This is a genomic window from Lysinibacillus sp. CTST325 (assembly GCF_054665055.1).
The window spans coordinates 56,460-114,130 of the sequence record NZ_BAAFHO010000012.1 but is presented as its reverse complement, the minus strand read 5'-3'; the positions used below and the strand labels follow the sequence as shown (position 1 = coordinate 114,130).

At 38.7% G+C, this 57,671-nt stretch carries 57 protein-coding genes (1 of these 57 only partly in view); 19 read left to right on the top strand and 38 right to left on the bottom strand.

What is annotated here, in order from left to right; translation table 11 throughout:
• The 11 genes from hisB to ACYQ73_RS21700 form a co-directional block, all read right to left on the bottom strand.
• On the bottom strand, nucleotides 1-277 hold the start of the coding sequence (gene hisB, locus ACYQ73_RS21750) for an imidazoleglycerol-phosphate dehydratase HisB (protein WP_460014367.1). 323 nt of this gene lie to the left of the window's left edge; 277 of the gene's 600 nt are visible here — the first part of the coding sequence; it begins with the start codon at nucleotides 275-277; its stop codon lies off the left edge, out of view.
• 4 nt (nucleotides 278-281) lie between these two features.
• Nucleotides 282-1,556, bottom strand: a complete 1,275-nt coding sequence (gene hisD / locus ACYQ73_RS21745; RefSeq protein ID WP_460014366.1) for a histidinol dehydrogenase — start codon at nucleotides 1,554-1,556, stop codon at nucleotides 282-284.
• Between the two features lie 54 nt (nucleotides 1,557-1,610).
• A complete protein-coding gene (gene hisG, locus ACYQ73_RS21740) occupies nucleotides 1,611-2,234 on the bottom strand; it encodes an ATP phosphoribosyltransferase (protein WP_460014365.1) in 624 nt (207 codons plus the stop codon).
• A complete protein-coding gene (locus ACYQ73_RS21735; RefSeq protein ID WP_460014364.1) occupies nucleotides 2,227-3,399 on the bottom strand; it encodes an ATP phosphoribosyltransferase regulatory subunit in 1,173 nt (390 codons plus the stop codon). Before ACYQ73_RS21735 ends, hisG begins: the two co-directional genes overlap by 8 nt.
• 485 nt (nucleotides 3,400-3,884) lie before the next feature.
• A complete protein-coding gene (locus tag ACYQ73_RS21730) occupies nucleotides 3,885-4,427 on the bottom strand; it encodes an acyltransferase (protein ID WP_460014363.1) in 543 nt (180 codons plus the stop codon).
• 4 nt (nucleotides 4,428-4,431) lie between these two features.
• Nucleotides 4,432-5,073: a pyrophosphatase PpaX gene (ppaX, locus tag ACYQ73_RS21725; RefSeq protein ID WP_460014362.1), complete on the bottom strand. Its 642-nt coding sequence runs from the start codon at nucleotides 5,071-5,073 to the stop codon at nucleotides 4,432-4,434.
• 12 nt (nucleotides 5,074-5,085) lie between these two features.
• Nucleotides 5,086-5,907 carry a prolipoprotein diacylglyceryl transferase gene (gene lgt / locus ACYQ73_RS21720; RefSeq protein ID WP_460014361.1) on the bottom strand — a complete coding sequence of 274 codons (822 nt, stop codon included), beginning with the start codon at nucleotides 5,905-5,907 and terminating at the stop codon, nucleotides 5,086-5,088.
• A gap of 183 nt (nucleotides 5,908-6,090) precedes the next feature.
• Nucleotides 6,091-7,026 carry an HPr(Ser) kinase/phosphatase gene (hprK, locus tag ACYQ73_RS21715; RefSeq protein WP_323654922.1) on the bottom strand — a complete coding sequence of 312 codons (936 nt, stop codon included), beginning with the start codon at nucleotides 7,024-7,026 and terminating at the stop codon, nucleotides 6,091-6,093.
• 199 nt (nucleotides 7,027-7,225) lie between these two features.
• Nucleotides 7,226-7,546, bottom strand: coding sequence for a cytochrome c551 (gene cccB, locus ACYQ73_RS21710; protein ID WP_460014360.1), 321 nt, complete (start codon nucleotides 7,544-7,546; stop codon nucleotides 7,226-7,228).
• 52 nt (nucleotides 7,547-7,598) lie between these two features.
• Nucleotides 7,599-8,447, bottom strand: a complete 849-nt coding sequence (locus ACYQ73_RS21705; protein ID WP_460014359.1) for a YitT family protein — start codon at nucleotides 8,445-8,447, stop codon at nucleotides 7,599-7,601.
• Between the two features lie 453 nt (nucleotides 8,448-8,900).
• On the bottom strand, nucleotides 8,901-10,130 hold the full coding sequence (locus ACYQ73_RS21700) for an EAL and HDOD domain-containing protein (protein ID WP_460014358.1): 1,230 nt from the start codon (nucleotides 10,128-10,130) through the stop codon (nucleotides 8,901-8,903).
• Nucleotides 10,131-10,512: 382 nt separating this feature from the next.
• On the opposite strand from ACYQ73_RS21700, the gene ACYQ73_RS21695 reads away from it, so the two are divergent.
• From ACYQ73_RS21695 to ACYQ73_RS21680, 4 genes are read left to right on the top strand one after another with little or no spacing between them, the layout of a single operon-like run.
• Nucleotides 10,513-10,887: a GntR family transcriptional regulator gene (locus ACYQ73_RS21695; protein ID WP_132362042.1), complete on the top strand. Its 375-nt coding sequence runs from the start codon at nucleotides 10,513-10,515 to the stop codon at nucleotides 10,885-10,887.
• A complete protein-coding gene (locus ACYQ73_RS21690; RefSeq protein ID WP_460014357.1) occupies nucleotides 10,884-11,777 on the top strand; it encodes an ATP-binding cassette domain-containing protein in 894 nt (297 codons plus the stop codon). Before ACYQ73_RS21695 ends, ACYQ73_RS21690 begins: the two co-directional genes overlap by 4 nt.
• The gene (locus tag ACYQ73_RS21685) at nucleotides 11,770-12,489 is read left to right on the top strand and encodes a hypothetical protein (protein ID WP_460014356.1); all 720 of its coding nucleotides are present in this window, start codon (nucleotides 11,770-11,772) and stop codon (nucleotides 12,487-12,489) included. Before ACYQ73_RS21690 ends, ACYQ73_RS21685 begins: the two co-directional genes overlap by 8 nt.
• Entirely contained in the window at nucleotides 12,486-13,184 is a 699-nt protein-coding gene (locus tag ACYQ73_RS21680) for a hypothetical protein (RefSeq protein WP_460014355.1), read from the top strand. The genes ACYQ73_RS21685 and ACYQ73_RS21680 overlap by 4 nt, the downstream gene beginning before the upstream one ends.
• Before the next feature lie 58 nt (nucleotides 13,185-13,242).
• Here the strand turns inward: ACYQ73_RS21680 and ACYQ73_RS21675 are convergent, their stop codons facing one another.
• The gene (locus ACYQ73_RS21675) at nucleotides 13,243-13,890 is read right to left on the bottom strand and encodes a VTT domain-containing protein (RefSeq protein ID WP_460014389.1); all 648 of its coding nucleotides are present in this window, start codon (nucleotides 13,888-13,890) and stop codon (nucleotides 13,243-13,245) included.
• A gap of 539 nt (nucleotides 13,891-14,429) precedes the next feature.
• On the bottom strand, nucleotides 14,430-15,977 hold the full coding sequence (locus ACYQ73_RS21670; protein WP_460014354.1) for a fatty acid--CoA ligase family protein: 1,548 nt from the start codon (nucleotides 15,975-15,977) through the stop codon (nucleotides 14,430-14,432).
• 91 nt (nucleotides 15,978-16,068) lie between these two features.
• Here ACYQ73_RS21670 and ACYQ73_RS21665 point away from each other — a divergent pair, with 91 nt between their 5' ends.
• Nucleotides 16,069-16,194: a hypothetical protein gene (locus ACYQ73_RS21665; protein WP_460014353.1), complete on the top strand. Its 126-nt coding sequence runs from the start codon at nucleotides 16,069-16,071 to the stop codon at nucleotides 16,192-16,194.
• A 235-nt stretch (nucleotides 16,195-16,429) separates the two neighbouring features.
• Here the strand turns inward: ACYQ73_RS21665 and ACYQ73_RS21660 are convergent, their stop codons facing one another.
• The 6 genes from ACYQ73_RS21660 to ACYQ73_RS21635 form a co-directional block, all read right to left on the bottom strand.
• Nucleotides 16,430-18,364 carry an FtsX-like permease family protein gene (locus tag ACYQ73_RS21660; protein ID WP_460014352.1) on the bottom strand — a complete coding sequence of 645 codons (1,935 nt, stop codon included), beginning with the start codon at nucleotides 18,362-18,364 and terminating at the stop codon, nucleotides 16,430-16,432.
• Nucleotides 18,336-19,112, bottom strand: a complete 777-nt coding sequence (locus ACYQ73_RS21655; RefSeq protein ID WP_460014351.1) for an ABC transporter ATP-binding protein — start codon at nucleotides 19,110-19,112, stop codon at nucleotides 18,336-18,338. The genes ACYQ73_RS21660 and ACYQ73_RS21655 overlap by 29 nt, the downstream gene beginning before the upstream one ends.
• Before the next feature lie 12 nt (nucleotides 19,113-19,124).
• Nucleotides 19,125-19,559: a hypothetical protein gene (locus ACYQ73_RS21650; RefSeq protein ID WP_460014350.1), complete on the bottom strand. Its 435-nt coding sequence runs from the start codon at nucleotides 19,557-19,559 to the stop codon at nucleotides 19,125-19,127.
• 11 nt (nucleotides 19,560-19,570) lie between these two features.
• Nucleotides 19,571-20,554, bottom strand: coding sequence for a sensor histidine kinase (locus tag ACYQ73_RS21645; RefSeq protein WP_460014349.1), 984 nt, complete (start codon nucleotides 20,552-20,554; stop codon nucleotides 19,571-19,573).
• Complete coding sequence (locus ACYQ73_RS21640; protein WP_142509258.1) at nucleotides 20,554-21,258, bottom strand: response regulator transcription factor; 705 nt, start codon at nucleotides 21,256-21,258, stop codon at nucleotides 20,554-20,556. The genes ACYQ73_RS21645 and ACYQ73_RS21640 overlap by 1 nt, the downstream gene beginning before the upstream one ends.
• A 704-nt stretch (nucleotides 21,259-21,962) precedes the next feature.
• Nucleotides 21,963-22,955 (bottom strand): lipoate--protein ligase, encoded by a 993-nt coding sequence (locus ACYQ73_RS21635; RefSeq protein WP_460014348.1) that lies wholly within the window; start codon nucleotides 22,953-22,955, stop codon nucleotides 21,963-21,965.
• A gap of 144 nt (nucleotides 22,956-23,099) precedes the next feature.
• On the opposite strand from ACYQ73_RS21635, the gene yhfH reads away from it, so the two are divergent.
• Nucleotides 23,100-23,225: a protein YhfH gene (gene yhfH / locus ACYQ73_RS21630; RefSeq protein ID WP_132362068.1), complete on the top strand. Its 126-nt coding sequence runs from the start codon at nucleotides 23,100-23,102 to the stop codon at nucleotides 23,223-23,225.
• Between the two features lie 102 nt (nucleotides 23,226-23,327).
• Here the strand turns inward: yhfH and ACYQ73_RS21625 are convergent, their stop codons facing one another.
• The 7 genes from ACYQ73_RS21625 to ACYQ73_RS21595 form a co-directional block, all read right to left on the bottom strand.
• Entirely contained in the window at nucleotides 23,328-23,477 is a 150-nt protein-coding gene (locus ACYQ73_RS21625) for a hypothetical protein (protein ID WP_460014347.1), read from the bottom strand.
• Between the two features lie 51 nt (nucleotides 23,478-23,528).
• Entirely contained in the window at nucleotides 23,529-25,718 is a 2,190-nt protein-coding gene (locus tag ACYQ73_RS21620; RefSeq protein ID WP_460014346.1) for a YhgE/Pip family protein, read from the bottom strand.
• Between the two features lie 112 nt (nucleotides 25,719-25,830).
• Nucleotides 25,831-26,403 carry a TetR/AcrR family transcriptional regulator gene (locus tag ACYQ73_RS21615; RefSeq protein ID WP_460014345.1) on the bottom strand — a complete coding sequence of 191 codons (573 nt, stop codon included), beginning with the start codon at nucleotides 26,401-26,403 and terminating at the stop codon, nucleotides 25,831-25,833.
• Between the two features lie 122 nt (nucleotides 26,404-26,525).
• Nucleotides 26,526-27,050 carry a FixH family protein gene (locus tag ACYQ73_RS21610; RefSeq protein WP_460014344.1) on the bottom strand — a complete coding sequence of 175 codons (525 nt, stop codon included), beginning with the start codon at nucleotides 27,048-27,050 and terminating at the stop codon, nucleotides 26,526-26,528.
• 3 nt (nucleotides 27,051-27,053) lie between these two features.
• The gene (locus ACYQ73_RS21605; RefSeq protein ID WP_460014343.1) at nucleotides 27,054-28,442 is read right to left on the bottom strand and encodes a sensor histidine kinase; all 1,389 of its coding nucleotides are present in this window, start codon (nucleotides 28,440-28,442) and stop codon (nucleotides 27,054-27,056) included.
• Entirely contained in the window at nucleotides 28,439-29,122 is a 684-nt protein-coding gene (locus tag ACYQ73_RS21600; RefSeq protein WP_460014342.1) for a response regulator transcription factor, read from the bottom strand. The genes ACYQ73_RS21605 and ACYQ73_RS21600 overlap by 4 nt, the downstream gene beginning before the upstream one ends.
• Before the next feature lie 2 nt (nucleotides 29,123-29,124).
• Nucleotides 29,125-30,084: a YncE family protein gene (locus ACYQ73_RS21595; RefSeq protein WP_460014341.1), complete on the bottom strand. Its 960-nt coding sequence runs from the start codon at nucleotides 30,082-30,084 to the stop codon at nucleotides 29,125-29,127.
• A gap of 193 nt (nucleotides 30,085-30,277) precedes the next feature.
• Here ACYQ73_RS21595 and ACYQ73_RS21590 point away from each other — a divergent pair, with 193 nt between their 5' ends.
• Nucleotides 30,278-31,363, top strand: a complete 1,086-nt coding sequence (locus ACYQ73_RS21590) for a glycosyltransferase family 2 protein (RefSeq protein ID WP_460014340.1) — start codon at nucleotides 30,278-30,280, stop codon at nucleotides 31,361-31,363.
• Nucleotides 31,364-31,550: 187 nt separating this feature from the next.
• On the top strand, nucleotides 31,551-34,703 hold the full coding sequence (locus tag ACYQ73_RS21585) for a beta strand repeat-containing protein (protein ID WP_460014339.1): 3,153 nt from the start codon (nucleotides 31,551-31,553) through the stop codon (nucleotides 34,701-34,703).
• 146 nt (nucleotides 34,704-34,849) lie between these two features.
• Here ACYQ73_RS21585 and hemY read toward each other — a convergent pair whose 3' ends face one another.
• The 3 genes from hemY to hemE all read right to left on the bottom strand — a co-directional run bounded on the left by hemY (nucleotide 34,850) and on the right by hemE (nucleotide 38,428).
• The gene (gene hemY / locus ACYQ73_RS21580) at nucleotides 34,850-36,277 is read right to left on the bottom strand and encodes a protoporphyrinogen oxidase (protein ID WP_460014388.1); all 1,428 of its coding nucleotides are present in this window, start codon (nucleotides 36,275-36,277) and stop codon (nucleotides 34,850-34,852) included.
• A 14-nt stretch (nucleotides 36,278-36,291) separates the two neighbouring features.
• On the bottom strand, nucleotides 36,292-37,212 hold the full coding sequence (gene hemH / locus ACYQ73_RS21575) for a ferrochelatase (protein WP_460014338.1): 921 nt from the start codon (nucleotides 37,210-37,212) through the stop codon (nucleotides 36,292-36,294).
• A 166-nt stretch (nucleotides 37,213-37,378) separates the two neighbouring features.
• Nucleotides 37,379-38,428, bottom strand: coding sequence for a uroporphyrinogen decarboxylase (gene hemE / locus ACYQ73_RS21570; protein WP_460014337.1), 1,050 nt, complete (start codon nucleotides 38,426-38,428; stop codon nucleotides 37,379-37,381).
• Nucleotides 38,429-38,661: 233 nt separating this feature from the next.
• On the opposite strand from hemE, the gene ACYQ73_RS21565 reads away from it, so the two are divergent.
• On the top strand, nucleotides 38,662-39,180 hold the full coding sequence (locus tag ACYQ73_RS21565; RefSeq protein ID WP_460014336.1) for an antibiotic biosynthesis monooxygenase family protein: 519 nt from the start codon (nucleotides 38,662-38,664) through the stop codon (nucleotides 39,178-39,180).
• A gap of 103 nt (nucleotides 39,181-39,283) precedes the next feature.
• Here the strand turns inward: ACYQ73_RS21565 and ACYQ73_RS21560 are convergent, their stop codons facing one another.
• A complete protein-coding gene (locus tag ACYQ73_RS21560; protein WP_460014335.1) occupies nucleotides 39,284-39,814 on the bottom strand; it encodes a hypothetical protein in 531 nt (176 codons plus the stop codon).
• Between the two features lie 115 nt (nucleotides 39,815-39,929).
• On the opposite strand from ACYQ73_RS21560, the gene ACYQ73_RS21555 reads away from it, so the two are divergent.
• On the top strand, nucleotides 39,930-41,090 hold the full coding sequence (locus tag ACYQ73_RS21555; protein WP_460014334.1) for an amidohydrolase: 1,161 nt from the start codon (nucleotides 39,930-39,932) through the stop codon (nucleotides 41,088-41,090).
• Between the two features lie 64 nt (nucleotides 41,091-41,154).
• Here the strand turns inward: ACYQ73_RS21555 and ACYQ73_RS21550 are convergent, their stop codons facing one another.
• Both ACYQ73_RS21550 and ACYQ73_RS21545 read right to left on the bottom strand, forming a co-directional pair.
• Nucleotides 41,155-42,339 (bottom strand): ABC transporter permease, encoded by a 1,185-nt coding sequence (locus tag ACYQ73_RS21550; RefSeq protein WP_460014333.1) that lies wholly within the window; start codon nucleotides 42,337-42,339, stop codon nucleotides 41,155-41,157.
• Nucleotides 42,323-43,072 carry an ABC transporter ATP-binding protein gene (locus ACYQ73_RS21545; protein WP_460014332.1) on the bottom strand — a complete coding sequence of 250 codons (750 nt, stop codon included), beginning with the start codon at nucleotides 43,070-43,072 and terminating at the stop codon, nucleotides 42,323-42,325. The genes ACYQ73_RS21550 and ACYQ73_RS21545 overlap by 17 nt, the downstream gene beginning before the upstream one ends.
• A 104-nt stretch (nucleotides 43,073-43,176) precedes the next feature.
• Here ACYQ73_RS21545 and ACYQ73_RS21540 point away from each other — a divergent pair, with 104 nt between their 5' ends.
• From ACYQ73_RS21540 to ACYQ73_RS21515, 6 genes are all read left to right on the top strand, one after another.
• Entirely contained in the window at nucleotides 43,177-43,593 is a 417-nt protein-coding gene (locus ACYQ73_RS21540; protein WP_460014331.1) for an HIT family protein, read from the top strand.
• Between the two features lie 145 nt (nucleotides 43,594-43,738).
• Nucleotides 43,739-44,269, top strand: coding sequence for a tryptophan transporter (locus tag ACYQ73_RS21535; protein ID WP_460014330.1), 531 nt, complete (start codon nucleotides 43,739-43,741; stop codon nucleotides 44,267-44,269).
• Nucleotides 44,270-44,410: 141 nt separating this feature from the next.
• Nucleotides 44,411-44,806 (top strand): YtxH domain-containing protein, encoded by a 396-nt coding sequence (locus ACYQ73_RS21530; RefSeq protein ID WP_460014329.1) that lies wholly within the window; start codon nucleotides 44,411-44,413, stop codon nucleotides 44,804-44,806.
• Nucleotides 44,807-44,961: 155 nt separating this feature from the next.
• Nucleotides 44,962-45,522 carry an HTH-type transcriptional regulator Hpr gene (locus ACYQ73_RS21525; RefSeq protein WP_132364123.1) on the top strand — a complete coding sequence of 187 codons (561 nt, stop codon included), beginning with the start codon at nucleotides 44,962-44,964 and terminating at the stop codon, nucleotides 45,520-45,522.
• Between the two features lie 183 nt (nucleotides 45,523-45,705).
• Complete coding sequence (locus tag ACYQ73_RS21520; RefSeq protein WP_460014328.1) at nucleotides 45,706-46,251, top strand: DUF3267 domain-containing protein; 546 nt, start codon at nucleotides 45,706-45,708, stop codon at nucleotides 46,249-46,251.
• Nucleotides 46,252-46,321: 70 nt separating this feature from the next.
• Nucleotides 46,322-46,507, top strand: coding sequence for a hypothetical protein (locus ACYQ73_RS21515; RefSeq protein ID WP_460014391.1), 186 nt, complete (start codon nucleotides 46,322-46,324; stop codon nucleotides 46,505-46,507).
• A gap of 160 nt (nucleotides 46,508-46,667) precedes the next feature.
• Here the strand turns inward: ACYQ73_RS21515 and ACYQ73_RS21510 are convergent, their stop codons facing one another.
• Nucleotides 46,668-46,772, bottom strand: a complete 105-nt coding sequence (locus ACYQ73_RS21510) for a YjcZ family sporulation protein (protein WP_082337661.1) — start codon at nucleotides 46,770-46,772, stop codon at nucleotides 46,668-46,670.
• Between the two features lie 142 nt (nucleotides 46,773-46,914).
• Between ACYQ73_RS21510 and ACYQ73_RS21505 the strand changes: the two genes are divergently transcribed.
• Nucleotides 46,915-47,877 carry a peptidylprolyl isomerase gene (locus tag ACYQ73_RS21505; RefSeq protein ID WP_460014327.1) on the top strand — a complete coding sequence of 321 codons (963 nt, stop codon included), beginning with the start codon at nucleotides 46,915-46,917 and terminating at the stop codon, nucleotides 47,875-47,877.
• Nucleotides 47,878-48,178: 301 nt separating this feature from the next.
• Here ACYQ73_RS21505 and yhaM read toward each other — a convergent pair whose 3' ends face one another.
• The 3 genes from yhaM to ACYQ73_RS21490 are packed head-to-tail and all read right to left on the bottom strand — an operon-like array spanning nucleotide 48,179 to nucleotide 53,225.
• Nucleotides 48,179-49,117, bottom strand: a complete 939-nt coding sequence (gene yhaM, locus ACYQ73_RS21500) for a 3'-5' exoribonuclease YhaM (protein ID WP_370080911.1) — start codon at nucleotides 49,115-49,117, stop codon at nucleotides 48,179-48,181.
• Entirely contained in the window at nucleotides 49,114-52,005 is a 2,892-nt protein-coding gene (locus ACYQ73_RS21495; protein ID WP_460014326.1) for an ATP-binding protein, read from the bottom strand. Before ACYQ73_RS21495 ends, yhaM begins: the two co-directional genes overlap by 4 nt.
• Before the next feature lie 5 nt (nucleotides 52,006-52,010).
• Nucleotides 52,011-53,225, bottom strand: coding sequence for a metallophosphoesterase family protein (locus ACYQ73_RS21490; RefSeq protein ID WP_460014325.1), 1,215 nt, complete (start codon nucleotides 53,223-53,225; stop codon nucleotides 52,011-52,013).
• A 348-nt stretch (nucleotides 53,226-53,573) separates the two neighbouring features.
• Between ACYQ73_RS21490 and ACYQ73_RS21485 the strand changes: the two genes are divergently transcribed.
• Entirely contained in the window at nucleotides 53,574-53,759 is a 186-nt protein-coding gene (locus ACYQ73_RS21485; protein ID WP_132364027.1) for a YhzD family protein, read from the top strand.
• Between the two features lie 107 nt (nucleotides 53,760-53,866).
• On the opposite strand, the gene ACYQ73_RS21480 is transcribed toward ACYQ73_RS21485, so the two are convergent.
• A complete protein-coding gene (locus ACYQ73_RS21480; RefSeq protein WP_460014324.1) occupies nucleotides 53,867-54,649 on the bottom strand; it encodes an enoyl-CoA hydratase in 783 nt (260 codons plus the stop codon).
• A gap of 138 nt (nucleotides 54,650-54,787) precedes the next feature.
• Here ACYQ73_RS21480 and trhO point away from each other — a divergent pair, with 138 nt between their 5' ends.
• Nucleotides 54,788-55,759, top strand: coding sequence for an oxygen-dependent tRNA uridine(34) hydroxylase TrhO (trhO, locus tag ACYQ73_RS21475; RefSeq protein WP_460014323.1), 972 nt, complete (start codon nucleotides 54,788-54,790; stop codon nucleotides 55,757-55,759).
• A 222-nt stretch (nucleotides 55,760-55,981) separates the two neighbouring features.
• Here the strand turns inward: trhO and ACYQ73_RS21470 are convergent, their stop codons facing one another.
• Nucleotides 55,982-57,634, bottom strand: a complete 1,653-nt coding sequence (locus ACYQ73_RS21470) for an FAD-binding dehydrogenase (RefSeq protein ID WP_460014322.1) — start codon at nucleotides 57,632-57,634, stop codon at nucleotides 55,982-55,984.
• Nucleotides 57,635-57,671 lie beyond the last annotated feature (37 nt).

The window sequence follows — 57,671 nt, the reverse complement described above, 5'->3', positions numbered from 1 at the left end:
TTATTCCTTTTTTATCACCGAGCGCTTCACGAATAGCTTGGCCTAATACAATTCCGAGGTCTTCTGTTGTATGATGATCGTCTATATATGTATCACCGTTCGCTTCTATCGTCCCATCAAAAAGCCCATGTTTAAAAAAGAGGTCAAGCATGTGATCCATAAAGCCAACACCCGTTTTTATATCTGCCTTCCCTTCACCATCTAAATCGATGGCTACCGAAATTTGAGTTTCATTTGTCGTACGTTCAACTTTTGCATATCGTTTTTTTTCAGTCATAGTACTACTCCTTTTCCCATCCACGTGATTCGACTGCACGCGCATGGCCCTCTAAGCCTTCCATGCGTGCTAGACGTGCAATTTTCGGTGCGTTTTCTGCCCAAGTTTTTTCACTATAAAAGACGACGCTCGATTTTTTCACAAAATCATCGACGTTTAAGCCACTTGCAAAGCGTGCAGTGCTATTCGTTGGCAGCACATGATTTGTCCCAGCAAAGTAATCACCAACTGGTTCAGAGCTATAACGGCCGATGAAAATACCACCTGCATGTCGTACTTGCTCAGCTACAGACTCCGCATTTTTTGTGACAATTTCTAAATGCTCAGGCGCTAGCGAATTAATGGCATCTACGGCATCTGCCATCGTGTCAGCCACATAAATGGCACCAAAGTTTTCTATCGATGCACGTGCTACCTCTTCACGTGGTAAAGTCGTTAATTGCTTCTCCACTTCATCAGCTACTTTTATAGCCAATTGCTCAGAAGTCGTTACTAAAATGGCACAAGCTAATTTATCGTGTTCAGCTTGTGATAAAAGATCAGCCGCGATTTCATCAGCAAATGCTGTGTCGTCTGCTAACACGGCAATTTCACTTGGGCCTGCAATCATATCAATCGCAACCTCACCAAAAACCTCACGTTTTGCTAATGCTACAAAGATATTTCCTGGACCCGTTATTTTATCAACTGGAGAAATGGTCTCGGTGCCATATGCAAGAGCCGCAATCGCCTGAGCTCCACCGATTTTATATATTTCTGTTACTCCTAAAATATGCGCTGCAGCAAGTACACCTGGAGGTAAATTTCCATCTTGACCTGCTGGAGATGTAATCACTATGCGTTTGACACCAGCTACTTGTGCAGGAATAACGTTCATCAAGACCGAAGATGGGTATGCCGCTGTACCACCAGGAACATAAAGACCTACTGAATCGAGCGCAGTAATTCGTTGCCCAAGCCATGAGCCATCTTTAAGCTCTAAGCGATAACCTGAACACTTTTGCTGTTCGTGATAAAAGCGAATATTTTGAGCTGCTTCTGTTAAATCCGCATAAAGCTGTTGATCAATTGATTTTGCGCCCTCTGCTATTTCTTCTTTCGTTACGCGTAAATGATTAGGGGCAAAGCCATCCCATTTTTCTGTATAAAAACGTATGGCTGCGTCACCTTGTGCACGAACGTCTGCTAATACTTGACGCACAACCTTTAACTGTTCTTCATTTCCACCTTCAAGTGGTCGTTTTAAGGAAATACCTTTTTCTAGCTTTGTTATTTTCATAGGATTAATCTCCTTTAAATCTAGGAATGTGCCTCTTCCAGACAGTAGACATTTTTATTTAACGCATTTTTTCAACCGTTTCACAAGATCGATAATACGATCGCTCTTCATGCGATAGCTTACTGGGTTGGCAATTAATCGTGATGATACGTCTGTAATAAATTCATACTCCACTAAGCCATTTTCTTTCAACGTCCGGCCCGTTGATACAATATCGACAATTCGATCTGCTAAGTCAATCATGGGCGCCAATTCAATGGATCCATTAAGCTCAATAATTTCAACCTGCTCTCCAATACCCTTATAATATTTCATTGCAATATTAGGATATTTCGTCGCTATTCTTGGTGCAATTTCATTCATCGCCGTATTAGGTAAGCCTGCTGATGCGATATAACAAGTACTTATTTTCAAATCCAGCAATTCATGTACTTCTCGTTGCTGTTCTAACAAAACATCCTTCCCAGCAATACCAATGTCCGCTACACCATGCTCAACATAAACAGGAACATCCATCGGCTTTGCTAATATAAAACGTATTTTCTCTTCTGGAATTTCAAGCATTAATTTACGAGACATTTCGACTTCTTCTGGTAAATTAAAGCCAGCTTCTAAAAGCATCTGATATGCCTCGTCAAAAATGCGGCCCTTCGGCATAGCAATCGTTAATTCATTCACCGTCAACGTCCTCCTGTCCCACCACAACTACTTCTGTAAAGTGTGCTAAAAAAGCTGCTTCATCGACAAGGCTACTCCTTAACTGTAAGGTAACCTGTTTACCGGCTGCTCGTAGCGTCTGTACCTTTGCAAGAGCTGCTTCAAATTGTTCTTCCTCAAATAGCACGACTGTAGCTTCTTGTCGTTCATCAGATTGTGCATCCATTGTTTCTAACAGGCGGTCAACACGAATACTAAATCCTGTAGCACCTACCTTTGAGCCAAATACCTCCAGCAATCCGTCATAGCGTCCCCCATTGCCTAATGGAAAACCACTGCCGGTTGCAAACACTTCAAATAACATCCCTGTGTAATAGCTCATGTGACTAGAAAGTGTAAAGTCAAAGGCAACATATTCCGCTAAGTTTGCCATTTCAAGTAGCTTAGCGAGCTGTTGCATATATTCTAATGCGTCATTTTTTCGCACATATTTTTCAATATCTTGAATTTCTTTTAAATGCATTGCTTCTTCAATAAATTGCAATAATGCATCGGATTTTGTTTTAGGTAAATCAAATGATTCTACCGCTTCTTCAAACCCTACGTAATTGCGTTGCACAAGTAGCGTCCGAAGTATATTTTGTTGTTCGATACTTTCTGTATAATCTTGTAAAATGCAATTTAATATACCTGCGTGACCGATCGTCACTTTAAATTCCGCTAAGCCAAATTGCTCTAATAGCTCCATTGCCGTAACAATAACCTCAGCATCCGCATATACAGAATTGTCTCCAATCAACTCGATCCCCATCTGATCAAATTCTGCTGGGCGTCCACCTTCCGCTTCCTGTGCGCGAAAGACACTAGCAAAATAAGCAAGGCGTAAGGGAATCATCTCTTTTAATAATTTTGATGTTGCTACACGTGCAATCGGTGTTGTCATATCAGGTCGTAGTACTAACGTGTTGCCCTGGCCATCTACTAATTTAAATAATTGCGCATTGGCTATCGCTGATGCTTTACCGACTGTATCAAAATACTCTACTGCAGGCGTTTTAATAAATTCATAGCCTCTTCTGCATAAAAAATCTCGTCCTGTATTTCTTACAGCCTCTACCTTTTCAAAAATTTGCGGAAATGTATCGCGCATTCCAAGTGGTTTTTCAAACATTTTAATCGACGACATTTTGACACTTCCTTACGTTTCACTTTAACTCACTAGAGTGTTAGAGAATTAGATTATGAAAGTATTCTAACTTATTTCTTCTTGCTAGTCAACGCAACTCTGTTTAAATTATCGAATAATTTCAATACTGATTATTCTGTTAATTATACTTGAAAATAAATAAATTGAAACTTTATTCAGCAGAGCAAGCGTTTTTCCTAGGCAAAGAACTGTGCGATTCTTTTTTGTTCTTTGGCAGGTGGATGTCGATAAATTTCAAAAGTTGGGGGATAAAACGCGAAAGTTAGTCGATAAAACTCAAAAGTTGGGGGATAAAAAGTGAAAGTTAGTAGATAAAACTAAAAAGTTGCTGTCATTCTGTTAAAACGTATGTCATGTGAACCCCTCTTTTCGCTGGAGAGTCATACTTTAATTTCATTGTGATCATAGTTTTTCAACAGCAAAAAAACACTGTGCACAGTAAAGCATGCACAGTGTAGGTATTATTATTTTTTCGGCGTGCACCATTCTACTACTTCATTACGTTTGCGCTCCGCCATTTGTTCAGCTGTATAAATAATTTGCATAGGATTACCGCCTGCTAGACAGCCAGCTGGCACATCCTTATGCACAAGGGTTGCAGCTGACACAATCGCACCGTCACCTATCGTAACACCTGGTAGTATCGTTGAATTGGCACCAACCATCACTTCGTTGCCAATATGAACATCTCCTAGACGATATTCCTCTATTAAATATTCATGCGCCAAAATAGTCGTACTGAAGCCTATAACGGTATTGTCACCGATATGAATACGTTCTGGAAACATTGTATCTGGCATAACCATTAAAGCTATGGAGGTTTGTTCACCAATCTCCATTTTTAAAAAAGTTCGATACAACCAGTTTTTCACACGTAAAAATGGTGTGAAGCGTCCAATTTGAATGACAACGAAACACTTCATCACCTTCCAAAAGGACACCGTATCATAAATATTCCAAAGCGAGTTTGCTCCTTCGACACGGTAGCGTTCTGTTTTACGTGCCATTTACTTACCCCGCTTTCACAATTGCAAATAAATCCGTCATATGATGCAACATATATTCCGGCTTGAATTGCTGTAAGTATTCCTCACCTTTAAAAGCCCATGCGACACCAGCTGCTCTAACTCCGGCGTTGTGCCCGGCCTCAATATCGTGAGAATTGTCGCCAATCATAATGGCCTCTTCCTTGTTTACTCCAAGGCGTTCAAGCGCAAGCAAAACTGGTTCTGGATCAGGCTTTACATTTTTCACATCATCCGTGCCAATACGGATATCAAATAAATGACTTGCACCTAGTACAGATAAACCACGATCTATCATCCCATTACGCTTTGTAGAGACAATCGCTAACTTGATACCCATAGCCTTTAATTGCTCTAAAGTAGATACAACATCAGGATATTGAGTGACAAGCTCATCGTGATGTAATTCATTGTATTCACGATATTTTGCAACCATGGCATCCTCTTCACCAGGAGCAATGTCGGTAAATGTCTGTTTTAAGGACGGCCCGAGGAATTTCAGGCAATCTTTTGGCGAATATTGCCCGGGAAATCGTTCGTTTAAAACATGCATAAATGTTTGAATGATTAAATCATTTGTATTGAGTAATGTACCATCAAAATCAAATAGTAATGCCTTTACAACCATGCTTTGCACCCCTTATTTATTATCTAAATACTTTACTGCAGGTTTTTCTTTTATGCGTCGATAAATAATCGCACCAAGACCCACAACAATACCTATTATTGAAACAACCTGAGCTGAGCGTAAATCTCCTACTAAATATAGGCTATCTGTACGCAAGCCTTCTATATAGAAGCGACCGATTGAATACCAAATTAAATAGCCGAAGAATATTTCACCACGATTTAAATTTACTTTACGTAAAACTAATAAAATAATTAGCCCAATGAAGTTCCAGACGGATTCATATAAAAAAGTAGGATGAACATATGTCCCTAATTCTTCAATATACATTTGATTAATAATCCAATCCGGCAGCATTAGATTTTCTAAAAATGCACGTGATACTGGACCACCATAAGCCTCCTGGTTCATAAAATTGCCCCATCGGCCAATTATTTGTCCAATTAAAATACTCGGTGCCGCAATATCCGCTACTCGTAAAAAGCTAATATTTCTTCTACGAGTGAATATGTAAGCTGTCAAAAAGGCACCAATAAGAGCACCGTGAATAGCGATACCACCATTCCAAATTTCAATAATCTTCCCAGGGTTTTCACTATAATAATCCCAACGCATCGAAACATAGTAAATACGTGCACATATTATGGATATAGGAACAGCCCATAGTAATAAATCCGCAAGAAAATCCTCGGGTAAGCCTCTCTTAACAGCCTCTCTTTGTCCTACAATATAAGCTAAAATAATACCCGATACGATTAGTAACCCATACCAACGAACAGGGATAGGTCCTAAATGGAAAGCAATCGGATTAATTTCTAATAATAACAAGTCCATCTTATGCTCCTCTCAAAATCAATTCATTGCATTTGCAAATGAATCCTAATCAATTATGCCTCGGCATAATTGTAGCTGTCGCTTAAAACTGCATTCATCTCACCACCTATAAAGGTAGGAGACTTCTGTACCTGTCGCTGCGCTTTCGGTACAAAAAACACTCGCTGAAAAAAGTTAAAACGATTAGTCATCCAACTCATCCGCCGATGAGATTACCTCATCTAATCGTCTAGAAAACTCCTCGGCTGCATTAACACCCATCTTTTTCAAACGATAATTCATTGCTGCTACTTCAATAATAACAGACACGTTACGTCCAGGTCTTACAGGAATCGTTAGCTTTGTTAATTCCGTATCAATGATTTTCATTTTTTCTTCCTCTAAACCTAGACGATCATATACTTTTTCTGGATCCCATATTTCTAATTCGATAACTAATGTGATACGTTTGTACGGTCGTACCGCACTCGCTCCAAAGAGTGTCATAATATCGATAATACCAATGCCTCGAATTTCGAGTAGATGTTCTAAAAGAGGCGGTGGACTCCCAATTAAAAAATTCTCTGATTCCTGACGGATCTCTACACAATCATCAGCCACTAAACGGTGCCCCTTCTTGACAAGCTCTAGTGCTGTTTCACTTTTCCCTACACCACTTTTTCCGATAATTAGCACACCGATACCGTATATATCAACTAAAACTCCGTGAGCAGCAGTCATTGGTGCTAAGCGACCTTCTAAATAGTTAGTTAGCCTACTCGAAAATTTCGTTGTTGTCATATGCGTTTTAAATACAGGGACATGTTTTTCATTAGACGCCTGTATAAGTTCCTTAGGTACCTCTAAATCACGAGAAATAATAATAGCCGGTGTATCCTGCGAACACAGTAGACGCATGCGCTCCAGTTTGACATCTGAAGGCAGCATTTCAAAAAAGGATAGTTCTGTTTTTCCTAGCAATTGCACTCGATTTGCAGGATAATGCGTAAAATACCCCGCCATTTCGAGCCCAGGTCTTGAAATATCACTAGTAACAATCGTTCTTCCTATTCCTTCCTCACCAGCTAATAGTTCTAACTTAAATTTCTCCATAACGTCTCTTGTTAATACTACGACCAATGTTTTGTAGCCTCCATTCAATGGAATTGAATATGTTTTGTTCTGCGTTAACTGGCAATCAGCATAGTGATTGCAGTTTCACCTTATTTTAGCATGTCTATGTATAAAAGAAATGTATTTACACTCTGTCTGCCCTGACTAAAAAATCTACAAAATATAAAAAACTAGCGGTTCTCCAGCCCGCTAGTTTCATTTCGTTTTATTTTTGAGTTGCTAACCATTTGGCAACTGCTTCTGCATCTGCACCTTTGACAATACCAGCAGGCATTGTACCTTTACCATTTTCAATAACATTTAAAATTTCTTTTTCTGTTAAACGAGAGCCTACATCGCTAATTTTTGGTGCATTATTTTGCCCTTGTAGCTCGCCACCATGGCAAGTGATACAAGATTTCATAGCAATTGTTTCGCCATTTGGAGTAGTAGTTTTTGAACCTTCAGTTGAAGTTGTTTTACCACCGCCACAAGCAGCTAAGAAGATTGCTGAACCAATCGCTAATGTTAACATAGCCTTTTTCATTAGGGCCCCTCCTCAAAGTAAATAAGTATCTTTCCCCGACATTATACCAAAATTATGCACGTTTGAAACCTTCTCCTAACACCTCATAAGCATCAGAAACGATAACAAACGCTGATGGGTCAACGTTTTTAATGAGTTGTTTCAGCTTTGTGAACTCTGTTTGGTAAACCACAACCATTAGTACTGGTCGTGCTTTTCCTGTATAGCCACCTATAGCAGGCAACTCTGTCACTCCCCGATCAATCTCGGCATAAATGGCATCACGTACTTCATCTTGTTTCATCGTTATAATGTAAACCATTTTAGACTGACTTAAGCCGAGCTGAATAATATCAATCGTTTTTGTAGTGACATAAAGTCCAATCAGGGCATACAAACCTTTCTCTAAGTCAAAAACAATTGCTGCACTAATCGCGATAATCCCATCAATTAAAAGTACACTTGTACCTAGCGATATGCCGGTATACTTTGTAATTATTTGTGCTAGTAAATCAGTGCCACCAGTAGAAGCATTCCCCTTAAAGACAAGTCCTATTCCTAAACCGACCACTATTCCCCCAAAAAGTGCACCGAGTAGAGGATTATCCGTCCATGGTCCCCAACTGTTCGTTAGTAATACAATAAACGGTAATGTTATTGTTCCAATAAACGATTTGATTCCAAATTTTTTCCCAAGTACTACTACACCTGCTATAAATAATGGAATATTGAATGCATATTGTACAATGCCTGGATTCCAACCAAATAAACCGTGTAAAATTGTACTAATTCCGCTTACTCCGCCAGAAGCTACTTGATTTGGCAGTAAAAATACATTGAAGCCAATAGCAATAATTGCTGCTCCTACTATGACGTACATATACTCCACAATGCTTTCCCTTACATCACGAATTTGACTCATTTCCCCCGCCCCGCTTCAACTATCAGAATCTTTTAAATACGAGATGATTATAGCAAATAGTATTCGCATTGAGAACTTCGTCTTGATGAAGGAAACATGTATTTTTATAATTTGCATTATGTATTACACTTATGACAATAAATTTGAAAACACAAAAAAATAAGCTACCTTTAAGAGCAATTTTTTTGATAGCTTTCTAAGTTATAGGGGACATTTTGTTAAAATCGTATGCCATGTGGATTAGTTGATTGGAGTGGAGACTGGGCGACTCATTGGACGCCCCCAGGAAGCTCTGCTCTGTGCGAAAGCAAAGCGGCAGCTACAATTGTTTTATCTGTGCGAAAGCGTAGCGACAGCAACAACAAATGTTTTATCTGCGCGAAAGCGAAGCGTCAGCGGCAAAGCGCCCAGTCGGAACGGAAATCAACCACACGCTTCGATTGGCCCTTAATTTTATAAAGATTTTTCTGCCCACTCCATTGCTTCATTGTATAGAAGATCCATATTTGTGAAATTCATATTGAGCTGAGGAGCTAAATTTTCTAAAGTAGACCAATCTAACTTACCTAACGCAATACTGAATTCCAGATAAGGTGTCATTTCAGTTTGATTACCTAAAATCGTTTCCGTTATTTCTTCTGAAAAAGGTAGCTGCTGTAAAATAACATTCATCGGTCTTTGCAACAAAGTGTCTATCAACGAAAACATCCCGACTAAAAAATATTCAGAGAAATTTTTCTTGTAGGAAAGCTTGGCTAATTTCTCACATACTTTTGCTCTAAATAAAGAAGTACGCATGACTTCTTTAAAAAGATCATTTTCAGCATTTCTATCAATTTCTCGCATCGCCAATAAATAAATCCACTTTCGTAAATTTGAAACGCCGAGTAATATAATTGCTTGTTTTATCGAACGAACCTTGGATTTAGACCGCAACTCTGAGTTATTAACTATTTGCAATAATTTATACGTTAAAGAGATATCACGCTCGATATTATCAGCTAATAATTGTATATTAGGTTCCTCTTCTTTTAATAGCGTAATAATATATAAATATTGAATAGTATTAGCAGGTATATCGGTAGCTGTAATTATTTGAGGTTGTTCAAAAAAATAGCCTTGAAATAATTCATAGCCAGAATTCTTTGCCACTTCAAATTGATTTCGTGTCTCGACCTTCTCAGCTAGCAGTTTTATATGAGGGAAATTTTCTTTTACTTTATTTTCAATTTCCATGCGCTCCAGTAATGGTGATAATAAAAAGTCAACTTTTATAAAATCGATATAAGGAAATAACTCATCATATACTTGTACTTCATCATCCAAAATAAAATCATCTAATGCCATTTTAAACCCATATGATTTCAGCTCAATGACTTTCTCCACTAACTGAGTTGTAATAGGGACATCTTCTAAAATCTCAATAACAACTTGCGATGGATCTAAATATTCATGTAAGGAAGTCATAAGTAAGTTTTCTGTAAAATTAACAAAACTAGGTTTACCTTTTGTTACCTCTTCAATGCCAATTAAAAGAAATGAGTTTACTAGTACATCGATTGTTGCAGCATCTGAATCGACTATCGGAAAAGCATTCACGTTTTTGCTACGATATAATAATTCATACGCAACGACTTGTTCATGAAGGTTAAAAATAGGCTGTCTGCCGATAAATACTTCCATTTCGTCGCCCCCCATTTCTCCATATTCTAGTAATAAATATTATAGCACCTTTCATTACTCTCTGCTTATCATTCAAGTAACTGTCTAAAAGTCGCCTAACATTAATTAACTTTCTATACAAGAAAATATTTTATCACTTTTATGACGCTATCCCAAGGAGTATCCCGCTCTTTAATCCTAACTTTCGGTGATTAGCCCCTAAAAAAAACTACTCATATTTTATTTATTCCTTTTCCAGAGAGATCTTTTTCAATTTCACTTAATCCTCCCTAAACATTTTTGTCAAAAATTTCATTTCATATTGACATTTTCCAGTTTTCAATATACAGTACATTACAACACTAATGCACTATGTTACATAGGAATGAAAGGGGGTTTTTCGATGCACGTTCATCTAGATGGTACAACACCGATTTATATTCAAATTGCTGAATGGCTACAGCACGAAATCATCGCCGATCGATTACAGACAGACGCGAAGGTCTATTCACAATACCAGCTAGCTGAATTATTCAATATAAATCCTGCTACAGCTGGTAAAGGGCTGACAATTTTACTTGAAGAGCAACTTTTATATAAAAAACGGGGGTTAGGTATGTTTGTCGCTACGGATGCAAAGGAACGAATTTTATTGAAACGTCGGAACGAAATATTGACGAAAATGGCACAAGAGATCGTATTAGAGGCAAAACGTTTACTTGTATCTGATGAAGAATTGCTAGTGCTTATTCGAAAAACACAGGAGGGATTGGAATGAATATTATTCAATGTGAGGAGTTATCTAAAAGCTTTGGACGCCGTAATGCACTACAGCGCGTAACCTGCGCTATTGATGCAGAGAAAATTATCGGCATTATTGGTCGCAACGGTGCTGGTAAGTCGACATTACTTAATATTTTTGCTGGCTATCTAAAGCCTACAACTGGATCATGCAAAGTGTTTAATGAAAATCCCTTTAATAATATTCAAACTGCTGCCAATATGATTTTTATCGATGATCAATTAAGCTTCTCTGATTACTTGTCACTCGAAGATATTCTAAAGATGGGCGCTGATTTTTATCCTAATTGGCAAAATGAGTTAGCTTATCGCATGCTCGATTATGCAGGTATAGATCTCACAGCAAAGCATCAGCAACTATCTAAAGGTCAATTAGCAACCTTTAATCTTGTTTACGGATTAGTAAGTCGCTGTGCACTGACTATTTTAGACGAACCGATGAATGGCATGGACGAAGTGATTCGTACAGATTTTTACAGAGCGATTTTAAAGGAATACCTAGCCTTTCCACGAACATTTTTAATTACTAGTCACCATTTGCAAGAGATGGAATCTATTTTAGAAGAAATTATATTAATAGATGAAGGCTCTGTCATTGCCCACGCACCATTGGATGAATTTAAGGAACAGCTTATATCACTTAGTGGACCAAGTGATGCACTTGCAGATCTGCTCTCTGAGACAGAAGTATACGCTCAAAAGATTATGGCAGGGATGACCTCAGCAATAATAGATGCTAGTAATCTATTCGTCTCAGAAGAAATACTTCGAGCAAAAGGCATCACAGTATCATCCCTTACAGCAAGTGAAGTGTGCAAGTATTTAACAAGTAAAAAAGGAAGTGATATTGATGCAATCTTTGACTAATATTTCACTGAAAACGATTGTTAAAAAACAAGTGAAATGGAAAGTAAAATTATATATTTCTGCCCTTAGTTCCTTAGTTATTGTACAAATCATTTTTGGAATTTTAACATTTAGCTCAGGAAGTGGGTCTTCTGGTCATGGAGGAAAAAATTTAACTGTTCATTTCTCTAATTACTCACTCGATACATTTCTTTTTGTTACAGCAATTTGGGCATTTATTGTAGCACTTCTCTTTACAACAAAAGCGTATCGTATTGATGACTTATCCGTTATTTCTAGTCGAACATCTAGCGCCATTGCCAATATATTTGTCATGATTATTTACAGTTTTATTGCGGTCATCATTATGATTTCTACTTACTATTTACAAGTATTCGGAATTTTATTAGTGGAGAAAAAATCCTTTATAATAGAAAATCTATTTATTTCACCATCAATATTACTATTATGTTTCAGTAGCCTCTGTTTATTTGGCGCAATCGGCTTACTATTAGGCACCAGCTTCAAGGGGCCAGTAGTGATAAAAATACTTGTATCTACTTTTCTGCTGCTTGGCTTTATATTATTTTTTATGTCACCAGAGTCTATAAATCTTAGGCCATTCATAATGTTATCCAATCTTATGATTAGTGCTCTTTATTTGCTTATGGCTCTACTATGCTTTAGCCTCACTATTTGGATTGCTGATAAATCGGAGGTGACTCGCAAATGACGGCGACTACACTATTCTTTTTTACTACAATACTACTTGTAATTGCTATTTATATACTACTAAGAAAATTAGGGAAAAAAGCTAAAAATATTTGGACCCCTAAGCGTATTATAATTGGCATTACTAGCTATATCGCACTTGGACTTACTGCCTTCATTTATATTAGTTTTTTTTCAGAATCAAAAATACCAATACTTTCTCCTTCTGAAATTAAACAAGTTGAGAAAAATTCAGATCAAATACAAAAGTACGATCAAGAAAATGAGTCTTCTTATTTAACGGAGGACTACAAAAAGAAAACGTGGGAGCTAAAATATGAAGGAGATACATTACCTGTTGTTTTAAATGAAGGTGACAGTGGTTCAAGCGTTAATATTCGAGTGCGCTATAATGACCATATGGAATCTGGAAAAGCTCTCGTTACCTATTATCAATTTCCTGTCATTATAGAAGGTATTGATCTTTCAGACGAAGTACCGTTACCTAACGTATACGTGGCACAAAACCAGCTATTTATTGAATCTCTTTCTAGACAACAAGTAAATTATTTTCGTATAAAAGCAACATTAGGTATTTTAGATATGAATCGTGAGCTAGAACGTGAATCATATGTAATGAACTATTCCTATTCAGATGTCATCGTTATCGACATTCCACGAAGTACCGTTCTGGAAGATTCCCAAGGTCTTTTTTAGATAGTAAAAAACAAGGACAGTCCGCAGTGATTTTTTATCACTTTTGACTGTCCTTGTTTTATTTTCTACTTGTTTTTGATTTAATAGCACCAATAACAGCTGGTACAACTGAAATTAAAATAATTAATATAAGAACCGTTGAGAAGTTATCTTTAATAATTGGAATATTACCAAAGAAATAACCTAGTAATGTACAGCTGAGTACCCATAACACTGCACCTACAATATTATACATAATGAAGTAGCCATACTTCATTTTACTAGCCCCTGCAACAAATGGTATGAATGTACGGATGAAAGGCATAAAACGCGCGATGACAATCGTTTTTCCACCGTGTTTATTAAAGAACTTTTCTGCCGCTTCCATACGTTCTTTTTTTACGACTCTACCAAGGAAGCTCTTTGGTGGAATGGATGTCCCTACTTTATGACCAATATGATAGTTCATCGTATCCCCTAAAATTGCAGCCGCTAAAAACACAGGAATTAATATCCACATATTAAATGCGCCCATTGCTGCTGCTAATGTTCCACTTGCAAAAAGCAATGAATCACCTGGCAGGAATGGGAAAATTACGACACCTGTTTCAACAAAAACAATTGCAAATAGAACGAAATAACTCAAATTACCAAACTTACGAATGATCTCCTCTAAATGCACATCAATATGCATAATAAAACTAATTAACTCCTTGATGAGTTCTATCATTTTTCCATATGCTCTCTTTCAATTAAATTTTCTAAAGGCTTTGACGTAGCTAGACACCAAAGGGTTCCATTCTTCTTTACAGTTATTGGTGTTACTTCTCCCTCACTATATGACAAGCCTTTAAAAAGTATGTAGATTTCACAAGTTTGATTTTATCATTTCCAGACATACACACTCAACTTATTTAAATAAGTGGCCATGCTTTTTTACATTGCTGTAATATTGGCCTAAAGTGAAGCTTCAATCAGTGGATGTTCCTCGTCCCTCACTAGAGGACCGTCAGCTAAAATCTCTATTCTATGAAAACGTTTGTGTGACTACCACCCTGCTACTACGTTTGCACTGCGCTTTCGCACAGAATATACATTTGTTGCTGACGCTTCACTTTCGCACAGAAAACATTTATTGCCCCTAATCAATTGAACTTTTACGGGCAGTTGATCTCCCACCTTCTCTTAAATCTTAAAATGTGAATCTGACTGATCATTTATGCGGGATAAAAAAAGCTACTATTTTTCAATAGTAGCTACTGTTTCTTATACTTTTTCTTTTAGTGTACGACGTAAAATTTTCCCTGTCGTATTTTTCGGTAATTCATCCATAATCTCAATTACTTTAGGAACCTTGTATTTCACCATATGCTTTGCACAGTATGCGAGAAGGTCTTCTGTTGAAGTTGCTTCTGCATCTTTTAAGACAACATATGCATGTACTGCTTCACCTAAGTTAGGGTCTGGGTAACCTACAACTGCCGCTTCAACAATATTATTATGAGCAAAGAGTACTTCTTCAACCTCTCTTGGATAGACATTAAATCCGCCTACAATAATCATATCTTTTTTACGGTCAACGATGTAGAAGTACCCTTCTTCGTCAACTCTAGCTAAGTCCCCTGTATATAACCAGCCATCGCGTATAGCCATCGCTGTTTCTTCAGGTAATTTATAATAGCCCTTCATAACGTTAGGCCCTCGTACAATTAGCTCCCCTACTTCTCCAACAGGCACTTCCTGCCCATTAACATCCACCACCTTATTTTCAACATTGGAAATGGATGTCCCAATAGAACCTGCCTTACGCTCACGATCCAATGGGTTAAAGCACGTTACTGGTGATGCTTCCGATAAGCCAAAGCCCTCTGAAACACGCACATTAAATTTCTTCTCGAAATTATGTAATAGTGCTACCGGTAAAGATGCGCCGCCTGAAATGGCTAAACGTATTGTTGAGAAATCTTCAGGGTTGCTTTCAGGTAATTGATACAAGAAGTTATACATAGTTGGCACACCAGCGAAGACTGTTGCCTTTTGTTCCTTCGTTAATTTAAAGATTTCAGTTGGACTAAAACGTGGTACAAGTAAAACCGTTGCTCCACTCAATAAAGGCGCATTGGCTACGACAGTTAACGCAAATACATGGAAAACTGGTAACGTAGCAATAATACGATCATCTGCTTTATAGCCTAAATAATGTGCGACATCTCGTGCATTTGAATAGATATTTTTATGAGTCAGCATTGCACCCTTTGGAGTACCTGTCGTTCCTGAAGTATATAAAATAATTGCATTATCATCGTCAGCTACTTCTACTGGTTGTAAAGAGTCCGATGCACTAGCAATTACTTGTGAAAATAAATGAATTTTCGCCTTTGCCTCTTCGGATAAAGTCGTTACTTTTTCAGCAACATCCTCTGTTGTTTCACAAACAACAAATGTTTTTACTTTTGGAAAAGCATGTACACCCATTTCTACTAATGGAAGAAGTGCATCAAGTGCAATAACAGCTTTTACATCACCATTATGCAAAATATACGAAATTTCATCTGGTGTATAGATTGGATTAATTGGAATTGCCGTTGCCCCTAAACGCATTGTTGCATATAACGCAATTAAATAATGTGGTGTATTGCCGAGTAATAACGCCACATGGTCCCCTTTTTCTACCCCTAAATCTTCTAACCCCTTAGCAAAACGACCAACCGTATGTTCAAACTCACCGTACGTCGTATCTTTCCCCATAAAATGATACGCAATTTTATCTGGTTGCTCTAATGCTTGTTGACGAACACTTGAAACTAAATTCAATTACACCATCCCCTTATCGTATCAATTTTGCCTTGGCGTAATTAAGGTCAGGATTTTGAATTGTGCCCAGGCCTGCACGAGGGCCGACACGATGTCGGTCATTTCGGTAATGCCACAAGGACGTGGCGTTATTACCGATGCAGGTCAGTTAGCCGTTTTCGCAGGATGTGAAGGTTTTAGGCTAACATCCTTTATGCATTCCTTTGAAAATCCATGACATCCGCCGGAGGCTTTATCTTCATTCAGTAGATATATGGACATCCCTTAAAAAGGAATCACACCCGAATCCATCTCACTACCTAAGTGGTGGGAGTCTGCTACTGAATGGAGATAAAATGAATCATTATTCAGTAATATTATATAAGAAACACATCTAAAAGACAACGAAACTTTTTATTTCATGTCGTAAATTACGTCAAATAATTCATTTTTTTCTCTATCACACATTTTGATTACGAACGAATATGCGAGATGTATCGCCAACGAATCAAATAAAAATAGACTACTTGTATTAAAACAAAAAACCCAAAAGCAAAGACAACTTCTTTGACAATGGAAATATTAGCAATATCCTTTAAGATACCTTGAACCATAAGAAAAGCAAAGGCGCTATGCATCATTGCAACACCCCATGGCAAGAAAAATTGTGGGAATAAATGTCGATTTACAAGCTTTTTGAGCTCTGTATCTGTTAAGCCCATGCGCTTTAAGACATCGAATTTACGCTTTTCTCTTTCAAGAGAAGTATGCAGTTTAAAGTAAACGAAGCTACCTGCTGCTAATAAAAATACCGTTGCTACTAAGACCCCTACTAATGTGAATAATGAGTAAGTAGCTAATACATAAGAATAATCTAACCCTGCATTAACAAAGAAAAATGGGCTAAATCTATTCTTCTTAAAAAAATATTGAGATGCTTTTAACTCTTCTATGTCCTTACCAATATCTTTCGTCTCTATCCACTGAGGAATATAGAAGGTAAATAAATGATAGGTTGGCTGCATAACGTCTTTATCGGCAATCGGCTTTCTAAGCTTACTAAAATCCTCATCGCTAATTACTATAGAATTCACACTAACAATAGACCCTGGGAATACTATTTTAGGATATACGCTATCAATTGTTATCGGGATAGAGTTTTCCTCTAATACTGTATGCACAACTTTATCTTTTAGTTTTTTTAGGGAATCTTCCGAGTATGGTATAAACACTGCCTCTCCTGAAGCCAAATCAAGTAATGGGTAACTATAGGAAGAAAGCAATACATTCATATCTGATTCCCTAAAAACTTCAACTTCATTGTGGGTATATGAAGATGTTTGCTTGATGACAACAAAGCGCGATAAATTATAGGACAAACCCTTCTCCTCTAATTGAATTCGTAAAGAGGCGATATGATTTCGTTCATATGGATTGTCGACATCTCCCTTATAGACAAGCCCTAATGGATTTAAACGATCATATTGTATTGTATATGATGACATTGTTGCTAAAACGCCGACCGATAAAAAGGCCATTGTTGACACCATCGTTACTACAAAAAACATTTTCACATTGTCCATCATAATATGCGTTTGCTCAGCTAACGAAAGAAGGCGATAGCGTTGCCAATGGAATTCCCGTTTGCCCCGTGCTTTATCTAAAAAGCAAGGTAATGAATCACTGAAAAAATAATATGTTCCAAAGGTCGCTAAAAACGGGATTACTACTGTTAAACCAATCCAAGATGTATTCGATACGATAAACGTTAGTACATATGCTGATAAAATAAGGGTAATACCAAATACTGCACGAATTTTAGAATAGGTTGAAACACTGTTTAAATAGTCATTTCCCTTAAGGAGATCGCGCAATTTTCTTTCACGTGTAAAATACACGCTAATAAAGGAAATGACTACAAAAGCACTTGTGAAGACACCAATCGTTAGTAAAAATGGCTGCCATGAAACATATAAGGGTAAACTATCTAAATGTAAAATTTCTCGAACAATCATGAAAAAGAATTTCGAAAATGAGAAACCAAATATAATCCCAACAAAAATAGAGCCCGATCCAATAATCATTGTCTCCAAAAAGACAAGCTTATTCATCTGGCGTTTTTCCATTCCTAAATGTAATAAAATTGCAAACTCATGTGATCTAGCCTCTAAAAAAGCACTCATCGAATAATATAAAAAGAATAAGGTAAAAAGGACGAGTACGGTTTCCGCACCAACCATTCCAATTAACGATGCTTCTCCTAAAATCCCTTGTTCAATATCCGGATGAAACATGAGCATTGAATAGATGAAAAACACAGCCACAGAAAAAAAGCTTGCCATGAAAAAGGCACCGTAAATACGGCTGTTCCGTACGACATTACGGTAAGCGAATTGTCGAAAGGTCACCTACTTGTCCTCCTCCTAGTAAGCTCAAAACATTTAATATTCTCTGGAAAAACATTTGACGACGGTCATCTTTGTAAATTTCATTGAAAAATTCACCATCTTTAATAAATAACACGCGATCACAGTAGCTAGCTGCAATAGGATCATGCGTTACCATTACGATCGTTGTTCGTCTTTCCTGATTAATTTTTGTTAAAAGTTCAAGTACATCCCGCGAAGAATTCGAATCCAAATTTCCTGTTGGCTCATCTGCTAAAATGAGACTTGGATTATGAATAAGTGCCCTCCCAATGGCTGTTCTTTGTGCTTGTCCACCTGATATTTCATTTGGGCGTTTATGCAAGAATGAGGTTAAATCGAGCTTTTCCACAATGCTTGCAAGACGCTCCTCCATTACTTCTAATGGTTGTTGATCTAATGTAAGTGGCAGCACAATATTCTCTTCCACTGTCAGCATATGCAAAAGATTAAAATCCTGAAAAACAAAACCAAGCTGTCTTCTTCTAAAGTAGGCAAGCTCAGTTGCTTTCAGCGTATGAGGATTCATGCCATCTAAAATGATTTCTCCACTCGTTGGTTCATCAATCGTAGAAATGATATTCAATAATGTTGTTTTTCCACTTCCTGATGGACCCATGACTGCTAAAAACTCACCTTCCTCCACGTCAAAGCTTAGTTGATTTAACGCACGATGAGTTACTTTGCCTTCATACACCTTCGTCGCGTCTTTTATTTGTAAAATAGGCATACCTTGTTCACCTTATTTCTTGTTTAATTCCATAGATTCTGGTAAAAGCCATTGCAAAACTACTTCAAAGCCAATTTGAAAATGTGGCTCTGTTAATGATTCAGCTGACTGATTACCATCCTCCTCCACTAGACTAAAGCAATGCGACCCAACAATTACATCCCAGGCATCCATTTCGCCTTCAATGATTTCTCCACAAATCGTATAATGCCCACTGTACATCACTTGTTCACCGTCTACAGGAAACCCGTTAAGTAAAGTTGGTTTATGTAAGTCTAGCCCAAGCTTATTCGAAAAATGCATGACTTCTTCATTAAACAAAAGACTAGCCTTACGAAAATTTTTACAGGATAAACACTCACAAACATCGTTTTGCAATTCGTATAATGCCTCTGTTTTTTCTGTCTCTACATGTAAAACCCATTCATCCAAACATACTTCTGTCATTTCCATTCCCCCTAATTCGTAAATGTCACTGTAACGATTGTTCCTTTTCCTACCTCTGATGTAATGTGTAATTCGTGACCGAGTTTTTCACAGATTTCTTTCGCTAAATATAAGCCCATCCCTGTGGATTCCCCGGTTTTACGCCCATTCTCACCAGTAAAAAAGGCTTTAGTGACACGAGAAAGATCGGAAGTTGGAATACCGATACCTTCATCACGAATGGCTAATTGTACGTAGTCATTCTTTTTAATGGCGGAAATGACTATTTTTTTATTTGATTCAAACGTATATTTAACCGCATTCGTTACGAATTGTCCGAGAATAAAGCGCAGCCACTTTGAATCACTTGCTACGATGATGTCATCCTCAATATGAATTTCTGGGAAAACACGCTTTGTAATAAATAAACGTTTATTTTCATTTACAGTTGCAGTCACAATCGTTTTTAAAGCAACCTGTTCTACTTGCATATCCTCTTCAAAATTTTCTAATCGAGCATTCACCAACACCATATCCAAGCCTCTTCGTAAGCGGTCAATTTCCTCCTGCACATTCTTTTTATCGAGAGGACGTTCATCCTGCAATAAAAGCTCAATAACAGAAATTGGCGTTTTCATCTGATGCACCCATTGATTAATAAACTGGTCATGTCGTTTTTGGCCTGCATATAACGCCTGAAGCTCGTGCTTATATAGTCGATATAGTTCATGCATATATTGCTCAGCCTTCATCGCCTCAGGTGTTTTAGCATTTTTTTGCAACACATCCTCCATTGTTTTAGGAAGCTGTGATATTTTTAATAAATAACGTTGGCGCATTAAATAACGGATAAGTAAAAATGAGGCTAACAACACTAAACTAATACAGAAGGAATAAATAGCGGTATCAACATTTCGAAAGCCGTCTAACCAATATAAGACCATGATGAAGCCGACTAATACGAACTGGAATACAATGAACGATGCGTAATCACGCAAAAATAATTTCCAGCCCACTATAACTCACCTGCACTTAAAATAAAGCGATAGCCTGCTCCGCGTACCGTTTCTATAGAAGACGCAATATGATAATCAGCCAACTTTTTCCGCACTCGTGTCATATTGACGTTCAATGTATTCTCATCGACAAATGCCTGATCGTCCCAAAGCTCTTCTAACAGTTGCTCACGTGTCACCACTTTTGGAGCATTTCCCATTAACAGTTCTAAAATGATACATTCTTTTTTCTGAAGTGGAATTTCTAAATCATTTTTATGAAGCTCCATTCTTTCTAAATGAAGAATAAGCTGTCCTTGTTTAATCGTCCGCTCCTCTTGTCTTGCTGCATATTCACCATATGTGCGACGCAAGTGACTGCGGATTTTAGCCAGTACAATTTCATAATTAAATGGCTTCGTAATGAAATCGTCGCCCCCATTTTCTAGCGCAAAAATTTGATCCATTTCGCCAGAACGAGCGGAAATGAAAATAATTGGACAAGTTGTATGTTGACGTAGCTGGCGACACCAATAGTAGCCATCGTACGAAGGTAAATTTATATCAAGCAACACCATATGTGGATTAAATGCTGTAAATTCTTCAACGAGATGATCAAATTCTTTGATCGTTTCAACTTCGTATTGATATTTTCTAAGCGTTTCTGCGAGCAATGACGCAATCTTTACATCATCTTCGACAATAAATATTCGATGCTTCTCCATACCAACACTCCTTTCTATCCTATATTGTATCAAAAAAAGGTTCGATGACATAACTGTCAGCAAACCTTTTGTAGCAAAAGTTAACACGAATTATTAGTAGAAATTTTTGTTCCCAAATACCTCTGCCTTAATAAGGGGTATCACCATAACGTGGGGGTTGATTTCCGTTCCGGCTAGGCGCTTTGTTGCTGACGCTTCGCTTTCGTACAGAGCAGAGCTTCCTAGGGCGTTTGATGAGCCGCTTGGGGCAACAGATGTTTTTTGCGCGAAAGCGTAACGGCAGCGAAAGGGTTTTATCTGTGCGAAAGTAGCGGCAGCGGTACGATGTTTGTCACGAAGGCGTTATCCCCAAGGAGTCATCGAGCTTCCACACCAATCAACTTATCCGCATGACATGCGTTTTGACAAAATGTCATCCAACTTTGTTTATCGGAACCTTTTATTTTTTATCGACTAACTTTTGAATTTTATCTACTAACTTTCACGTTTTATCAACCAACTTTTGAATTTTATCTACTAACTTTCACGTTTTATCAACCAACTTTTGAATTTTATCTACCAACTTTCACGTTTTATCAACGCAAAAAGGATTCATACACAAAATTGTGTGTGAATCCTTTTACTTTATGATGTCGCCTAGCCAGAACGAAGATCAACTTAAAATCCTCAATAAGGACATTTGCCAATTTCTATGCAAGCTTTTCTTAATAAATTAAATGTAAAAACTCTTCTGTCGTAATTCCACCAAAGTATGTTGGAATATCAATATCTGTTAACGCCTCAGCAATTGCAGTCCGATCATAGTTTGTCCCAACTAATCGTTGTTCAACATCAGCCATGTCGCCCACGCCGAAGAAATCACCAAAAATATGCACTTCTTCTATAATTCCATGATTCACCTCTAAGCGAATATCAATGCCTCCTGTTGGGAAACGATGTGTTTTTTGAATGTTAAAGCGTGGTGATTTGCCATAGTTCCATTCCCATGTTTGATAACGCTCGGCTGACAATTTGTGGATATTTTCCCAGTCTTCCTCCGTTAGCTCATAATAGCGAATATTTTCTTCACCACCGAAAATGGATTTTAAAATTTCTAGGCGAAATTCTTCGACTGTCATCTTGTCCTTCAAGAACTCCGAAATATTAGCTACTCGTGAACGAATCGATTTAATGCCCTTTGATTCAATTTTATCTTTCTTCACTTTTAATGCGGATACAACAGCATCAATTTCTGTATCAAACATTAAAGTACCGTGGCTAAACATACGCCCCTTTGTAGAAAACTGTGCGTTCCCAGAAACTTTACGCCCTTCCGCTAAAATGTCGTTACGGCCTGAAAGCTCAGCATGAACGCCCATTTTTGCAAGTGCATCTACAACAGGCTGAGTGAATTTTTTATAATTCATAAAGCTATCGCCATCGTCTTTAGTGATAAAACTGAAGTTAAGATTCCCTAAATCATGATACACCGCGCCTCCACCAGAAAGACGTCGCACAACGATAATGCCATTATCCTCTACATAATCTGTATTAATCTCTTCGATAGTATTTTGATTTTTACCAATGATGATTGAAGGCTGATTAATGTAAAAAAGTAACACTGGTTCCTTCTCAACATCCATCGTTTTTAATAAATACTCCTCAATGGCAAGGTTAATGCGTGGGTCATGAATCCCTTTATTATCAACGAATATCATAAATTCCGTCTCCTCCTTCACAAAATATCCATATTTATTTTATCGTAAATTAGGCATTTTGTGTTGACGAAAAGCATCTGTTATAATACACTATAAAATATCGAAACAGTAATAGTACAGATGAATTTAAAGGAGGAGTCCACAATGTTAGAAAATGTAGTTGAATTTTTCAAGAACCTACCTGCAAAGCAATGCACAGAATGCGGTGAAAAAATTGAAGAACAAAGTGAATGCTACAGCAACACTTGTGAAAACTGTAACCACCTATAAGCATTTGCCTATTCTGTAGAGTAGTCATATACGTGCCCCACACGTACTAATAATGACAACCCTCATCATATTTTGATGAACCCTTAATTAAATCTCTTACACTTACAAAACAGCAGCTGATACGCTCATATCAGCTGCTGTTTTTTGTGTATTTTTTTTGCATATGAGCGATTTTCGTTGGAGCCGAGCAGCTTTACTCTCTACCTGATCAGTTTTTGGCAGCTCTTCCTTACCCCCATTTAAAACAATCATTCAACCACAAAAAACACCCACCAATATTGGTGGGCGTAAAAATTCCTATTTTTAGTTTTCTTCAGCTACTTTTGAGTAACGTTTTGTGTGTAGTAGCATGAAATAACCGAAAGTAATAACTAAGAATACTACTAGGAAGCCTAATAGAACTCCGTAGTTTTGCATTAAGAATGATGTATCACCAGTTGAGATACTTGCTTTAAATGCTGAAACAGTATATGTCATTGGTAATAGTTTATTAAATACTTGTAATGGTTCTGGGATTAACTCAAGTGGGAATGTACCCGCACTTGTTGTAAGTTGTAAAATTAATACAACAATCGCCATAAAGCGTCCTGGATCACCGAAAATAGATACTAACATTTGGATTAAAGCTAAGAATACATAGCTTGTTAATAATGCTGTTAAGAAGAAGTATCCTAAACTGTATACTTCAAGGCCTAAGCTCCATTTTACAATAACCACTGTTAATATAGTTTGAATTAAGCCTACTATTGCTAAAACTGAGACTTTACTTGTAAACCAAGTTGCCCCATTTTTTGGACGAATCGCTGGTTCCACAAGTGGGAAAACGATAGAGATTAATAATGCACCAACGAATAAGCCAAGAGAAATAAAGTATGGTGAGAAGCCTGTTCCATAGTTAGGTACATGGTTAACAGATTCTTTATCAACCTCAACTGGGTTACCTACCATATCATATGTGTCTTTACCAGCATGAACTTCTTTCGCTTTATCACTCGCTTCACCTAGTTTGCTAGATAAAGTTGATGTACCATCTACAAGTTCAGTAGTACCATCAGCAAGCGTTTTAGAACCTTCTGCTAATTCACCTGATTTAGATGCGAGTGTTGATGTACCTTGATTCAATGTTTTTGAACCACTTGCTAGCTCATTTAAACCTGAAGCCAATGTTTTAGAACCTGTTACGGCTGTCTTAACACCAGCATTTAATTCACCTAATTTTTGGGCAAGTGTTGTATTACCAGCTTGAAGACCTTTTGCCCCTTGGACTAACGCACCACTTTTTGATGTTAACTCATTAGCACCTGCTAACACTTGTGATTGACCTGCTGCAATTTGTGATGCACCAGAACTTACTTGGTTAGCACCAGCTTGTAATTTTTCTGTACCAGCAGTTAATGAACCTAAGCCATTATGCACGCTTGCACTTCCTGCTTGTAGCTCTGCTAATGTTTGCTTTAATACTGCCGCTTGCTCTTCAGGCATTGAAGCCATCATGCCTTGTAATTGATTAGATAAAGCTGTGATGCCTTCTGCTACTTTTGCAGAACCCGCTGTTAATTGGCCTGCTGCACCATTTAATTGACCTGCACTAGTAGCAATTGAAGCTGCGCCTGCACTAATTTGTTGTTGTTTATCGTTAATTGTAGCTAAACCTGATTGAACCTTTGCTACACCTTGTGTATATTGTGATACACCTTGTGAAAGAGTTGTTGCTCCAGATGCTGCTTGTTGTGCACCTTGTTGTAACTGTCCAGTGCCGTCTTGTATTTTTACTAGACCAGTAGATAAGTCATTTGCACCTTTTGCAGCGTCTCCAGCACCTTTAGTAATTTTATCTGTACCATTTGACAATTCAACTGTACTTGATGCTAATTGCTCAAGATAACCTTTTAAATCTTTGGCACCATTAGCTAAAGTTTTAGCACCTTCATCTAGCTTACTTGAGCCATCTGCAGCCTCTGTAAAGCCATCTCCAAGTGTTGTAATAGAATCAAATAATTTTTCAGCATAAGTAGTTGAAACTTGTTTATTTACTTCCGCACGTATACGTTCCATTGCTGTTTCACCGATTTGTGCACTAAGGAAGTTTAATCCTTCATTTGGAATATAGTTCATGACTAATTTAGAAGGTTTGTCATCTAATAACGTAGTCGCATGCTCAGAGAAATTTGTTGGAATTTCTAGAGTCATATAATAATCTCGGCCATCTAGGCCTTTTTCAGCTTCTTCTTTGGATACTTCAATAAACTTAAAATCGTTACTCTCGACAAGCTTATCGACTAAGTCGTTCCCTAAATCTAATTTAACGCCTTCCATTTCAGCGCCCTTATCTTGGTTGACAACTGCTACTGGTAAATTCGGCAGGCCTGCATACGGATCCCAAAACGCCCATAAAAACATGCCTGCGTACATGACTGGGATAAATAATACAGCGATTATTGAAACAAGCATTTTTCTTGTTTTAAAGATTTTCAGCCACTCAGCTTTAATCATAAGTCTTCTTCACTCCTATAATATTTGACCGAAAACGTCAGTCGGTCACTTTTATTCAAAAAAACCTAAATCTCCCTAGACTGTCGTTGATTCATCTTTTAGCTCAGCCGAATCAAGTTAGAATTAGTCCACGGAAGATTGTTTCCTTGAAAAGATTTAATATCTTTTCTTCAGGAATAATGTCGCCATGTAGCTCATGCCAATCAACGACAAATGCTAGATACGCCTTTAACAACAGAAAGCTTACTAATTCTGCATCACAATCTCTAATTTCGCCTTTATCGATACGTCTTTGAATTAATTCAGTAACGAAGGATAAAACTTCCGTCTCAATGCGAACTAAAACTTGTTTAACTGCTGGCGTTCGTAGCTCCTTTTCTTCCTCTAATAACTTCGCAAATAAAAGATGTTTTTCACGGAACTGTAGCATTTTCATTAAAGCATTATGCGCATTGTCCATAAAGCTAGCGGATGCATCCAACACTGCATCTGCTTCTGCTTGCATCTCTCGTACAAGTGACATAGCTATCTCTTGAAATAAAATTTCTTTATTTGCAAAGAATGTGTAAATCGTCCCTTTACCGACGTTGGCGATTTTAGCCACTTGCTCCATTGTTGTTGCCTTGTAACCAAACAATGTAAAGGATTTTGCAGCTGCTTCAAGAATTTCCTGCCTACGATCCATTAGTAACATCCTTTCTTGTTATGTTATGTACATGCCTTTGTACACGAAAATGATAATGACCAGAAAACCATTTCGGTCATCTGGTCATTATCATATTCCTATTTTAAAAATAATGCAAGCATTTAATTGTGATTTTTTTCACTTTTTTCGTGATCACTGTGCTCAGAAGTATCATTACCGTGATTCATCATGTTATGATCCATACTGTTGTTATTTGCTTTTTCATCCTCTGGTAAAACTTTCGTCATATCAGGGCTGCCAGCAGTAATTTGTTGCTTCGGCATATTATGAACGCCATTAGCAGTTGTATGAGCATACATATAATATACCCCATCGTGGTCAAATGTAGTCGTCGCTTTATAAACGCCATCTTTCTCTAATTTACCGTCAATCATTTGCCCTTGATCACGTTTACCAGATTCCCAAACCTCAAATTTTACTACTGCATCATCAATTTTTTTGCCACCTTGTTCAACCTGCGCAGCAAGATCAATTGTTTCATTGATTGCTACTTCTTTCGGTGTTAAAATTTCAACTTCTGGTATTTGAGCCACCTCAGGCTCCGGTAAAGCTGCTTGCTCTTTCTTTTCTCCGCAACCTACTAATAATGCAGGTACTGCAACTAATGCCAATAACCATTTTTTCATGTTTTATTCCTCCATTAATGGCAATGTGATTTTTACCACTGTGCCTTTTTCAACTTCACTTTCAATCTCTATCTTGCCGTGTAACTGCTTCAACAATTGTTCTACAATCGACAATCCTAATCCACTGCCACCATCTGCTCGGCTCCGTGCTTTGTTAACACGATAAAAGCGCTCCGTTACATGCGATAAATCCTCTTGAGGAATACCTATTCCATAATCCTTAATGATAATTTGTGCACTAGCATTATCCTCAAAAGCAGTAATTTCAACTTTTGACTGTTCATACGAGTAATTAATGGCATTTTCAATAATATTAATAAAAATTTGTTTCAGCTTTACTTCATCCGCTTCAATGATTAATGCATCATCTGCATCCAAATGGAGTGTAATGCTCTTCTTCTCTGCCTGATGAGTTAATATTTTTTGAACCTCACGTAATGTTTCGGCAAGAGGAATTGGATATAAAGTAATTTCTGCTTGTTCATTTTCCATACGAGCAAGTTGAAGCAATTCATTCGTTAAACGTTCCATACGATTTGCCTCACGTACAATCAGTTGGATTGTTTCCTCTTTTTGATGTTCTGGAATAATGCTATTCTGCATTGCTTCGCTATAGCCTTTTACATAGCTAATGGGTGTCCGTAGCTCATGTGAAACTGTCGCCAAAAACGTTTTTTGAGCCTCATCCTCTTGTTGGATCGCCTCTGCCATTTGATTAAAGGTGCTCGATAGCCTTCCGATTTCATCTTTTGAATGAACTGGCACACGCGTTCCATAATTTCCGTATGACATTTGCTCAACAGCTCTTTGTAAATTACTTAATGGTCGCATAATATGACGAATTCCTTTATAAATTAAATAGCTAATGACAATTAAAAATATAAAGGCACTGACAAATAAGAAAATGACTTCATTATTCGCTAGCTCACTTATTTTCGCAAGAGGGAAGTAAATATAAATAATCCCTTCGAGCCTATTTTGATCCACTAGCGGAAGTACTACAGAAATTAACTGTCTATCAAATCGAGGTTCATACCCAATTTTTTGTACATATTCCCCCGCAAGTAATTGCTGTCGCTCTTCTGGACCAATTAATGTTTCGAAATCAATATCAAACGGCACACAGGCACTTAATTCTCGCGGATTTCTTACTGCAAAAATATTCAAATTCGAATAATTAGCATAATGTTCAATATCTGCAATAAATTCATCCGTTACCTTACTACCGGTATACATCGTTTGTAGCTTTGTCCCTACTTCTACCATCATCTCTTCCGTGTCTTCTACATATAGTCTTTCATATAAATAATTAGTCAGGACATACATAAAGACAACGGTAATGATCAAAAATGCAAAGATTAATAGCCAAATGCGTGTTGAAATCTTCTTCATTCGCCAGGATCAAAGCGATAGCCCACTCCCCAGACGGTTTGAATATGCCCCGCCGCTTCCTTTCCAAGCTTTAGACGTAAGGTTTTTATATGAGTGTCCACAGTTCTTGTTCCCCCTACATAATCAATATCCCAAATGCGTTCTAGTAATTGCTCCCTAGTATAAGCATTTCCAGGATTATTCATAAATAAATGTAATAGTTCAAATTCCTTCAAAGTAAGCGGAACACTCTTTCCATCTACAGATACCTTTCGTGCAATCTCATCTATTTTAATAGGTCCTAATATCACATATTTTTGCTGCAAGTCTTCAATATTAGTACCACTTCTTCTTAGCACAGCATGGATTCGAGCAACTAGTTCATCATTTGTAAAGGGTTTTACAATATAATCATCTCCGCCAATTGTTAAGCCTTTTACCTTATCCTCATTTGCATCACGTGCTGTCAGAAAAATAATTGGTATATTCGACATCGCACGTATACTTTGACAAACCGCAAAACCATCTTCGTGCGGCATCATCACATCAAGTAGAACTAAATCAATTTTTTCGCGTACGATCATATCGTAGGCTTCTGTACCACTTGCTGCTGTTACGGTCTCAATTTTAGCATTATGGAGCATCATTTCTATTAAATTACGCATATCTTGCTCATCATCAACAATTAATACAGTTGTCACATTTATTCCTCCCTCACTAACAATTGAAATGCACCTTTCCCCACATCAACTGCTTTTTTCACCTGACCTTCTTTTATAAAATACAAAGTATGGTCATCATAACCAGCGACAACAATATAATCTTTAAACTGATTTACGACAAACGGATTAGCTCCTACCTCTTGCTGCCATTTCACATTTCCATCAAAGTCGGCAACATATAATTTATTACGGCCATGACTAACAACGAGAACAGTATCCTTTGTTTTGGTTAATCCAACAGGCATTAAAGGCATTGCTATCTCCCCATGTTTGGCGCCTGTTATAAGATCATATTTTTTAACAGAGTTATTCGGTTTACTTCCTTCTCCATGGCCACCAATCCATAGTTCATTTTTCTCTTCAAGAATTGCTATTCCATGTGATGATTTTTGAATTGGCCACTCTTGTTCAATTTTCAGATTCTCAATATTCAACACCGATAATTTCGTATCTTTATAATTAATCACATATAGCTTATCTTTATAAGCTGCCATTGACATAGGATAATTACCAAGCTTCTGTGTTGCCAGTTCGTTGCCCTCTTCATCAAAGCTTGTTACTGTATTCGTTTTGCTATTCGTAATAAAAAACTGTTTTCTATTTTCAGCATAATACGCATTCGTTGAACCAAGCTGTACTTTTTTGGAATAGAGCTTCTTTCCAGTTGATAATGTATAGATATCAATTTCTTTTAATTGATGACCATACAATAACACACGATCATTTCCGAGGAGTACTGCCCCTGAGTAAGCTTTATCTAATAACCATGTTGCTATTACATTACCTTGTTCATCTATAAAATCTAGAGAAGGCTCTTGTATATTTAAGGATGCAATAAAATTCTGATCGCGTTCAATAGGCTCAAACGATTTCTCCGTGCACCCTACTAGCAATACAAGCTGTACTAAAGAAAAAATGAAAAATGCCCATCTTTTCAACATCATCACCTCTGTTTCTTAACTATACTTCACAATTGTGAAATTCACGTGAAACTTGAGAGGTAAATTTATGACAAAGAAAGCAAGCAAATTTCACAGTTATTATTATGTAATGGTACATTTACGAGCATTTATCCAATCCAAAATGTTAGTAGCACATATACTACATAGATTATGGTAAGGAGGAATCAACTTTATGGTGTCAATCAGCTTATGTATGATTGTGAAAAATGAAGAAGATGTCATCGGTAGATGTCTAGCATCTATAAAAGACTTAGTTGATGAGATTAATATCATCGATACTGGCTCTACCGACAATACGAAGCAAATTGTGAAACAGTTTACAAATCGTATTTTTGATTTTGAATGGATTCATCATTTTGCAGCTGCAAGAAATTTTTCATTCCAACAGGCAACAAAGGAGTACATTTTATGGCTAGATGCAGACGACGTATTATTAGAGGAGGATCAAGAAAAATTCAAAGCACTAAAAGAATCCTTAACCCCTGATATAGATGCCGTTTCGATGAATTATAATTTAAGCTTTGATAATGAAGGAAATGTAAGTTCTCTATTAAGAAGATATCGCTTAGTTAGAAGAGATAAACAATTCCAATGGATAGGTGCTGTACACGAATATTTAGAAGTCGGTGGAAAGCTACTGGATAGTGAAATCGCTGTTAGTCATTTACCACTTAGTCACGATCATTCGCGGAATATTACGATCTATAAACAACTAGTTGAATCAGGGGAACCGCTCTCTCCACGAGATACTTTTTATTACGCAAATGAATTACTAGATCATGGACAATTTGAGGATGCAATATTTTACTACGAAACGTTTTTAACTTCTAAATTAGGCTGGGTAGAAGATAATATTAGAGCCTGTTTCAAATTAGCAGATTGTTATTGTCATTTAAATGATACAGAAAATAATTTGAGTTCCATTTTAAGAAGCTTTGAATATGATATTCCACGTCCAGAAGCATGTTGTAGACTTGGTTTTTATTTTATGGAACAAGCCAAAAATTATGAAGCAATATTTTGGTATGAACAAGCGCTTAACATCAAACAAAATCCTAACGCCCCCTTTCAAAATAAAACCTTTACGACATGGTTACCCCACTTACAACTTTGTGTCCTCTTTGATCGGTTACAACAATATGAACTTGCCAACGCACATAATGAATTAGCCAGATCCTTTTTACCAAATGACGAAAAAATACTGCACAATAAAACATATTTTGATCGTATTTTAAATAAGGGTAATGAAAAATTTTAGTTTCCCTCTATCATGAATGGGTTATTTAGTACATTGAAGAAATTTTTAAATTCTAGTATTAGGTTTTAACTATACATTGAATAAAAATACTTTTATCGCTATCAATATTTTAGAATAACCAAGGAGTTAACTGTCTATTTCACCTTTTCCCTCTATGAATACGATATTTGTGAGAGGAGGTGAAACAATGCATTTTGGAAATTTTAAAGAAAGAGTTTGCAGCAAATGTAATACATTCCCATGTTGTTGTAGTCCTTGTCCTCCTCAAAGCTGTCCTATTTTTCCTGTTAAACCTACTGGAAAAACTGGTCCTACAGGAGCGACTGGGGCTACCGGGGCTACTGGCTCTACCGGTGTGACTGGGGCTACTGGGGAACGCGGACCTACTGGTGCGACTGGCGTTACCGGCTCTACTGGGGAACGCGGATCTACTGGCGCGACTGGCGTTACTGGCTCTACTGGGGAACGCGGACCTACTGGCGCGACTGGCGTTACTGGCTCTACTGGGGAACGTGGACCTACTGGCGCGACTGGCGTTACTGGCTCTACTGGGGAACGTGGACCTACTGGCGCGACTGGTGTTACTGGCTCTACTGGGGAACGCGGACCTACTGGCGCGACTGGTGTTACTGGCTCTACTGGGGCTACCGGCTCTACTGGGGAACGTGGATCTACTGGTGCGACTGGGGCTACTGGGGCTACTGGGGCTACGGGTACGACTGGCTCTACTGGCGTTACTGGTGACACTGGAGCTACCGGTGCGACTGGCTCTACTGGCGTTACTGGGGTTACGGGCTCTACTGGTGTAACTGGCTCTACCGGTGTTACTGGTGACACTGGGGCTACAGGTGCTACTGGCTCTACCGGCGTTACTGGGGTTACGGGCTCTACTGGTGTAACTGGCTCTACCGGTGTTACTGGCTCTACCGGTGTTACTGGTGACGCTGGGGCTACTGGCTCTACTGGCGTTACTGGAGCTACGGGAGCTACTGGCTCTACTGGCTCTACTGGCTCCACTGGCTCCACTGGCGTTACTGGAGCTACGGGAGCTACTGGCTCTACTGGCTCTACTGGCTCCACTGGCTCCACTGGCGTTACTGGAGCTACGGGAGCTACTGGCTCTACTGGCTCCACTGGGGTTACTGGAGCTACGGGCTCTACTGGTGTAACTGGCTCTACTGGGGCTACTGGGGCTACTGGCTCTACCGGTGTTACTGGTGACGCTGGGGCTACTGGCTCTACTGGCGTTACTGGAGCTACGGGAGCTACTGGCGTTACTGGCGTTACTGGAGCTACTGGCTCTACTGGGGCTACAGGTGCTACTGGCTCTACTGGGGCTACAGGTGCTACTGGCTCTACCGGTGTTACTGGCTCTACCGGTGTTACTGGCTCTACTGGGGCTACAGGTGCTACTGGCTCTACTGGCTCTACTGGTGTAACTGGCTCTACTGGCGTTACTGGCTCTACTGGTGTAACTGGCTCTACTGGGGCTACTGGGGCTACTGGCTCTACTGGCGTTACTGGGGCTACTGGCTCTACTGGCGTTACTGGGGTTACTGGAGCTACGGGCTCTACTGGCTCTACTGGCTCTACTGGGGCTACTGGCTCTACTGGCTCTACTGGCTCTACTGGTGCTACTGGCTCTACCGGTGTTACTGGTGACGCTGGGGCTACTGGCTCTACTGGAGCTACGGGAGCTACGGGAGCTACTGGCTCTACTGGCTCCACCGGCGTTACTGGAGCTACGGGAGCTACTGGCTCTACTGGCTCCACTGGGGTTACTGGAGCTACGGGCTCTACTGGTGTAACTGGCTCTACTGGGGCTACTGGGGCTACTGGGGCTACTGGCGTTACTGGGGTTACTGGAGCTACTGGAGCTACTGGCTCTACTGGCTCCACTGGGGTTACTGGAGCTACTGGGGCTACTGGGGCTACTGGCGTTACTGGGGTTACTGGAGCTACTGGCTCTACTGGCTCTACTGGCTCTACTGGGGTTACTGGAGCTACTGGCTCTACTGGCTCTACTGGCTCTACTGGCTCTACTGGCTCTACTGGCTCTACTGGCTCTACTGGCTCTACTGGCTCTACTGGCTCTACTGGCTCTACTGGCTCTACTGGGGCTACTGGCTCTACCGGTGTTACTGGCTCTACTGGGGCTACAGGTGCTACTGGCTCTACTGGCGTTACTGGGGTTACCGGAGCTACTGGCTCTACCGGAGCTACCGGTTCTACTGGGGCTACCGGCGTTACCGGAGCTACTGGCTCTACTGGCTCTACTGGCTCTACCGGCTCTACCGGCTCTACCGGCTCTACCGGCTCTACCGGCTCTACCGGCTCTACCGGCTCTACTGGCTCTACTGGCTCTACCGGAGCTACCGGTTCTACTGGGGCTACTGGCGTTACCGGAGCTACTGGCTCTACCGGGGCTACTGGCGTTACCGGAGCTACTGGCTCTACTGGCTCTACCGGAGCTACCGGAGCTACCGGTTCTACTGGGGCTACTGGCTCTACTGGCTCTACCGGCTCTACTGGCTCTACTGGGGCTACCGGCTCTACTGGCTCTATCGGAGCTACCGGTTCTACTGGGGCTACTGGCTCTACTGGCTCTACTGGCTCTACTGGGGCTACTGGGGCTACTGGGGCTACTGGGGCTACTGGTGTAACTGGTGCTACCGGGGCTACTGGGGCTACTGGGGCTACTGGGGCTACTGGGGCTACTGGTGAACGTGGCGTCACTGGCTCTACTGGGGCTACTGGTGTAACTGGTGCTACCGGGGCTACTGGCTCTACCGGGGCTACCGGGGCTACCGGGGCTACTGGCGAACGTGGTGCTACTGGCGCTACTGGGACTACCGGACCAGCATTTACAGAAGGTTTCTCAGCATTTGCTAATGCTTTATCAGTAAGTGCTTCTACTACAATTACTAACTGGAGTGTTGCAGCTCCATATTTCACAACACCAGCATTCAATCCAACGACCGGAATTTTCACTGTTCCAACAACTGGAAGATACGCTTTTGAAGCTACCATCAACTACTCAACGACTGCAGCAATTACTGTAACCTTAGGGGCTGGCATCAATCCATCATTTGCTATTCGCCAAAACGCTACAACAAATTTAATAAGCGGGCTATTCCCTTTATTAAATGTAAATGTTATTGCCGTATTGACTTTACGCGCTGTCCTTGGTAATGGGACGGTAACATTGGCTGGAGAAGTCGATTTAAATGCAGGTGATACCATTGATTTATTCTACAATGCTAACGGTTTAACGATAGGGCTTACTCTTGGAGGAGCTAACTCTGGCGGTATTGTCTGGTCATGTCACCGAATTTCATAGCATTAAGATCTTTACTGGGAAAGTAGAAGCTTACTTTCCCAGTTTTTAATTCGAGATATACTTTGCCCTATCAAATTGCAAAATAAAAAAAGTAGTACAAACCTTGATCTTCAAGTTTGTACTACTTACTGATAACCATTTTTTCCTTACAAATCCCCAAACATTTCCTTCAACATTTCTTCAGCAACATTTTTACCTTGCTCAACGCACTCAGGTATTGATATTCCTTCGAAGGAACTCCCCGAGAGCTTAACATTCGGAAAATGTTCACGTAATTCTTGTTTTGAACGCTCAACCTTCGCCTCATGTCCTACCGTATACTGTGGCATGGCATTTTTCCAGCGGGAAACTACAGTCATTGACGGTTCTCCATTTACACCAATTGTTTTCATTAAATCCTGCAATACAGTTTTTTCAATTTCTGTATCAGATAACGCTACAATTGCCTCGTCGCCGACTCGGCCAATATAACTGCGTAATAGCACATAGTCATCTGGTGTTGTGCCAGGCCACTTGCGGTTAATCCAAGTACAAGAAGTTATTGAAAAATCACTATTTCGGGAGACAAAAAATGATAACGCGTCTAGATCACCTAACTGATCTTTTTTAAATGCCATTGTCACAGTAGCAATAGTTGCTGCCTTCATTGTACTCAATTCATTTAATAGCTGGTGTTTACTGAACATTTTTCTTGCCACATTAAATGGTGTAGCAATAATAACAGCATCTGCTTTTAATTGTGTAAAATTGTTTAACACAACTTGGACTGACCCATCCTTACCATGCTCAATTTCCTCAACTTTAACACCCTTCATAACTGTCCCAGGAAGTAGTGATTCTTCAAGTTTTTCGATAAGTGTCTCAAGACCATTATTAAATGTTTGAAAAATCCCTTTATCTTTCGTATTGAGTTTGTTACTTAAAAAATTCGTACCAGACTTTTTCATACCTATAAGTAGGCTACGATATTTTTGTTCTAATCCATAGAGCTGTGGGAATGTTGAACGCATGCTTAACTGCTCAATATCACCAGCAAATGTTCCTGCAAGTAATGGTTCTACTAGATTTTCTACAATTTCAGCACCGAATCTTCTTCTAAAAAATTGCCCTAAAGGTTGGTCATCATTCTGTGCAGAACGAGGGATGAAAAAATCCCCCGCCGCACGAACTTTCCCGCTAAGTGAAAACAAACCTGATGTAATAAATGACGAGACATGTGGGTTTGCTCCAGACAAAAGATTACTCGGGATTGGATACAATTGACTACCAACGGCAACATAAGTCGGTCCTGTATTGCTTGTAATCATTCCCTGTTCAATGCCTAAATCCTTTGCCAAAGCATATACATAGTTCTCACGATCAAAAAAAGATTCTGGACCGCGCTCGATAATAAAGCCATCTTTTCTCAGTGTTTGTATTTTTCCGCCAAGACGTAATGACGACTCGACAAGTACGATATCTAACGGCAATTCTTTTGCGCTTGCTTCTTTTTGCAAATAGAATGCAGCTGTGAGGCCAGTAATGCCACCGCCTACAACAACTACCTTTCGTCTTTTCTGAGTCACCAACATCATCACTTTCTTTTCGCTTAGCTTAATTTTTTATGAATGGCATCAACCATTGCATCAATAAATAACGGGTGTGTATTTGGCATTGCTGGACGATAATATTTCGCGCCAAGTTCATCACAAACAACTTTACATTCATAATCGTTGTCATATAAAACTTCTAAATGTTCTGTTACAAAGCCAACTGGCGTATAAACGAATGAACGGAAGCCCTTTTGCTCGTAAAGTTCACGCGTTAAGTCCTGAACATCCGGACCGATCCATGGCTCAGGTGTTTGTCCTGCTGATTGCCAGCCAACTTCTACATTGTTTACACCTGTCGCTTCTTTAATTAGTCGAGCCGTCTCAATTAATTGATCTTCATATGGATCGCCTAGCTCTTTAATTTTCTCTGGAAGTGAATGTGCAGACACGATTAAACATGCTTTTTCACGTTCTTCTTCAGACATTGCATTAAACGTTTCATTCACTTTCATTTTCCAATACTCAATGAACTTAGGTTCATCATACCAAGATTCTACAGAAGTAATTGTTAATCGATCTCCAGCCGCTTCTGTTGCACGACCATTATATGATTTAATAGAGAACGTTGAGAAGTGAGGAGCTAATACGATAGAAACCGCTTCTTTAATACCTTCCGCTACCATTCCTTCTACAGCATCTTCAATGAATGGGTGGATATGCTTTAATCCGATAAATAATTTGTATTCCACATTATCTTGTACTTCATTTAAACGTGCACATAAAGCCTCAGCCTGCGCTTTAGTAGCTGCAGCAAGTGGCGATAAACCACCGATTGCTTCATAACGACTGCGTAAATCTTCTAAATGCTCTTCTGAAGGTTTGCGACCGTGACGAATATGTGTATAGTAAGGTTCGATGTCTTCTTCTTTATAGGGTGTTCCATATGCCATGACTAATAAGCCTTTAACTTCTTTCATTACCTTTTCACCTCTAAATAATAGTTAAATATATCTTTAATCGTATAGTATTTGACAAAAAGAAGCTGTCCAATTCATTAGGTTGGACAGCACCCTTTCTACGATGAAATCGAGATCTCATTCATAAAAAAGAAATATGAGAGTTAATATCTTGTTCACATCTATATTAAGAGCGTGCTTGGATTTGTTGAGCACTATACTCATGAATAAGAGCTGTTAAACGTTTTAACACTTCTGGATCTACCTCTGGGAATACACCGTGACCTAGGTTAAAGATATGCCCTGGCATTTCTAAACCTTGATCGATAATATCTTTCGTGCGTTTTTCAATAATTGACCAATCAGCAAGTAATAGTGATGGATCTAAATTGCCTTGTACTGGTTTAGTAATACCGTTTGCACGTGCTTCTTTAATTGGTAAACGCCAATCTAAGCCAACAACATCAATCGGTAAATCATTCCATTCTTTCGCTAAATGACTTGCACCGACACCAAACTGAATAAGTGGCACATTTTCTTTTTTCAGTTCAGCAAAAATACGTGTCATAATCGGTTTAATGAATACACGATAGTCTTCAACATTTAAAGCACCTACCCACGAGTCAAATATTTGGATAGCTTTTGCTCCCGCTTCGACTTGGGCAGAAACATCAGAAATAATCATGTCAGCTAATTTGTCCATTAATGCAAACCAAGCTTGAGGCTCTGATACCATAAATGATTTTGTTTTATTATAGTTTCTTGAAGGACCACCTTCAATCATATAGCTTGCGAGAGTGAATGGCGCACCTGCAAAGCAGATTAAAGGTACATTTAGTTGTTCCTCTGATAGCATTTTTATTGTTTCTAAAACGTACGGTGTATGTTCTTTCGCATTGAATTCGCCTAGTTTATCTATATCAGCGACTGAGCGAATAGGATTTGAAATGACAGGACCTACGCCTGCTTTGATTTTCACATCTACCCCAATACCAGGGAGTGGAGTTACTATATCTTTGTATAAAATTGCTGCATCAACATTGTAGTTTTCTACTGGTAATCGCGTTACATATGCACAAAGCTCAGGTTGAAGTGTAATTTCCTCTAAAGAATACTTTTCTTTAATCGCACGATATTCCGGCTGAGAGCGTCCCGCTTGTCGCATATACCATACTGGTGTATGTTCAGTTCTTTCTCCTCGTGCAGCACGTAGAAGAGTATCATTAAAAGTTGTCATGAATAGTTCCTTCCCCTCAATAAAATTCATATCGTAAAATTCTCTTATTTATTCCGTTATTATTGATATCCGTTTTCAATAGTAAACGCTTCCTCTGTTATTGTATAGTTTTCATAGTAAAATGTCATAAAATTGTTCTTTCTAAGGAATTTCTTTTTTGACAAAGCTATAGACTTCCACTTAAATGGAGATAATCACGCTATATTACGAAAATTTATAAGGGGGTCAATTTTATGTATATTTATTTAACTTCTGGTACAGGTGATTTTTTAGAACAGCTAAAGAATAAATACCCAAACGAGGGAATGACTTTAATACACGGAGAAGGGAACTCTGTGCTTATACACGAAACTGAAAGAAAATCAGTTTTTGCCACACCTCGTAAGTTTGAAGTGCTAGATTCAGTAAATGATATAGAAGAACGCGGCTTCTTTGTATTCAACAATATTCCCGTTACAGATGAGGGTCGACCAGTTTTTGAACATCGCTTTTTAAATCGAGCAGGCGCTATAGAAGATGAGCCAGGCTTTGTAGCATTTCGACTTCTTCGTCCATTAAATAGTGAAACATACATTGTCATGACACAATGGAACGGCCCTCATTCGTTTGAAGCATGGAAAAGCTCAAAGGCCTTTGCATCTGCACACGCTGAACGTAAAGAACCAACAGGTGTGAATCAGCAAAATATTTTCTCAGCAGCTTCATATGTCACAACCTATAGCGCTGCTCCAAAGGAAGAAAATGAAGATTAGTTGAAGCGTGCGGGGATTCACTGCTTTCCATGGGGATCTTTCGGGGGCGTGGGTATTCGATGCTCTTCCGCGGGTATTCTCCTTGGATTCGCGGGTATTCTACTCAGTTTCGCGGGTATTTGATGCTCTTCCGCGGGTATTCTCTGGGGGCGCGGGTATTCGCTGTTTTTCCGCGGGTTTTCTCTGAGGCGCAGGTACTCGATGTTCTTCCGCGGTATTCTCCTTGGATTCGCGGGTATTCGCTTACCTTCCGCGGGTTTTCTCTGGAGGCGCGAGTACTCGATGCTCTTCCACGGGTATTCTCCTTGGATTCGCGGGTATTTGATGCTCTTCCGCGGGTATTCTCCGGGGGCGCGGGTATTCGCTTACCTTCCGCGGGTTTTCTCTGGAGGCGCGAGTACTCGATGCTCTTCCACGGGTATTCTCCTTGGATTCGCGGGTATTTGATGCTCTTCCGCGGGTATTCTACTCGAATTCGCGGGTATTTGATGCTCTTCCGCGGGTATTCGCTTCTCTTCCGCGGGCATCTCCAGGATGCGCGGGTATTCGCTTCTCTTCCGCGGGAATCCTCCGGGGGGGTGCGCGAGTATTCGCTGCCCTTCCGAGGGCATTCTCCAGAACGCGTGGAATTCATTACTCTTGCCAAGAATATTCTTTTATAAGAAGTGCTGACCCACTGTTTATCCAGTTAGTGAAACTATTATGTTATTAATAAAAATCTAGGATAATCTGTTTAAGGAGGTTTTACTGTGAACCAATGTCTACTTGAAAAGATTGATGCCCATTTTGATGAAATGGTGGCGATTCGTCGTCATCTACATATGCATCCGGAGCTGAGCTTCCAGGAGCGAGAAACCGCTAATTATATTATTCAATTTTATAAAAATCTAGGCGTACCGGTTGAAGCTAATGTCAGTGGATACGGTTTAATTGCACGGATTAAGGGAAGCAAGCCTGGCAAAACGATTGCCTTACGAGCAGACTTTGATGCACTGCCTATACAAGATGAAAAAGACGTACCCTACAAATCAACTGTGTCTGGTGTTATGCATGCTTGCGGGCATGATGGTCATACAGCTACTTTGTTAATTGTCGGTAAGCTATTGTGGGAAATGCGCGATGAATTAGCAGGAGAATATGTACTAATTCATCAGCACGCTGAAGAGGCTGATCCAGGCGGAGCGATCGGGATGGTACAGGCCGGTGCTTTGAATGGCGTTGATGCTATTTTTGGTACACATCTATCTTCCAACCATCCAACAGGCATGATTGGCTACCGCGTCGGTCCAACGATGGCTGCTGTTGATAGTTTTGAAATGAAAATTCAAGGTCAGGGCGGTCACGGTGCTCATCCAGATCAAACAAAGGATGCGATCGTTATTGGCTCTCAGCTTGTTATGAATTTACAACAACTTGTCGCACGTCGAGTTGACCCGATCGAATCGGCTGTTTTATCAGTTGGTTCATTCGTAGCATCTAATGCTGACAATATTATTGCCGATACAGCCTATTTAAATGGTACAATTCGGACATTTGATAAAGATGTTCGTGAAACGATGGAGCGTGAGTTTAAACGGGTTATCCAAGGTACAGAAATTGCGCATGATTGTACAATTGAACTGGATTATCGTCGTGGCTACCCTGCGGTTGTAAATCATGAGAAAGAAACACTATTTGTGCGTAATATCGCACAGGATATTTGCGATGTTACTGAAGTTAAAGCAAGTATGGGGGCTGAAGATTTCTCTTACTACTTAGAGGAAAAACCAGGTACTTTCTTCTTTACTGGAGCCAAACCAGCTGAATATGCACCACATCATCATCCAAAATTCGATATAGATGAAAAAGGTATGCTCATTGCTGCAAAGGTATTATTAACAGCAGTACTAGACTATCAATTAGTAGAATAGAAAATAAAGCTCATTTCTCCAAATCTTTTATTGGAGAAATGAGCTTTTGATGATTATTTGAATATCAGGGTTTTGAGACCTTAGCAGTTAATTCACCGACAACCAGTATGATAATAAAAGTTACATAAAACATTGGCTGTGTGATACCACATAGACCAACTATAATAGCTTGAGTGATCATTGCAAGACGTACAATTTGATTGACTGCTACCTTGCGTGCTTCATCAGGTAAAGGATAAAGCATGTCCATGCGGAATTCGCCGCTTGATAATAAAGCAGACTTTAATTGTATAGTTGTAGCAAAGCTTAATGCACCTGCAACAATCCATGAAACGACTGGTATATCTACAAAGGCTGCAATAACAGCTGAAATCACTGTTAAACGGAACCATAAATAAAAATGATCATCTGTTCGGATGAATGTACGGAACACCAAGTATTTTTGAGTATTATCCTTGTTGTATGGCACAAATTTGTAAAGCCAGTCAAGCCAACCTCGACGACGGATGCTACCACGTAGATGTGGAACGTCTGTGAAATAATTAGCAAAACGATAGAAGCTCATCATGCGATTTTGTTCAAGCTTCACAAAATGCTCGTATGGAACAGGCTCACCCGTGCATTTTTTTCTAAATATTACAATATACACACACCCAATTGCAGCAGCAACAACCGCTAAAATAAGCTGCATATGAAGCCCCATGTACACAGCAACACTAAAGATAACAGCTCGAATTAGCCTGTCCACCCATATCATTTGACCGCGTTCACTATAACGAAAGCTAAATTCACCCTGAACGCTCAAATACTTCAATATAATAATAAGTAGGAACACGGACCAAATCTCAATTGTAGTTAATTCAGTAACTGCCTTTAGTAAAGGGATACTAACGATATAAACAATTGCCACAATCCACACCTGTGACCAAAACGTCCACGCTAACGCCTTTTTGAAATACTGCGACATTTTTGATTCTAAAGGTAATAAATACACTTGATCTGGCTCTCTCAAAAGTGAAGTTGGACGACTAAATGCTAGTAAAATCCCTACAAATACTGCGATTAATACCTCTGCTGGAAAATCAGGCTGTACAACTTTTAGCCATTCACTATATTGATAGCCCCCTGCTCCGATAAGAAATACTAGTACAATCGCTAAATGCCCTGTAAAAATAAACCGCATATATTTTTGCACTTCACCTATATAGTGCATGAAGCGAGAGGACCATACATCACGCAAGTTCTTCATGGTCGCGCTCCTTTGTCATTGCAATATATAAATCATCCAATGTCGCATGTGGCATCGCAAATGCCTTGCGTAAATCCTCCATTGTCCCTTGTGCTCGCACACGTCCTTCATGCAATAAAATGATGCGGTCACAATGCTTTTCAGCGGTCGATAAAATGTGCGTGGACATTAATATAGAAGCGCCCTCTTTTTTCTTTTCATCCATCTGATCAAGCAATGATTGAATCCCAAGTGGGTCGAGCCCTACAAAAGGCTCATCAATAATGTAAAGACTTGGATTGACTAAAAAGGCACACATAATCATAACCTTTTGACGCATCCCCTTTGAGAAATGCGAAGGGAACCAATTAAGTCGCTTTTCCATTCGAAATTCTTTTAATAATATTTGTGAACGAGCTGCAAGTGTTGCTTCATCTAAACCGTAAGCCATTGCAGTTAATTCTAAATGTTCACGTAATGTTAGCTCATCGTATAATACAGGTGTTTCAGGAATATAGGAAAATGCTGTACGATACTTGTCCGTATTTTCCTTTAACGTCACACCATTCAAACGAATGTCGCCTTCTTTTGGAAGCATTGTTCCGATGATATGCTTAATCGTTGTACTTTTCCCAGCGCCGTTCAAGCCTATTAAGCCAACAAGCTCTCCTTTTTCAATCGCAAATGATAAATCTTTAATAACAGGCTTTCTTGTATAACCACCTGTCACATGTTGTACTTCTAATACCGTCATGCCCTCACTCCTCTTCTAGTTTATATTTTATCAAAAATTAGCAAATGATACAGTTATGAGTATGATAGAATGTACTTACATATAAAATAAGGAGGAATTTTCAAATGAGCGATTGCCTATTTTGCAAAATCATTGATGGATCTATTCCAAGTACAAAAATTTATGAAGACGAGCATGTCTATGCATTTACTGACATTTCGCCCGTTGCAAAAGGTCATACACTATTAATTCCAAAACATCACTGTAAGGATCTATTCGAAATGCCTGAGGATGTAGCTCGTAATTTATATGCAGTAGCACCGAAAATTGCAAATGCTATTAAGGCTGCTTTTAATCCAATTGGACTTAATACAATTAATAATAATGGTGCTGCAGCTGGACAAACCGTTTTCCACTATCACTTACATTTTATTCCGCGTTACGATGAAAAAGAAGGCTTGGGCTTAATTTGGCAAACGCAAAAATATACACCAGAGCAATTAACTGAAGTTGCTGAAAGCATTAAAGCTAACCTTCAATAATTGATTTCTGGGACACGCTAATTGTCAGAATTGTGTATTGCAATTTTAAAATTTATAGCGTACAATCACAAATAAGTTTCGCTAACGGTCATGAGGACACGTTAGGAGACAAAAAAAGATTAGCATAGTCGAGGAGAGATTAGAAATGAATACAAAGAATTTAGTATTAATGGCCCTTTTAGTTGGTGTTGGTGCTACCCTTTACGTGGTCACACCAGGTATGGTAAATGGCATGAAGCCTGATTTCATGCTAACAATGATGTTTATTGGCATTTTATTGTTCCCTACTATTAAAGAAACGTTCTTACTTTCTTTAGCAACAGGAGCACTTTCAGGATTGTTTACAACATTTCCAGCCGGTCTTGTTCCAAATATTATCGATAAAGCAGTAACAGGCTTTGTCTTTTTAGCTGTCTTAATGGTGCTAAAAAAATTGGCAAGCCATTTCGCAGTATCTGCTTGCTTAGTTGGTTTAGGAACAATTTTATCTGGAACTGTCTTTTTAGCAGTCGCACTTTTTGTATTTAATGCAAACGTTGGTGCAACATTCGCTGTTCTGTTTGTAGGCGTTGTATTACCTGCTGTAGTATTTAATGTTATTGCTTTTGCAATTATTTATCCTATAGTTGCAAAATTAGTGAAACGTTCTAAATTCCAAACAGCTATTTCAATTTAATAAAAATGCACGTTCATCTACAAAGGAAACTAAACTGTGATTCAAAATCACTCGTTTAGTTTCTTTTTTCTTTTTGTATTTGTGCATTTCATGGTTTAATAATAGGTAACACATGATCATTACAGAAATGAGGTATTCAAAATGAAAGCAAAACCATTTTTATTTGGACTGACAGCCGGGATTGTCGGTGGTACAATCGCTGTACTTTTTTCAACTCCTCAATCAGGACAACAATTACGTACTAATTTGCGAGCAAATGTTGCAAGCACAAAGGACAAGCTTTTAGATGTAAAACAGCAAGCAGGCACAGTTAAACAATCCGTTAATTCACTCACAAATGAAATGAAAAATAATATACCACTAATAATAAATGATTTAAAACAAACTATTACTACATTTACTGAAGAAATCGAGCCGTCAAAAAATAACTTGCAACAAGAAATAGAAGCATTACAGAATTCAATAAGCGAAATCGAGAAAAACGTTGCACAATTTACAGAAAAAAAGAAAAAACCACAAGAAAAAGGTAGCGACTAAAGTCCTTTCATCTGATAAATAAACTATATTTTTATCAATTTCAATCTATATAATGTTATTTTTTAACCACTTTTCAATTTTTTAATTTTTCTAACTTTAAACTTTTTTCCTTTATTGCTATAATATTTTTAAAATGTTAAAGAAAGCAGTAGGTGATGGCTTTGTCAGAGGAATTATACACTCAAAAAGAAGCGATGCTTTATAGTCAAAGAATTGCGCAATTATCAAAAGCCTTATGGAAAGCAGTGGAGAAAGATTGGCAGCAATGGATTAAACCCTACGATTTAAATATTAACGAACATCATATTTTATGGATTTCGTATCATTTAAAAGGGGCTTCAATTTCTGATGTGGCAAAATTCGGGGTGATGCACGTTTCTACAGCATTTAATTTTTCTAAAAAATTAGAAGAACGTGGATTCCTTAAGTTTTCAAAGCGGGATGACGATAAGCGTAATACGTACGTTGAGTTAACAGAAGCAGGTACAGAACTTATTGTTGAAATGAATAGTAATTATCATAATACGTATCATTCTGTGCTAGAAGGCTCATTAGCTTTAAAGGATCTATACGGCCGCTTCCCAGAATTTTTAGATGTTATGGCGGTTATTCGCAATATATACGGTGAGGACTTCATCGACATTTTTGAGCGTTCCTTCCAGCACTTCCGTGAGTCCTTTGATAAGGTAGAAGAACGTCCAACTGTAAAAGGATAAAAGTGATAATATTAGGCTTTAGAGTCAAGTGTTAGCAATCACTAACTTATTGGCCAAAGAGCTTATAAATTCATGCTAAAAGAGGTACTTCAGAAATTTTTCTGAGATACCTCCTTTTTCTTGCATTCTAGCATAATTCAATTTACATTAGATAGGACCATTCATACTACGGAGGTGATAATCATGCATTGTTGGAAAATATTAAATCTTGAACATCATTACGGAACAACGCGTATTATAATCATGGCTGTATTTGCTTTTTTAACTGTATTCTCTCTTTCCTATGTATCATTTAATTTATTTAATGATGAGCACTATACAGATCGTTTATTTTGGCTATTTGTAATTGCTGTATTCGCAATCTATCCAATCCACAAATGCTTACACTTTCTAGCATTGTATGATTTACGTCAACATTTAAAATTGCGTGTGCGTACCCAATTTTATGTTATTCCTGTGCTACACATGCGTATCCGTGAACCTTTATCGAAAAATCGTTATATTTTAGCTTTACTTACACCATTTATTGTTTTAAATACAAGCATTATATTAGGTACACTGCTATTCCCTGCGTACACACATTACGGCACATTACTTTTAGCTTACCATTGTAGTCTATGTGTAATTGATATTCTATATGTGAAATATTTATCGAATTCGCCTAAAGACTCCCAGATTGAAGAGACGCCTAAGGGCTATGAAATTTTAGTGCCACCTACTATTCACTAAATTGCTTGTACTTGTGTTTTATTGACGTTTTTTGTTATGCTATTAATACTGAAAGAGGGGAGGAATAGACTTGCTGTTAATGATTGTAGTTCTATTCTCGGTATTCTATTTATTTCAAATAAACCGCATGACTTATGCGCTGTGCATGCGACGTGAAATTCCCGAAGAAAAACAACCAAAAGTATTCCGAACTATCAATATACTTATAACAATTTTACTTGTCTCATTTTATATTGAAATTTTATATGCAGTATAGTTAAGAAGAAAAGTGCATCCGCTTCCTTTTGGACACCTAATGTGATAACTCGGTCTGACCAATCATATTTTTGTGACGTGACCTAAAATGCGGTGCGGATGCCTTACATTGTAAAAAAGCTAAGGACGTTAAATCCTTAGCTTTTCGTTATTTTTATTAATTAGTATAGGAACGCTGCACCAACGATAATTAATAAAATAAACAACACAACTAATAAAGCAAAGCCTGAGCCGTAGCCACCGCCACCATATCCTCCGCTGCTCATAACTTCACCCCCTTTCTTTTATATATCCTATGCGCTTGAAAATTTGAAATATAGGCTATACTCAAGGGGAACCATTTTGTTTTTAAAACGTTTATGTTATAGTGAAAAATGGACGAAACCATGTAAGGAGAGAATATCCACTATGAAAAAGACAGTATTATCTTTAACATTAGCTGCTTCGGTATTAGCGCTTGGTGCTTGTAGCGGAGGGGACAGTAAAACAGTTGTTACTTCTAAATCAGGTGACATTTCAGTCGCTGACTTTAATGAATCAGCAAAAAATTTAACAGGTTCTCATGTAGTTCAACAAATGGTGACTGAAAAATTATTATCTGATAAATATAAAGTATCAGATAAAGAACTTAAAGAGGCGTACGACAATACAGTTTCACAATTAGGTGATGACCTTGACCAAGCTCTTGTTCAATATGGCTTAACGAAAGAAGGCTTTAAAGAGTCTTTACGTATTCAACTTCTTCAAGAAAAGGCTTTAAAAGATAAAGCTATTAAAGAAGAAGATGTAAAAAAACATTATGAGCAAATGAAAACAGAGTTAAATGGTCGTCATATTTTAGTAGCAGATGAGAAAACAGCTAAAGAAGTCATTGCCAAAATTAAAGGCGGCGCTAAATTTGCGGATGTAGCAAAAGAATACTCAACTGATACTGGCTCTGCTGAAAAAGGCGGAGAGCTTGGTTGGTTCTCTGTTGGTGCAATGGTAGATGAATTTAACGATGCTGCTTATGCCCTTCCTGTAAATACTTTAAGTGAACCAGTTCAAACAAGCTTTGGTTACCACGTTATTGAAATTACGGACAAGCGTGATGTAAAAGGTGTTGGCGCATTCAAAGACGAAGAAGAAAACATTCGTACACAAATGCTTGCTAAATTAACTCAATCCGGTGAAAGCCAACAAATTCTTAAAGATATCATTGCAAAAATGGCAAAAGATGCTGATATAAAAACATCTGATAAAGAGTTAGAACCTGCTATCAAGGCTCTTACAACAACAAGTGAAGAGCAAGCTAAAGCTCAAGAAGAAGCAATTAAAAAAGCTCAAGAAGACGCTGAAAAAGAAAGTAAAAAAGATACTGACAAAAAGTAATCTAAATTTGTTGTTATTTTACTATATGAAAAAGGGTTACGCTTATACAGGCGTAACCCTTTTTATATACAAAAAGTATCTTGAAAACACATATGTAAGGCAAATGAAGAGGATTCATTTTGAATAAAGTATAATCAAAATGAATCCTCTTTTCTTTTATATGCTATTTCATTTTTTCACAAAGGTGTTAGATGTTTTAGCCTTCGTTCCTTTACTAAGGGGCTCATCTGTGACCTGTCCCGAGCCTCGAATCCAATCAACTTATAGACAAAGCATCCCCTACGAAACCTCAAATCTACATCTATTTAATAGAGGGCTTATAAAACGATCGATTATCAAGCGGAAATAGTCGCTCAGTAAATTCACCTGGTGCTGTTTTACCTAATGCACGTGCTAGCATGTTCATCTTTGCATCAATATTATCAATATAATGCAAGATTTCTGCTTCTTGAATCATCGGTTTTTTCGGGCTACCCCATTCTTCTTTACCGTGGTGAGAGAGCACCATATGTTGCAATAGCATAACTTCCTCGCCCTCGATCTCTAGTTCACTAGCAATCTTGGCAATTTCATTGACCATAATAGTAATATGACCAAGTAAATTCCCTTCAACAGTATACATTGTTGCAACAGGCCCTGATAGCTCAACAACCTTACCGATATCATGCAGAATAATCCCTGCATATAACAGATCTCGATTTAATGTAGGATATAAATCAGCAATTGCTTTTCCTAGTCTTAACATTGACACCATATGATCCAGAAGACCAGATGCATAATCATGATGATTTTTCGTTGCAGCTGGATATACTAAAATAGCATCCTGATGTTTTTTAATAGCTGCACGTGTAATTCGAGAAATATTTGGATTTTTAATATCAAAGAAAAATTGCGTCAATTCTTCATATAATTCTTCTTTTGGAGTTGCTGAGGAAGGAACTAAATCATTAATAGCAATTCCCTCCTCCGGTTTTGCTACACGGATTGATTTTATACGCAATTGGTTTTTGCCACGGTAGTCATGAATTTCTCCACCTACACGGACAATTGCCTCAGCGTGATACATTTTTTCATGATCATCATTTGTATCCCATAGCTTTGCCTCAATATCTCCACTTTTATCTTGTAACAACAGTGACATAAATGGCTTTCCAACTGTGGTAACTCCTTTTGTCGCCTGTTTAATTAATAAAAATTGATCAACTGATTCTCCAACCTGGAGCGTCGTAATACCCTTCATGTTGACGCCACTCCCCTTTCATTTGCTAGTGCTCCTACATTGACTATTTGGTCTTTCTGCCAATGCTCGAGCATCCCGTCATGGCAAGTAAAATATAAAATTTGACGTTCATATCCTACTTCTTTCATTAATTGTACCATTTTGTCTGTACGGTTTCGATCAAAATGGACAAAAGGATCGTCCATAATAAATGGAAATGGAGCAGAAGTTGTCAGTGTTTTTGCTAGTGCCATGCGCAACGAAATATAAGCTTGCTCCTTCGTTGCCTGTGATAATTCTGCCATTTGATAACGTAATCCAGAAACATCCTGTGTAACAAAATAGCCTTCATCATTAATTAAAAGCTTCTCGTAACGTCCACCTGTTAACAAATTGAATATTGCATTAACCTCTGTCAAAACAGATGGTAGTTTTTCTTCTCTTAAGCGGAACAATGTTTCATGAATCGCAGTAGCCAATACCTTTTTTGTAGCCCATTGCCCTATTAGCTGTTGCAGCACTGATTTCTCCTCTTCAAACTGTTGAAGCAATTGACCATATTTCTCGTCATTTAGAAGATTCTCCTTTTGGATTTGTAGTGTCGCGCGTTGTTCTAAGCAATGATCTATGGCTACCTGCATTGCACCACGCTCTTCTTCTAAAGCAAGTAGTTTTTCTTTAAGCTGTTCCTCGTCTATTAATGACTGTTCGTTGTCTACATTCAGCGAGAGTAACTGACTCTGAATGGCTTGAAGTTCTGTTGATATTTTTTGTTGTTGCTCAAATTGTTCATGAGTTTCATAATAAGCCTTCTCTGATTGAACATTCGCAGCATTATATAACTGAGTAATTTCAGACTCATAGCTGTCTATATGTGATTGAACTCCTTGAATTTTGGTCTGAAGGCTAGTCAACTGCGCTTTTGCTTGTAGAGCTATCTGTTGCTCCTGCTGTAAAGTAAGGAATGTATTACGCAAATGCATAAAGATTTCTTGCTCACTATACTCTCCATGTAAGACTCGCTGCACTTGTTCTAGGGAATCGATTTTCTCCGCTTGTACCGTTTGCAGAAGAGTAAATGTACTCTTCTTTTTTGCTGCTAACTCTTGAGCACCGCGAATGCGCATAAACAGCTCTGGTAATAATGTTTTCGGTATATTTCCCTCTATCCGATAGCGCCTTAAAAAATGTTGAAGCGACTGAGTGGCCTCTTCACTCACCTGCTCAGCCCGCTGAATTTTATATTCAAGTTTCACATATTGGCGTTCTTTCTCTTGCTGTTGCTCATTTACATGTAACAAGCGATCTTCAAGTTTTTGTTTTTTCAGCAGGATAGCTTGAGCAACATTTTCCTCCTGCTCTAACTCACGTATTTGCTGACTTTGTTGTTTACTCGGCACTTCATGTGCTTGTCTAGCAAATTTCAAATATAAAATAATGATCAGCGACATAACCGCTCCTACAACGATGACAGCCATATTTTTTTCCAAAACACCATAAATAAACGAAAGCATACTTATGGCTAACACCATAAATATAAAAACACTTGGTTGTTGTTGTTTCGAGCGTTGTGACCTTCCATAGCGCAATTGTTCAAGCTTTCGCTTACGTTGAGGCCACTGTGCTAAAATATGTTCTTCCTCTGTAGATAATGACTCTTGTTGAAGCTGTTGTTTTAGTTGAGCAGTTGTATCTAATTCTGCATGTAGTTGCTCCAACGAACGCAAATGAAATTTCAATTCTTCTTCTGCTTCTTCTAATAGGCTTAACTGTTGTTGAAACTGTTCCTCTTGCTGTAATGACACTGTTTCCTCAAGCAGAATTTCCTGCGCTGTTTTTTCCTGAACACCTAACAAACGAAACTGCGCTTCTATTTCTTGCTCGATTAAATACAGCTCATCCATTAAGTTCTGTTCCTTAACAACTAACTGATTCCATGTTGCTTCTCTATTTAAAAGTCGAGACATTTCAGTAATAACTTGCTCGTCCACTGTTAATTGTAGCTTTTTTTGTAGTTCCTGATACTGCTCCTTCAGCTGCTGCATTTGTAGTGTTTCATGCATAAGCCGATCCTTTAATTGCTCATAACGTCGGATCCCTTCAGGCGGAAACTGCACATGTTCATAGCTCTTTCGCGTCTGTTCGAAAGCTTTTTGCTGTTTTAAAAGCGGCATTGCCTGCTGAAGAATTGTGAGCTGCTGCCAATTTTGCTGCTGTGTTTTTTGCTGACTATATAACCCTTCTAGCCTTTGATCGAGCTGTTGTAATTGTAATAATTTATCCTCAAAGGTCTGAATATTACCTTGTTCTTGTTTAATTGCGCGTTCTAGCTTTTTTACATGCTCCAATTTTTGATTAATGAGTGGCACTTTGCCTGTTTTTTTAAAAAGCTCACCAGCATCTTTGTCCATTTTCTTTTCTAGAGACGATAGCTGTTGAATCCCTGTTGTCCCAGAGGCAAGCAACAAATGTGTGAGCTCTTCCTCTGACATTTTTTCAATGCCCTGTAGTTCATGTAATGAAAAGGAGAAAATGGACTCAAAGGAAGCCTTTGAATAACCATATAATAGTTTCGCTAAAAGTTCCTCATGCCCCATTGTTCCGTCTTCTAAATAAACTGTGACATCTCCAGCTGCCTTTCCTTTAATGCGTTCTATCGTGCATTGTCCGTACGTTGGATGCCCAATTGTAAGCTGACCACCGAATTTAGTCGATACTTTCGGCTCATATTTACGTTGTGTCTGCTGTCTCGTGGGAAATCCGAAAAGCATTTGTAAAATAAACTGTTGAATGGTTGTTTTACCCGCTTCATTCATACCATAAAAAATGGTAACGCCTTCGTGTAAAGTAATGGTGATGTTTTCATGCTTGCCAAAGCCATAAATTTGGATTTTTTGTATCGTTAGCATGTTATTCACACCCTTTGAATTTCTTCTGCTAATAATTCTTGAGCGTTGTGCATTAAATTTTTAATGTCCTGTTCTGTTAAAGGATCAATCAGTCTTGCACCACCAGCATGTTGGTATAGTTCCTTTAAAATATCCTTCCACTCAGAAATGTCCCATTGCTCCATTAAATTCATCACCGATTCAGTCGCCGCAGTATGCTCATACAATGCTGATGATTGATGTAACACAAGCTTTTGTACCCAGCACATCGGTTCAATCCCATCTTCAGCTTCTCGAATTGTTTCTAGCCACGCATCAACTGTAGCATGTTCAAATAAAGATTGTGATTGTTCATCTATATTTTTCAAATGCAGTTCAACAACAGACGCCCCATACTCTTGACGATTAAGCATCAGTGCTTCCTCACATTTATTTAGGAGTTCATTTGCATGAAACACATTCGTACAATCCACCTCTACTGCGTTATAAACAACAGCTGATGTCGATACAAATTCCAAATCAGTAGAGTTTTGCGACAAGGTTACATCATAGAAGCCCTTTATCCCCTGTTCTTTCCGATGTCGACTTTGAATATTGCCTGGATAAACAATCGGTGGATTTTGATGTAAAAGTTGTCGTTTATGAATATGCCCTAAAGCCCAGTAATGATAGTTTTTTTCGAGAAGTTGATCTTTTGTGAACGGTGCATAAACAGCATGTGAGGTATCACTAGCTTCACTACCATGAAGCATACCAATATGAATAGCATGCTGGTCCTGTGCAACAGGATAACTATCAATCATTGATTCCGATATATGACGGTCACTATAGCTGAAGCCATAAATATTAACTTGCTGACCACGTATTTTTAATTGCACAACACTTGTTTCAGCTGGTAGTTCATAAACGTTGCTCGGTAAAGCAAAGCGTGTCCAAGCACCATTTAAGTGATCGTGATTACCATAGCTTAAAATGACCGGGATATTATGCTGAAAGAGTTTTTCCATAGCTTCTTGAAATCGTCTTTGTGCCTGTAAGCTACGATTTTCACCATCATATATATCACCGACAATCAGTAAAAAATCAGGTTTCTCCTGAATAGCTTTTTGAATAATTTTATCAAAAGCTTCAAAAGTACTTGTTCGAATCTTTTTGAAGTTTTGCTCTGGTAAACCAAATAAGCCCTTAAATGGACTATCTAAATGTAAATCCGCCATATGGAAAAAACGAATTGCTGACATCCAATCACCTCAAGTAATAAATAATCTATACCTTGTCGTTATTCTTTCATCACTCGCAATGCAGTAATTAATTCAGTACATTGGAATTGCTACTTCAATAATTTACTAACTGCGATTTGTCTCATTTCTATAATGAGACATTCGTGAATCACGCCGAAACCGAATATTTGTTCTATTTTATCATACTTCACGTTAGTTGAGAAATGTATTCAAAGAATGTTCATTAATAGTATTGCCTCAAATTTTCCACAACTTTCATAATTTATCGAAATTTTAGCTAGTTTTACCGTGAAGTTTATAAATCTTCTATGTATAATAGATATATATTAAGTAAAGGGTGGGGTTTGTATGGAGAATTATCGTTTTACAGCTTTTGAAAAAACTGGGGAAACATTATTTGATGAAACATGGACATTCGAAAACGATGAGGCTGCAAAAATCAACGGTCTACAACAAATCGAAGAAAAAGGTGTTGCCAACAAAACTCATCGCCTTGTGAACTCCTCAGGTAAATTAATTTTATTCCATGTCTAAAAATGGCTATTAAAAGGCACGTAGTATACTTTTCTACGCGCCTTTTTTCTTTCCTTTTTACTTCTTTCAGCGGGTGTTTGGCCGCCCACTGAAAGAAGTAGTTAAATTTATTTTCCTACAAAGGCAGGTGCTCTTTTCTCTACAAATGCATGGATTCCCTCTAAATGATCGGCCGTTTTACGCATCGCTGCTTGCCCCGCTGCTTCCATCGATAAAATACTCTCTAATTGCGGTAAATTTTGAGCATGTAGAATTTTTTTAGTCGTAATCATCGATGCCATTGGAGAAGCAAGCATTTTTCCAACTAGTTGGTCAGTAATCGCAAAAACAGTCCCATCTGGTGCAACGTAGTCAATTAACCCTTCATCATGAGCTTCCGATGCAGTTAATACTTTACCTTCCCAAATCATTTGTTTCGCTTTGACAGTACCCACACGTTCCTTCATAAAGAAATGACCGCCACCATCAGGGATGAGCCCTATACCTATGAAATTCATAGCCAGCTTACTATTTTCACATGCCACAACTATGTCTGCCCCTAACGCTAGACTAAAGCCTAATCCAGCTGATGCTCCATGAACTGCTGCAATGACGATCATCGGTAGCTGGTAATACGCTTTAACAATACGTGATAAATAAACCATTGCCTCATTAATATTTAGTGGCTTATTTGGATCTAGCATCGCTTTAATATCGCCACCTGCGGAAAAGACTTTTCCTTCCCCGCGAATAACGAGAATTTGTATTTCTTGTTCTTGCTGTAGAGCTTCAAAGCATTCTGCTAGTTCACGCATCATCACATCATCCATGGCGTTCATGGCATGTGGTCGATTTAATGTTAATGTTGCACGGCGATCTAATTTTTCTAATGTAATTGTTGAAAATTCCATCCCAACACCCCCAAATATGAATAGTCATTCACTATGTACTATTCGTGTTTTTTCAGAAAACTCCTTCTCTCCTACGCAAAATAGCACTTGATATGCTATATTTAATGACGAATATTGATTTAAAGGTGGTTAATGATTGTGACACAGAAAGACTATCGTGTATTACTTTATTATAAATATATAGCTATTGAAGACCCTGTAGCATTCGCAGAGGAACATTTAGCAGTTTGTAAAGAAATCGGGCTTCTTGGTCGTATTTTAGTTGGATATGAAGGCATTAATGGAACCGTTTCAGGTACAGTCGAGCAAACTGATGCTTACATGAATCATATGAAGGCAGACACTCTTTTTAGCGACATTATGTGGAAAATAGATGAAGCTGAAGGGCATACCTTTAAAAAAATGCATGTCCGCCCTCGTCGAGAAATTGTACACCTTGGTTTAGAAGATGATATTAATCCTTTAGAAATAACAGGAGATTATTTATCACCAAAGGAATTTATGGAACGTATGCAGGAGGACAATACTGTAGTTATTGATGCACGTAATGATTATGAATATGACCTCGGCCATTTCCGTGGTGCTATTCGCCCAGATATCGAAAACTTCCGTGATCTACCGGATTGGATGGAGGCCCATAAAGAAGATTTTGCTGGCAAGAAAGTTTTAACTTACTGCACAGGTGGTATTCGCTGTGAAAAATTCTCTGGCTGGTTAAAACGTGAAGGCTATGGAGAAAGTGTTGGTCAGTTACATGGCGGAATTGCCACATATGCTAAAGACCCTGAGGTAAAAGGTCAACTATGGGATGGACAAATGTTTGTCTTTGATCGACGTCGTAGTGTACCGATTAATCAGGTGGAGCATGTTATTGTCGGCAAGGATTTCTTCACTGGTGAACCGACAGAACGTTATACAAACTGCGCAAATCCCGAATGCCATAAATTAATGCTTTGCGAGGAAGAGCATGAGGCCTTCTATATGCGTAGCTGTTCAGACGAATGCCGCCGCGCAACACACAACTTCTTCGTTGAAGAGAATGGTTGGACAAAAGAGCAGATTGAGGAACAAATCGCTAAAATCGCTGAAGTTCAAAATACTTCTTTATAAGAAAAAAGAGCATCATCCATTTGTGGTGATGCTCTTTTTTCGAGTTACTCTCCCTTGTCTGTAAAGGGCGATGATTGCGCGTTTACCTGAGCAGATATTTTTGGTACCCGAGCGATTTTCTATGGCACCCGATCACTTTCCCGGCTTACCTGAGCGATTCCACAAGGTACCCGAGCATTTCCCCCTCTCTACCGCTTTCTAAATCCCGCCTCAAATTTGTCTTCATTGTCCTTTTGCCAAGTAACGCCCTACCTGTCGGCCACTAAATAAACAACCACCAACAAATGTCCCTTCTAAAGCACGGTAACCGTGTACACCGCCACCGCCAAAACCACTAACTTCCCCAGCTGCAAATAAACCCGGTACAGGCTGACTATCTATTCCTAACACCGCACCATTCAAATTTGTCTGTAAGCCTCCTAATGTTTTACGCGTTAAAATATTTAAACGTACCGCAATAAGTGGCCAATTTTGGGGATCTAATATTTTGTGGGGCTTCGCAACGCGCACAAATTTATCACCAACATAGTTTCTTGCGCCATGAATAGCATTAACTTGTAAGTCCTTTGTAAATTTATTGTCCATTTCACGACCCCTTGCTAAAATTTGCTCTTTTATTTTGATAAAATCAAGAAGATCATTGCCAGCCAACTTGTTCATCCCTTCAACTAACTCCTTTAAATCATTTGCAACAACAAAATCCTCACCATGATTTTTAAATGCCTGAATTGGACCCGGTGCTCCTGGCAAAACACGTTTCAAAACATCACTAATACTTTTATTTGTTAAATCAGGGTTTTGTTCAGAGCCTGATAATGCAAATTCTTTTTCAATAATTTTTTCAGTTAAAATAAACCACGAGTAATCATAACCTGTTTTTTGAATTGCCTCTAATGTGCTTAACGTATCAAAACCCGGAAAATTGGGTGCTCCAAATCGATTGCCTTCTGCATCAAACCATAATGATGAAGGGCCAGGCAAAATTCGAATGCCGTGATTTGGCCAAATAGGGTCCCAATTTTTCAAGCCTTCTGTATAATGCCACATGCGGTCTCGATTAACGATACGTCCCCCCGCATGCTCAGTAATTTCTAACATTCTGCCATCGACATAAGCAGGGACACCACTGACCATATTTTTGGGTGGTGTACCAAGTCGAGCAGGCCAATTTTTTCTGATTAAATCAAAATTTGCCCCTATCCCACCGCTCGCCACAATAACCGCTCCCGCTTCATAAGAAAATTCGCCAATGCCTAGCCTAGAGCTTTTTTCACCGCGAATTGCATAGCTTTGAGCCAAAACTGTTCCACTAATCCCTGTAATCCTTCCATCTTGTTGAATAAACTCATCTACACGATGTCTTGGTTTAAAATCTATATATCCATCCTTTATGGCTTTTTTCACTTTTTCAGCAAAAGGCTTTACAATGCCTGGTCCAGTTCCCCAAACAATATGAAATCTAGGAACTGAATTTCCGTGGCCACCTGCTAATGATCCACCACGTTCTGCCCAACCGACGACAGGGAAAAACTTAATACCCATAGACTTTAACCAACTATATTTTTCACCAGCTGCAAAATCTACATAAGCCTTGGCCCATTTATACGCCCACGAATCTTCATCCTCCAAGCGATCAAAGCCAGCCGTTCCTTGCCAATCTTGCCATGCAAGCTCTTTACTATCTTTAATACCAAGCCTTCTTTGCTCGGGTGAATTTACTAAAAATATACCGCCAAAGGACCAGAATGCCTGTCCTCCCATTGAATTTTCAGGTTCTTGATCTACTAAAACAATTTTTTTCTTTGCATCCGCTAACTCACAGGCAGCTACTAATCCTGCCAGTCCTGCACCGACAATTGCTACATCATACATCATTCTATACCCCCTAAAAATCAATCTTTCATTACTTACA

Bases quoted from the DNA above. Each gene is read 5' to 3' on its own strand.
- hisD (WP_460014366.1), bottom strand. From the start codon at position 1,556: ATGAAAATAACAAAGCTAGAAAAAGGTATTTCCTTAAAACGACCACTT.
- ACYQ73_RS21735 (WP_460014364.1), bottom strand. From the start codon at position 3,399: ATGTCGTCGATTAAAATGTTTGAAAAACCACTTGGAATGCGCGATACA.
- ACYQ73_RS21730 (WP_460014363.1), bottom strand. From the start codon at position 4,427: ATGGCACGTAAAACAGAACGCTACCGTGTCGAAGGAGCAAACTCGCTT.
- ppaX (WP_460014362.1), bottom strand. From the start codon at position 5,073: ATGGTTGTAAAGGCATTACTATTTGATTTTGATGGTACATTACTCAAT.
- lgt (WP_460014361.1), bottom strand. From the start codon at position 5,907: ATGGACTTGTTATTATTAGAAATTAATCCGATTGCTTTCCATTTAGGA.
- cccB (WP_460014360.1), bottom strand. From the start codon at position 7,546: ATGAAAAAGGCTATGTTAACATTAGCGATTGGTTCAGCAATCTTCTTA.
- ACYQ73_RS21705 (WP_460014359.1), bottom strand. From the start codon at position 8,447: ATGAGTCAAATTCGTGATGTAAGGGAAAGCATTGTGGAGTATATGTAC.
- ACYQ73_RS21700 (WP_460014358.1), bottom strand. From the start codon at position 10,130: ATGGAAGTATTTATCGGCAGACAGCCTATTTTTAACCTTCATGAACAA.
- ACYQ73_RS21695 (WP_132362042.1), top strand. From the start codon at position 10,513: ATGCACGTTCATCTAGATGGTACAACACCGATTTATATTCAAATTGCT.
- ACYQ73_RS21690 (WP_460014357.1), top strand. From the start codon at position 10,884: ATGAATATTATTCAATGTGAGGAGTTATCTAAAAGCTTTGGACGCCGT.
- ACYQ73_RS21680 (WP_460014355.1), top strand. From the start codon at position 12,486: ATGACGGCGACTACACTATTCTTTTTTACTACAATACTACTTGTAATT.
- ACYQ73_RS21665 (WP_460014353.1), top strand. From the start codon at position 16,069: ATGTCGGTCATTTCGGTAATGCCACAAGGACGTGGCGTTATTACCGAT.
- ACYQ73_RS21655 (WP_460014351.1), bottom strand. From the start codon at position 19,112: ATGCCTATTTTACAAATAAAAGACGCGACGAAGGTGTATGAAGGCAAA.
- ACYQ73_RS21650 (WP_460014350.1), bottom strand. From the start codon at position 19,559: ATGACAGAAGTATGTTTGGATGAATGGGTTTTACATGTAGAGACAGAA.
- ACYQ73_RS21640 (WP_142509258.1), bottom strand. From the start codon at position 21,258: ATGGAGAAGCATCGAATATTTATTGTCGAAGATGATGTAAAGATTGCG.
- ACYQ73_RS21635 (WP_460014348.1), bottom strand. From the start codon at position 22,955: ATGATATTCGTTGATAATAAAGGGATTCATGACCCACGCATTAACCTT.
- yhfH (WP_132362068.1), top strand. From the start codon at position 23,100: ATGTTAGAAAATGTAGTTGAATTTTTCAAGAACCTACCTGCAAAGCAA.
- ACYQ73_RS21625 (WP_460014347.1), bottom strand. From the start codon at position 23,477: ATGATTGTTTTAAATGGGGGTAAGGAAGAGCTGCCAAAAACTGATCAG.
- ACYQ73_RS21620 (WP_460014346.1), bottom strand. From the start codon at position 25,718: ATGATTAAAGCTGAGTGGCTGAAAATCTTTAAAACAAGAAAAATGCTT.
- ACYQ73_RS21615 (WP_460014345.1), bottom strand. From the start codon at position 26,403: ATGGATCGTAGGCAGGAAATTCTTGAAGCAGCTGCAAAATCCTTTACA.
- ACYQ73_RS21610 (WP_460014344.1), bottom strand. From the start codon at position 27,050: ATGAAAAAATGGTTATTGGCATTAGTTGCAGTACCTGCATTATTAGTA.
- ACYQ73_RS21605 (WP_460014343.1), bottom strand. From the start codon at position 28,442: ATGAAGAAGATTTCAACACGCATTTGGCTATTAATCTTTGCATTTTTG.
- ACYQ73_RS21595 (WP_460014341.1), bottom strand. From the start codon at position 30,084: ATGTTGAAAAGATGGGCATTTTTCATTTTTTCTTTAGTACAGCTTGTA.
- ACYQ73_RS21590 (WP_460014340.1), top strand. From the start codon at position 30,278: ATGGTGTCAATCAGCTTATGTATGATTGTGAAAAATGAAGAAGATGTC.
- ACYQ73_RS21585 (WP_460014339.1), top strand. From the start codon at position 31,551: ATGCATTTTGGAAATTTTAAAGAAAGAGTTTGCAGCAAATGTAATACA.
- hemY (WP_460014388.1), bottom strand. From the start codon at position 36,277: ATGATGTTGGTGACTCAGAAAAGACGAAAGGTAGTTGTTGTAGGCGGT.
- hemH (WP_460014338.1), bottom strand. From the start codon at position 37,212: ATGAAAGAAGTTAAAGGCTTATTAGTCATGGCATATGGAACACCCTAT.
- hemE (WP_460014337.1), bottom strand. From the start codon at position 38,428: ATGACAACTTTTAATGATACTCTTCTACGTGCTGCACGAGGAGAAAGA.
- ACYQ73_RS21565 (WP_460014336.1), top strand. From the start codon at position 38,662: ATGTATATTTATTTAACTTCTGGTACAGGTGATTTTTTAGAACAGCTA.
- ACYQ73_RS21560 (WP_460014335.1), bottom strand. From the start codon at position 39,814: ATGAATTCCACGCGTTCTGGAGAATGCCCTCGGAAGGGCAGCGAATAC.
- ACYQ73_RS21550 (WP_460014333.1), bottom strand. From the start codon at position 42,339: ATGAAGAACTTGCGTGATGTATGGTCCTCTCGCTTCATGCACTATATA.
- ACYQ73_RS21545 (WP_460014332.1), bottom strand. From the start codon at position 43,072: ATGACGGTATTAGAAGTACAACATGTGACAGGTGGTTATACAAGAAAG.
- ACYQ73_RS21540 (WP_460014331.1), top strand. From the start codon at position 43,177: ATGAGCGATTGCCTATTTTGCAAAATCATTGATGGATCTATTCCAAGT.
- ACYQ73_RS21535 (WP_460014330.1), top strand. From the start codon at position 43,739: ATGAATACAAAGAATTTAGTATTAATGGCCCTTTTAGTTGGTGTTGGT.
- ACYQ73_RS21530 (WP_460014329.1), top strand. From the start codon at position 44,411: ATGAAAGCAAAACCATTTTTATTTGGACTGACAGCCGGGATTGTCGGT.
- ACYQ73_RS21525 (WP_132364123.1), top strand. From the start codon at position 44,962: ATGGCTTTGTCAGAGGAATTATACACTCAAAAAGAAGCGATGCTTTAT.
- ACYQ73_RS21520 (WP_460014328.1), top strand. From the start codon at position 45,706: ATGCATTGTTGGAAAATATTAAATCTTGAACATCATTACGGAACAACG.
- ACYQ73_RS21510 (WP_082337661.1), bottom strand. From the start codon at position 46,772: ATGAGCAGCGGAGGATATGGTGGCGGTGGCTACGGCTCAGGCTTTGCT.
- ACYQ73_RS21505 (WP_460014327.1), top strand. From the start codon at position 46,915: ATGAAAAAGACAGTATTATCTTTAACATTAGCTGCTTCGGTATTAGCG.
- yhaM (WP_370080911.1), bottom strand. From the start codon at position 49,117: ATGAAGGGTATTACGACGCTCCAGGTTGGAGAATCAGTTGATCAATTT.
- ACYQ73_RS21495 (WP_460014326.1), bottom strand. From the start codon at position 52,005: ATGCTAACGATACAAAAAATCCAAATTTATGGCTTTGGCAAGCATGAA.
- ACYQ73_RS21490 (WP_460014325.1), bottom strand. From the start codon at position 53,225: ATGTCAGCAATTCGTTTTTTCCATATGGCGGATTTACATTTAGATAGT.
- ACYQ73_RS21485 (WP_132364027.1), top strand. From the start codon at position 53,574: ATGGAGAATTATCGTTTTACAGCTTTTGAAAAAACTGGGGAAACATTA.
- ACYQ73_RS21480 (WP_460014324.1), bottom strand. From the start codon at position 54,649: ATGGAATTTTCAACAATTACATTAGAAAAATTAGATCGCCGTGCAACA.
- ACYQ73_RS21470 (WP_460014322.1), bottom strand. From the start codon at position 57,634: ATGATGTATGATGTAGCAATTGTCGGTGCAGGACTGGCAGGATTAGTA.